At 39.0% G+C, this 45,442-nt stretch carries 31 protein-coding genes and 4 pseudogenes; 3 read left to right on the top strand and 32 right to left on the bottom strand.

The annotated features are described in order from the left end of the window. Window positions 1–146: 146 nt before the first annotated feature. From SB775_RS22235 to SB775_RS22210, 6 genes and pseudogenes are all read right to left on the bottom strand, one after another. The gene (locus tag SB775_RS22235) at window positions 147–929 is read right to left on the bottom strand and encodes a DeoR/GlpR family DNA-binding transcription regulator (protein ID WP_410863362.1); all 783 of its coding nucleotides are present in this window, start codon (window positions 927–929) and stop codon (window positions 147–149) included. Window positions 930–956: 27 nt separating this feature from the next. Further along, the gene (locus SB775_RS22230; protein ID WP_061462924.1) at window positions 957–1,970 is read right to left on the bottom strand and encodes an ABC transporter ATP-binding protein; all 1,014 of its coding nucleotides are present in this window, start codon (window positions 1,968–1,970) and stop codon (window positions 957–959) included. Next, window positions 1,970–2,842, bottom strand: coding sequence for an ABC transporter permease (locus SB775_RS22225; protein ID WP_061462923.1), 873 nt, complete (start codon window positions 2,840–2,842; stop codon window positions 1,970–1,972). Before SB775_RS22225 ends, SB775_RS22230 begins: the two co-directional genes overlap by 1 nt. Continuing rightward, window positions 2,839–3,693 carry an ABC transporter permease gene (locus tag SB775_RS22220; RefSeq protein WP_377387034.1) on the bottom strand — a complete coding sequence of 285 codons (855 nt, stop codon included), beginning with the start codon at window positions 3,691–3,693 and terminating at the stop codon, window positions 2,839–2,841. Before SB775_RS22220 ends, SB775_RS22225 begins: the two co-directional genes overlap by 4 nt. A 126-nt stretch (window positions 3,694–3,819) precedes the next feature. Then, a pseudogene (locus SB775_RS22215) lies at window positions 3,820–4,640 on the bottom strand (alkaline phosphatase family protein). Further along, complete coding sequence (locus tag SB775_RS22210) at window positions 4,630–5,742, bottom strand: ABC transporter substrate-binding protein (RefSeq protein WP_410863360.1); 1,113 nt, start codon at window positions 5,740–5,742, stop codon at window positions 4,630–4,632. Before SB775_RS22210 ends, SB775_RS22215 begins: the two are co-directional and overlap by 11 nt. Before the next feature lie 683 nt (window positions 5,743–6,425). Here SB775_RS22210 and SB775_RS22205 point away from each other — a divergent pair. Further along, window positions 6,426–6,731 carry a hypothetical protein gene (locus tag SB775_RS22205; RefSeq protein ID WP_410863359.1) on the top strand — a complete coding sequence of 102 codons (306 nt, stop codon included), beginning with the start codon at window positions 6,426–6,428 and terminating at the stop codon, window positions 6,729–6,731. 1,064 nt (window positions 6,732–7,795) lie between these two features. Here the strand turns inward: SB775_RS22205 and SB775_RS22200 are convergent. From SB775_RS22200 to SB775_RS22115, 18 genes and pseudogenes are all read right to left on the bottom strand, one after another. After that, entirely contained in the window at window positions 7,796–8,905 is a 1,110-nt protein-coding gene (locus SB775_RS22200; RefSeq protein WP_410863358.1) for a Ger(x)C family spore germination protein, read from the bottom strand. After that, window positions 8,902–10,002, bottom strand: coding sequence for a GerAB/ArcD/ProY family transporter (locus tag SB775_RS22195; protein WP_410863356.1), 1,101 nt, complete (start codon window positions 10,000–10,002; stop codon window positions 8,902–8,904). Before SB775_RS22195 ends, SB775_RS22200 begins: the two co-directional genes overlap by 4 nt. 10 nt (window positions 10,003–10,012) lie before the next feature. After that, the gene (locus SB775_RS22190) at window positions 10,013–11,587 is read right to left on the bottom strand and encodes a spore germination protein (RefSeq protein ID WP_410863355.1); all 1,575 of its coding nucleotides are present in this window, start codon (window positions 11,585–11,587) and stop codon (window positions 10,013–10,015) included. Between the two features lie 354 nt (window positions 11,588–11,941). After that, window positions 11,942–12,169 (bottom strand): hypothetical protein, encoded by a 228-nt coding sequence (locus tag SB775_RS22185; RefSeq protein ID WP_410863353.1) that lies wholly within the window; start codon window positions 12,167–12,169, stop codon window positions 11,942–11,944. 201 nt (window positions 12,170–12,370) lie between these two features. Further along, window positions 12,371–12,607, bottom strand: a pseudogene (locus SB775_RS22180) (hypothetical protein); the annotation flags it as partial. A gap of 280 nt (window positions 12,608–12,887) precedes the next feature. After that, a complete protein-coding gene (locus tag SB775_RS22175) occupies window positions 12,888–17,033 on the bottom strand; it encodes a S8 family serine peptidase (protein WP_410863352.1) in 4,146 nt (1,381 codons plus the stop codon). Window positions 17,034–17,297: 264 nt separating this feature from the next. Further along, a pseudogene (locus SB775_RS22170) lies at window positions 17,298–17,588 on the bottom strand (response regulator transcription factor); the annotation flags it as partial. Window positions 17,589–17,663: 75 nt separating this feature from the next. Beyond that, window positions 17,664–18,848 (bottom strand): acetyl-CoA C-acetyltransferase, encoded by a 1,185-nt coding sequence (locus SB775_RS22165; protein WP_410863350.1) that lies wholly within the window; start codon window positions 18,846–18,848, stop codon window positions 17,664–17,666. Between the two features lie 194 nt (window positions 18,849–19,042). After that, window positions 19,043–20,053, bottom strand: a complete 1,011-nt coding sequence (gene meaB, locus SB775_RS22160; RefSeq protein ID WP_410863348.1) for a methylmalonyl Co-A mutase-associated GTPase MeaB — start codon at window positions 20,051–20,053, stop codon at window positions 19,043–19,045. Next, the gene (scpA, locus tag SB775_RS22155) at window positions 20,054–22,234 is read right to left on the bottom strand and encodes a methylmalonyl-CoA mutase (RefSeq protein ID WP_410863346.1); all 2,181 of its coding nucleotides are present in this window, start codon (window positions 22,232–22,234) and stop codon (window positions 20,054–20,056) included. It lies immediately after the preceding gene. Then, complete coding sequence (locus tag SB775_RS22150; protein WP_410863344.1) at window positions 22,231–24,327, bottom strand: methylmalonyl-CoA mutase family protein; 2,097 nt, start codon at window positions 24,325–24,327, stop codon at window positions 22,231–22,233. The genes scpA and SB775_RS22150 overlap by 4 nt, the downstream gene beginning before the upstream one ends. A 147-nt stretch (window positions 24,328–24,474) precedes the next feature. Beyond that, complete coding sequence (locus tag SB775_RS22145; RefSeq protein WP_410863342.1) at window positions 24,475–26,025, bottom strand: acyl-CoA carboxylase subunit beta; 1,551 nt, start codon at window positions 26,023–26,025, stop codon at window positions 24,475–24,477. A gap of 39 nt (window positions 26,026–26,064) precedes the next feature. Continuing rightward, window positions 26,065–26,559, bottom strand: coding sequence for an acetyl-CoA carboxylase biotin carboxyl carrier protein (gene accB / locus SB775_RS22140; protein WP_410863340.1), 495 nt, complete (start codon window positions 26,557–26,559; stop codon window positions 26,065–26,067). A 209-nt stretch (window positions 26,560–26,768) separates the two neighbouring features. Beyond that, window positions 26,769–28,124, bottom strand: coding sequence for an acetyl-CoA carboxylase biotin carboxylase subunit (gene accC, locus SB775_RS22135; RefSeq protein ID WP_410863339.1), 1,356 nt, complete (start codon window positions 28,122–28,124; stop codon window positions 26,769–26,771). A 580-nt stretch (window positions 28,125–28,704) separates the two neighbouring features. After that, on the bottom strand, window positions 28,705–29,847 hold the full coding sequence (locus SB775_RS22130; protein ID WP_410863337.1) for an acyl-CoA dehydrogenase: 1,143 nt from the start codon (window positions 29,845–29,847) through the stop codon (window positions 28,705–28,707). A gap of 139 nt (window positions 29,848–29,986) precedes the next feature. After that, window positions 29,987–30,769 carry an SDR family NAD(P)-dependent oxidoreductase gene (locus tag SB775_RS22125; protein ID WP_410863335.1) on the bottom strand — a complete coding sequence of 261 codons (783 nt, stop codon included), beginning with the start codon at window positions 30,767–30,769 and terminating at the stop codon, window positions 29,987–29,989. Window positions 30,770–30,993: 224 nt separating this feature from the next. Beyond that, entirely contained in the window at window positions 30,994–31,470 is a 477-nt protein-coding gene (locus SB775_RS22120) for a 2,4'-dihydroxyacetophenone dioxygenase family protein (RefSeq protein ID WP_061462907.1), read from the bottom strand. Between the two features lie 187 nt (window positions 31,471–31,657). Next, window positions 31,658–32,446, bottom strand: coding sequence for an SDR family NAD(P)-dependent oxidoreductase (locus SB775_RS22115; RefSeq protein ID WP_410863332.1), 789 nt, complete (start codon window positions 32,444–32,446; stop codon window positions 31,658–31,660). A gap of 372 nt (window positions 32,447–32,818) precedes the next feature. On the opposite strand from SB775_RS22115, the gene SB775_RS22110 reads away from it, so the two are divergent. Further along, on the top strand, window positions 32,819–33,724 hold the full coding sequence (locus SB775_RS22110) for a LysR family transcriptional regulator (protein WP_410863331.1): 906 nt from the start codon (window positions 32,819–32,821) through the stop codon (window positions 33,722–33,724). 101 nt (window positions 33,725–33,825) lie between these two features. Here the strand turns inward: SB775_RS22110 and SB775_RS22105 are convergent. The 3 genes and pseudogenes from SB775_RS22105 to SB775_RS22095 all read right to left on the bottom strand — a co-directional run bounded on the left by SB775_RS22105 (window position 33,826) and on the right by SB775_RS22095 (window position 37,456). After that, window positions 33,826–34,453, bottom strand: a pseudogene (locus SB775_RS22105) (3-oxoacid CoA-transferase subunit B). A 544-nt stretch (window positions 34,454–34,997) separates the two neighbouring features. Then, window positions 34,998–36,233, bottom strand: coding sequence for an MFS transporter (locus tag SB775_RS22100; RefSeq protein ID WP_410863363.1), 1,236 nt, complete (start codon window positions 36,231–36,233; stop codon window positions 34,998–35,000). Window positions 36,234–36,400: 167 nt separating this feature from the next. Then, window positions 36,401–37,456 carry a TauD/TfdA family dioxygenase gene (locus tag SB775_RS22095; RefSeq protein ID WP_061462903.1) on the bottom strand — a complete coding sequence of 352 codons (1,056 nt, stop codon included), beginning with the start codon at window positions 37,454–37,456 and terminating at the stop codon, window positions 36,401–36,403. A gap of 471 nt (window positions 37,457–37,927) precedes the next feature. Here SB775_RS22095 and SB775_RS22090 point away from each other — a divergent pair, with 471 nt between their 5' ends. Beyond that, window positions 37,928–38,701 (top strand): SDR family NAD(P)-dependent oxidoreductase, encoded by a 774-nt coding sequence (locus SB775_RS22090; protein WP_061462902.1) that lies wholly within the window; start codon window positions 37,928–37,930, stop codon window positions 38,699–38,701. 128 nt (window positions 38,702–38,829) lie between these two features. Here the strand turns inward: SB775_RS22090 and SB775_RS22085 are convergent, their stop codons facing one another. The 5 genes from SB775_RS22085 to SB775_RS22065 all read right to left on the bottom strand — a co-directional run bounded on the left by SB775_RS22085 (window position 38,830) and on the right by SB775_RS22065 (window position 45,135). After that, entirely contained in the window at window positions 38,830–39,777 is a 948-nt protein-coding gene (locus tag SB775_RS22085; protein WP_410863329.1) for an alpha/beta hydrolase, read from the bottom strand. A 178-nt stretch (window positions 39,778–39,955) separates the two neighbouring features. Beyond that, on the bottom strand, window positions 39,956–40,954 hold the full coding sequence (locus SB775_RS22080) for a TauD/TfdA family dioxygenase (protein WP_410863328.1): 999 nt from the start codon (window positions 40,952–40,954) through the stop codon (window positions 39,956–39,958). Between the two features lie 198 nt (window positions 40,955–41,152). Then, complete coding sequence (locus SB775_RS22075) at window positions 41,153–42,445, bottom strand: MFS transporter (RefSeq protein WP_410863327.1); 1,293 nt, start codon at window positions 42,443–42,445, stop codon at window positions 41,153–41,155. Window positions 42,446–42,539: 94 nt separating this feature from the next. Beyond that, window positions 42,540–43,595: a TauD/TfdA family dioxygenase gene (locus tag SB775_RS22070; protein ID WP_410863325.1), complete on the bottom strand. Its 1,056-nt coding sequence runs from the start codon at window positions 43,593–43,595 to the stop codon at window positions 42,540–42,542. A gap of 13 nt (window positions 43,596–43,608) precedes the next feature. Next, on the bottom strand, window positions 43,609–45,135 hold the full coding sequence (locus tag SB775_RS22065; protein ID WP_410863324.1) for a long-chain-fatty-acid--CoA ligase: 1,527 nt from the start codon (window positions 45,133–45,135) through the stop codon (window positions 43,609–43,611). Window positions 45,136–45,442 lie beyond the last annotated feature (307 nt).

Here is a 45,442-nt window from a genome sequence, read left to right as displayed (position 1 = left end):
GCAATGAAACTCATGCTATATAGCTCCTTTTCTCATTCAATCTATTAAATTCTCTTTCTAGCTTTTATATCTGCTCTCATTAAAAAGCCAATTAAAAAAGAGAGAGAACTCCCTCATCCATCTCGATATGTCCTTTTATGGATTGACTATGCTTGAATCCAATTGATCTCCTCTAATTTTGAATGATTTCTCCATTCCTCTGGAAATGGTTGCTCACAGACAATCACATCGACTTTTTCTAGAGGACAAACTTTACTAAATGTGTCGACACCAATTTTAGAGTAATCCGTTAGCAATATAACTTGCTTTGATACCTCGACCATCTTGCGTGAAACTAATGTTTCATGTAAATGATAATTACTAACCCCATTTTGGATGGAAACACCACCAGCTGAAATGAACGCTTTATCAATATTAAATTGATTTAACATTTGTTCAGTGAGACCGCCGCTTATAGATTGATGCTTTGGATCAATTTGTCCGCCTAGTAATAGAATTTGTCCTGTAAACTTATTTTCATTGAGCAATTCGGTTAACATAGACGACACAGGAAGAGAATTGGTTAAAATCGTAATGTCTATTTTATTTTCGATACACTGAGCAAATTCAAGCATGGTTGTCCCTACATCAATGGCAATCACATCACCGTTAGAAATGAGTTCTACTGCTTTTTTCCCAACCTTAATTTTCGCTTCTTGATTCACCGTTGTACGCTGTTTAAATGGAGGCTCCTCAAATTCAAAGACTGTTTTAATCGCTCCACCGTAAACCCTCTTTAAAAGCCCTTTTTCCTCTAATATCATCAAATCGCGTCGAATCGTTTCCTCTGAAACATTAAATTGATCAACTAATTCCATTACTTTAACTTTTCCCATTTTGTTAAGTTCTTTTAAAATTTCATTCTTTCTTTCTTCTGGCAAAACAGACATATTCCTTCCCCCGCAATCATTAATAATTTATAAAATAATGCATTCTTTCTTCGGTACAACAATATTAACGCGTGCTCCTTGTTCAAACATTTTTCCTCGGTGGTGAAGATAGTCTACAAGGAAAGCGGACTCATCTGTTTCTACTTCATATCTTAAAACATTCCCTGTCATGGAAACATCTTTAATAAACCCTTTAATTCCCCAGTTCTCTTGTAAATCCAAGCTATCCTCACCAGCAGAAACTAATTGTAAAACTTCAGGACGAATCGCGACTTCATTCCCTTTTAATTCTGTGCTGCGAACAAGTTTATGGAAAACTTCCATATTACAAACATTATAATTTCCGATGAATTTTGCAACAAATGTATTGGCTGGAGAAGTATAAATTTCTGATGGAGAACCGGATTGTACAACTTTTCCTTTATTCATGACAAAAATTCGGTCAGACATCGTCATTGCTTCTTCCTGATCATGCGTAACAAAAATAGTTGTAATATCTAATTCTTTCTGTATTCTCTTTAATTCTTTTTGCAAACTTTTTCTAATTTTAGCATCCAATGCGCTTAACGGCTCATCCAAAAGCAGTACTTTCGGCTCCATGACAAGCGCACGGGCAAGAGCAACCCTCTGCTGTTGTCCACCAGATAATTGATGAGGATACGACTCTTCTTTTCCTATTAAATCAACCATATCAATCATATTTTTCACTTTTGTTTTAATATTTTTTACCTTCTTCATTTTAAGGCCGTACGCGATATTGTCAAAAACGCTCATATTTGGGAAAAGCGCATAAGACTGAAATACCATACCGACTTCACGCTGACGCGGTGATAAATTAGTAATATCTTTTCCATCAATTAAGATTCTTCCTACATCAACACCTTCAAGCCCCGCAATGGAACGTAATAATGTACTTTTCCCGCATCCGCTTTGCCCAAGAAGTGTAGCAAATTCTCCTTTTTTTAATGTTAAAGAAATGTCATTTAGAACGACTTGATTTTCATACCCCTTAGTCACTTGATCGATGGTTACATAGCTCATTACTTTTCACCTTCTATAGCAGTATTTTTATTACAGTGTTGTTTTTTTAAAAATGAAGGAATTCGCTTCTTATTTGACACGACAGGATTTTTTTCGTTTCTAAACGTAAGTTTTAATACAATCCCCGTTAAAAGTAAAATCATTGAATAATAAGTAATAACAATTGCACTTGTTAAGTGACCACTGCTGTTTAGTTTATCGGCAAGATAAATTTGAATGGTTTCAAATCGGCCCCCCACAAGCAAATTGGCAAAAGCAAACTCACTAAATAAAAGAGCGACTGATAATAAGGTAGACACTAAAATACCAGATACAATATTTGGAAACACCACTGTGCGAAACGACTGGAATTTGGTAGCACCCAGTAATTCAGCTGCATCAACAAGCTGCACAGCATTAATCGTACGAAGGCTGCTACGAATACCTTGATACATAAATGGCAGAATCGTTATGAAATAGGCACCGATTAAAATCCAAGGTGTTCCGGCAATTTGAATCGGTCCATCTGAATATACCTTGATTAATCCGACAGCTCCAACAATGGGAGGAATTCCATAAGGAAGCATAGCTGCTGCTTGAAGTAACCCTTCCCATTTACTGAAATATACCGTGATGATAAAGATAGTCGGAAGCATAATAACAACACTAAGACCTACAGACATGACAATTAAAAACAGCGTTCGTCGAAAAGCATCATAAAACCGTTCATCTTGAAATAATTCAATATACCAATCCATTGTATAACTCTCAGGTAAAATGGTATGATCCCATTTACCGGCAACCGAGAATAAAAAGGTTCCTACAAGCGGAATTAATAAATATATAACTAGTAACCCAACAATCACTTTATGAAAAGTCAATGAAGATTTCATCGTAAATCCCTCCTAATGCGGCGCATCATTCGTTCATTGAACCACATCGCCCCTATCATTGTCGCTGCTAGAAGAACTCCCATCGCACTGCCTAGCTGCGGCTTTAATGCAACGTCACTAGCAACTAGAGAGGCAATTTGCAATGACAATAAGTTATAGTTGCTGCCTACTAATGCATAGGCAGTAGCGTAAGCTCCCATCGAATTAGCAAACAAAATGCTGAATGTACCTACAATACTAGGTAAAAGAACTGGAATCCCAATGTGAAGCCAAAATGATAATGTTGATCCTCCTAATAATGAAGAAGCTTCTTTCCATTGTTTCTTAATTCCTTGATAAGACGGGTAGATGAGCATAATGGCAAGCGGAATTTGAAAATATATATAAACAAGAATGAGGCCTGTCCATGAATATAAATTAAAATCCGCAAACACATCCCCACCAATCTTTGAAAAAAGCAACGTAAACAACCCATTGTTTCCAAGTAAAATAATAAATGAAAATGAAAGGGGAATACCCTCAAAGTTCGACGTCATATTGGCAATCATCAGCAGGCGATTTTGTATTTTTTGTGAGAACTTTGTAAACGAATAGGCTGCAATGACTGCTATAAACACAGAAGTTACGGCAGAAAACAAGGAAATGACAATGCTATTTTGAATACCTTGTAAGTAAAACTTACTTTTAAATATGGTGATATATTGATCAATCGTAACTTGAATTCCATCGTCTGCATAAAAACTGTCTTTTATCATTGCCACTAATGGTCCTATTTCAAATCCAATCACAAACATAATAAAGGGCAATAAAAGAGCTAATAAGTAAATTTTTTGTTTTTTTATTTTTCGCAAGACTTCTCGCTCCTCTTTGTTCTCTAACAATTTAGGAAAATTCGGGAATTGATTTAACAGTACGTTCGTTAAACCAATTCCCGTCAACCTTCATTCTTCATTTTAATGTTGAATAGTGTATCTTTTTTAAAGGGTATTTTTTCCTTTCAGACCTGGAAATTGATATGAAATCATTTTATTGGACGGCTCAATATTTAAAAGTTCACAAACGAGCGGTGCAAAAGCTAATTGCGGAACTACTTCACTGTAAACACCAGATTCAACTTTTGGACTCATGATAAAGAGTGGTACATCACGCTCACCATCAGTTATGCCGCCATGGTTGCCATATTCACTCATGCCATGATCAGATGTAATTAAAATGTGGTAACCTTCTTTGATCCAAATTGGCAAAAGTTGTGCCAACAAGCTTCCCATTTTTAAGATTTGTTCACGATATTCTTTCGATTCCGAACCGAAAATTTCTCCTTTTACATCTACACCGAGCGGATGAATATATAAAAAGTGTGGGTCATACTTTCTGCGCAAAGCTTCTGCATCCATTAACACATGGCTGTCTGGATAGTCATCATCCCAATAAAATTTTCCATATTGAATTGGCTTAGACTCATCCTCTTGCTCACGATCTTCAATAAAATGGAATGGCGCACGATTATAAAGTTCGCTTACCCAGTAATAAGATACCGTTCCGTTTCTTAAGCCGTTTTCTTTCGTAAGATGAAAGATACTTTTCTCAGTAGATAAGCGAACGTAATTCCGTTCACTGATGCCGGTGTACCCGTTAGTAACACTTCATATAATGGACGGGAAAGACTTGGGAGCTCCGACTTTACTTTGTAAAGTGCTGCCTGATTTGTTTCAACTAGATGTTGAATAAATCCAAGAGCCTCACATGCTTTATCATATCTCATACCATCAACAATAATTGCTATTACTTTATTTGACATGGACTAACACCTCTTCTTGCCAAAGCTGTGGTAATTTCTTTGCTGTTTCTTCCCAAGCTTTGTAATCTTCAATAGGTTTTGCATTTTTGTACTGTTCTTCTGGAACCATTTTTTCAGCTACTTCTTTCGGTAGTTCTACATCGCGAATTGGCCGGGCAAATCCTTTAGCTAAGTTTATTTGTCCTTCATCGCTTAAGATATATTCTCTAGTTGCCATCGCCGCATGCGGATGCTTTGCATTTTTGTTAATAATAGTTGCGTAGCCGCTTACGACTGAACCTTCACTTGGAATGGCTACATCAAATTGATCGCGGTTAATTTGGTCAGCGTAACCTAGAGCATTGAAATCCCAAACAAGGGCAACTTCCACTTCCCCTTTTTCGATGTTAGCCGGCTTGGCATCAGTTAAGCTAAGGCGGCCTTGCTTGGCAAGCTTAGCAAAATAGTCAATTCCTGGTTGGATATTTGTTTCATCACCACCGTAAGCCTTAGCGGCAGCAAGAACGGCCATTTGGTTCTGTGTACCACGCTGAACATCTCCAACTGTTACTTTATAATCTCCTTTTAATATGTCATCCCATGATTTTGGCGGGTTATCTACTAATTCTTTATTAGTAAGGAATGCAATCGTTCCTTGGTAGCCAACAACCCAATCTCCATTGTCATCTTTTGCCCAGTCAGGTACCTCGTCCCAATAGGAAGTTTTATATGGCATCGTTAATTCTTTTTTTTCCGCGATTGGCCCAAAGGAAATCCCTACATCGCCGATATCAGCTGTTGCATTCTCCCCTTCAGATTCCATTTTGGCAATCTCTTCGGCACTGGATAAATCTGTATCGCTGTGTTCCAACGTATATTTTTTCATCACATCATTCCACGTTTCTCCCCAGTTAGCCCATGAATCAGGCATACCGACACTATTAATTGTCCCCTCTTCTTTTGCCTTTGTTTCAATATCTTTCAGGGTTAGTGAGTTTGGATCTTTAACAACTGGAGCGGCCTGCTCTTCAGGAGCTCCACAAGCAGATAATCCTAGTACACTCACTCCTAACATCACAGCTTGAATAGACTTATAACAGTTCTTCTTGAATGTGTAATTCATAAAAAGGGCCTCCATTTAGTGTGGAATTTTTAATGTTTATTACTTTTTATTACGGTTTCATCATAGTTCGACAATATTAATCCCACATTATTCAAATATTAAGGTTTTGTAAAACCACTTTTTATTCGTCAAATTCATCAGCTTTTATTTTCATAATCATCCAGAAAAAATCCTCAACAACAGTACGAAAATAGGGTAAAGTAAAAGCAAATCTAGGGTCCTACCACATTCCCATCAAACTAAGCGTGCCAAGAGTTAATTTAAAGTGTGTTCTCTTTATTTTGCTACAGTAATATTAAAATTGTGCATTAATAAGGATAAAACTCCTCCAACAAGTGACAATGTGCCTAAACTTCATCCCCATGACCCAAAGTTTAAATCTCTTTATTTGACGGAGGATTCTTTTAGATGCAATATCAAAGTATTTTCCCAGATTTTACAACGTCTTATAAAAACAAAAACTAAAATTATCTTTAACCGAGTTGCGATGGTATCAGGTTTATTTTAGGCGTTTCTCTATACCAATCTAGAAATACGAAACCGAATTGAAGGAAATGAATATCACTTTTGAAAATTTTGCGTTGAAATGGATTGAATATTATGATATTTAAGTAAAAGTAAGCAGTGTAAGAGCTCTTAGCATTGCTATAAAGCACCTTATATCTAAATGGGGTCATCTCCCTTTGCGAAAGATAACAAGGCATATGTATCAGTCCCATTTAAATGAATTGTCCAAGAAGTTTAGCAATAACTACCTTGACAGCATTCATACTACTGTAAATATGATTTTTAAACACGCTATCCGCCAAGTTTTTCTACTTGCAAACCCAATAGAAGGTTTTGTTATGCCTAAAAAACAAATAACTATAAAATACATTGAAGAAGAAGAACTCAACGATCAATTTTTGAAAGTAAGTGAATTGAAGGCATTCTTATGTATTGCTAAAGAACATGGACTTTCTTTTGACTATCTTACCTTTGCAAGTTAGCGTATACGGGAGTTCGTTTGGAAGAAATTCTTGCTCTAAAGTGGTCAACCCTTAACTTCATAAAAAACTAAGAATCACAAAAACTTATTACAATCGAACAAGTGAAGCATATGAAGATTGAAAAAGCACATCACTCCACACAGTTTTAGACTCTCATTGAAGCTGGTGCAGGTATAAAATTAGATATAAGGGAGATTAGGACATTCAGACGTAAATACAACAATGAACATCTACGCATATATGACAAAAAATATTGACGAAAAGACCTTTCATAAGTTCAGTGAACTTATGAAAGGTCTTTTCTAAATAGTGAAAGTAAGTTTTCAGAAACTGAAAGTTAGCAAAATGTTAGCATTCCACTCTCATCTTAATCCAAAATCCAGTCATACCAAAGGTTCTAGGCGATGTTTACATCATAATCGAAGAAAACAGGGCTAAAAAATCTTATCATATAAACACTTTCTAAAAATTCATCACCAATAATCTTTAATAACTTTGAAATTACACGAGGACAAAGCCGAGGACAAATTAAAGGGTCTGGTATTACGATGAAGTATTTAAACATGGCTGTTTTCACATACTTTGTTGCTATTTACCAGGTAGTGAGTTGTGGTTGATTTCCCCTCCAGATGCTCGCTTTCCTTGGTGCGGGCGGTGAGCCTCCTCGGCGTAAACGCGTGGGGTCTCAACTGTCCCGCTGCTCCCGCAGGAGTCTCGCACTTCCGCTCCAATCAATCTTAAATAGTTTCGTTTTAAAAACAAAAATCTTTACGAAAAGAGCCTTAAACATTAATAAAAATCAAAGAGCCTAAGCTTCTTTGATCTTTATATATATAAATAATCTTCTTCATTAAGCAAGTTTTTGTAGCCTCCGAAACAAGAAATCGTTTGTAAGCCTCTTCACCCTTTCGCCCTTTAGGTGCAATCAATAATGCTTATTACAGTCTTATGCTACCTCATTCTAAATCAAGCATGGCCTTTGTCAAAAAAAGCTTGCAAATTTAATCCCTAAAAGGGAGAAACCGGTATCGGTTCTCAGCATCCCCATTATGAAAGCTTTTGTCCTATTGATGATTCGTTGATCCTATGCCCTTAATTTTTGTTTTTACATGTATGTTTATTTTTGATTTTGCCAGAGTGTTCCCCCAGTCTTCTTGTACTTTTTTCCACTCTTGATAAGTGTAAGCTCTTGCATACAGACCAAGCCCTAAAGGGTCAATTTGAGCCTTTTGTATTTTTTGAATTAATTGATTTGTTTCATTCTCAAGCTCATTTGTAATGATTTTTTCAAGCTTTGCATAATCTTTTTGGACATCGAATGGAAAGAGTTGTTCGGATATCGAGATTTGTAAATCTACATTTATATCAAATACAAAGCGTCCATTGAACTTTACTTTCTTCTTTACTTTCAAATCTGAAATGGAGAAGCTGATGTATGGTTTGCCTTTATTGGCGGATTCCATAGAAACAGGAATAGTTATGGAATAATCACCTTTTTGATTACCTTCTAAAATATTTAATAATTGATTTTCTTCAGGTGTTATTGTTATTTTATATTGGCCGGACTGAGCTAGCAATGCGGAGCCTGTTAGCTCGATTCTTTTTTTCTTTTTGATTTGGGTGATCCACGCCGTTCTCCCTTTGTCCTTCATTTGTCTGTGGAAATCCTGGAGGGTCGTGTTTTTCACAATATTTCTCTTGGAGGCAGCATCAATTAAACTTGTTAAATATAGAGATAGTCGCGGTTTATCTGTTGGTTTATTGAAAATAATATCTGCAACAGATCCATCTACAGCGACAACACCTGCGGTTACTGTATTTTTAGGATCTCTGAAGAAAGGATCGAGATAGTCAAACCAATCCTTCTTTTTAAGCAGTCGTTTTCCCACCAAAAACAATTGCGTTTTACTTCCTGATGTTAATCCTATTACCCTCGCATCAAATTTTTCTCTTGAATGTCGGAGGGTATATGATTTAACTTCATACACTTCTTCCTTATCTTTTGCCTCTTTACTAAATATCGGGCTTGACATATACACTAATAAATTATCCTCTTCATCTAAATCGAGGCCTAAAATAAGTGAGACGCTAACTTCCTCTATTGGTGTAGCATCCATACATCCAGAGAGTATCATTACAAGGATTAAAAGACACAATCCTATTTTTCGGCTCATGAAAATCTCCTCCGTGAAAATTTCTCATATCCCCAACTGTAAATCCATAAAAAAACGGGAAACACATATGCTACCGCAATCCCGGCATTCGAAGCCCATTTTTGCCAGGTTGTTACTTGTATCCATGTTGGTTGAACAAAAAATGTGGCCACGACGAGTAAACCTAACAAAACGAGTACATATAAACTATGATCCTGCTTATTCATTAATTGACTGAAACTAAAGACTGTACAGTACATGTACAAGATCCAGGCTCTTGAGGAAAAAAGGATCAAAATATTCAATATAACCACGTCAAGACGCTCAATAAACGGGAATTTAATCACTTTGAGCATACTTAGGACAGGCTGATTAAAATCGGTAATGCTATCCGGACTAAAGAACACAAAACAGGTAATGGTTACAAAGAGATAAAAGAACATCGATAAGGTGTTGGCAATAATAATTCCACGAATGGCATATTGCTTTTTCTTTAAGAAAGGATAAAAGAAAAAGACAAGCTCAAACCCTAGGAACGAATAAATGATCGGCGGCAGGGTAGCTGAAATTGACTTCCAACCAACTTTAAACAATGGAAGTAAATTCAAGAGACTTCCATCTTTTAATGGAAGCAAAAGAACTACCGGGAGCCACATCGTCATATAGAAAATCAATTCATTATATCTTCCAATAACACGGAGACCATTCCTGACTATAAAGAATACCGGGATTGAAAATAACAACACAATTAAGTAATCAGGTGTATTGGGAAGAAACCATGCTTTTATATAAAGAAAAGTGTTAATAAATATGATCAAAGAAAAGCTTAAAGTGTATCCAAGAATAATGAAAATAGCCACTTTACCTAGTATTTTTCCAAAAAATCGGATAAGAAGATCGTAAAACGTGTCATTTGGGTACTTCGCAGCCGTTTTCACTATAATAATACTGGCAGCAACACTTAATATCCAACCAATGATGAGGCCCATCCAGCCGTCTGTTCCACCCTTTTCGGCAACAACTCTAGGAAGCGACAAAAAACCGACCCCCATTTGGGTCCCAACAATTAAAAAAATATATTGCAGGATGGTGATTTCATTATGAGTGTATTTTTTCATTTTCCTCACCTTATCTTTTAGGCTTTCCCTGACGATTGGATTGAATGTTCCTTACACTTTTTGGTCTTGTAATCATTTTCCATAAAGGGAAACGAATAAATGAGTCCTTCATATCAGCAAACCGGAAAGGAGCTAATGGGCTTGCATACGGAGTTCCCAGCGATTCAAGACTAATTAAATGGGCTATCAACGTCATGCCACCAATCATGATTCCGACACTTCCAAACATGACTGCTAATAACATCATTGGAAATCGCAGCATTCGGATAGCCGTCCCCATGTCATAATTTGGAATGATAAATGAGCCGATTGCCGTTGCAGAAACGATAATCACCATAATATTGCTTACTATACCTGCCTGAACAGCTGCCTGTCCGATCACAATTCCTCCCACAATTCCGACCGTTTGGCCTATTGGAGCCGGAAGACGAACGCCTGCTTCTCTCATCATTTCAATGGTAACCTCCATCAAGAGTGCTTCTATGATTGGCGGAAAGGGAACAACCACCCGTGATTCGGCTATGGATAAAAAAAGCTTTAAAGGAATGACTTCGTAATTATAGGATATAACGGCTACATATGTTGAAGGTAGAAACAATGTGATCATAAAAGCGAAAAAGCGCAACAACCGTATCAATGATGCAGCTAACCAGCGTGTGCTGTAATCATCAATACTCTGAAGAAAAGACATTAATGTTACCGGAGCAATTAAAACAGATGGCGAACGATCGACGATAACGGCAAATCGACCTTGAAGAATTTGTGAAGCTGTTGCGTCCGGCCTCTCGGTTAATATAAACTGAGGAAACGGGGAATATGGGTTATCTTCAATGAGTTCAGATAGTTCACCAGTATTAATTATCACGTCCATTTGAATTTGTTTGATTCTGTCTTCAAGTTCCTGCAGTACTTCTTTACTAGCAACATCTCCCAAATAAACGATAAAGACCTTTGACTTTCCGCGAACACCCACTGTAAGTTCCTTTATGATCAATTCTCGGTTAGGAATATACCTTCGCAACATTGCTACATTCTGACTTCCGGTCTCTACAAATCCCTGGTGGGCACCTTTCAGTGATGTTTCTAACTTCGGATCTTCAATCGCTCTTTGAGGCCATCCTTTTGTATCCAAAAGAAACGCTTTAGTTTCCCCTTGGATGAATAAGGCGCTGTCACCTGCAAAAAGTGCATTTTCAACGGATTTCCATGAATGGACTTCTTCAACATCCCCTATAGTTGTAGGCAATCCCTTCTTTGGGTCGAAAGAGGATTGCATCATGGCACTTAGAACATTTCTGCTTATTGAATTTTTATCTGTTAAACCATCTACGTATACTAAAGCTGCCTTTGTTCCCTTTCCGGCGAATTCGAAGTGGCGAATCACCAGATCCGGAGCATGGTGAAACATCTGCTGAAGTACTTGTATATTCATCGATAAATCAGGATACAGCGGATAATGTTCTATCGAACTAAGTTTTTCTGAATAAACATTTTGGTTTGTTTGCTGGTATTTAGAATAACGTTTCCTTTTAAATAAACCGGAGAAAAAAATATGAAACGCCCCCCTTTCTCTCGGATTTATCATTTCTCGCATAAGAAGAAATATACTCTATGCTGTAAAAAAATTAGACTATGACGGAAGCAAGTAAAACGTACACCAGTTTGGAAAAAAAATTGAGTTTAACTTCAAAATTGTAAATTAAACACCTATAATAATAAAGAAAGCCTAGGATCCTTGTTATGTAAGGAAATAGGCTTTCTTTTATTTCAGTTATTTTTTGGCATTTCTCTATTTTTTAAATGGAATTCGGGGTTCTACTTGATATATGGAATAAGTCGTTACTGCGCTTTCCAATTCTGAGTATTGTTCATTACTGCAAGCAAACAGATAGGTTTGTATATCAGTACGGACACATACTCCAAAATAGTAGTGGAACATTCAACCTTTATTTTTATCCATGTTTGCATCAATAGCAATAATATTCTCTTTTTCTGCTAACTTTTTAAACTCTTTACTCTCAACTGTTTTCTGCACCATTTTTCTTAAAATAGCCTGTTCACTTTCGGACGGTTCATACGCTTTTTCAAAAATTAACCATCTTCCAAATAAAAACAAATTAATCCCTATACTGATTATCAATACTGTAAATAAAATCTTAATCTTCATATATCCCCATCCCTATACCTTTGTCTATCTCGATGTCCCCACCTACTGTAATTCATTTAAACGACTTAAACTCTCTTCTTTATTAAAAGCTGTTTTCACATACTTTGTACCAGGGAGTGAGTTGTGGTTGATTTCCCCTCCAGATGCTCGCTTTCCTTGGTGCGGGCGGTGAGCCTCCTCGGCGTAAACGCCTGTGGGGTCTCACCTGTCCCGCTGCTCCCGCAGGAGTCTCGCACTTTCGCTCCAATCAACCTTAAATAGTTTCGTTTTAATAACAACAATCTTTACGAAAAGAGCCTTATTAAAAGAACTATGCCAACGATAATCATATTGATCCAATATACGGTAATGGTTAATACTCAAATTTTGTTGCAAACGAAAATCCCCTCTATACTCGATTTCTTTCCACCATATCTTACCATCCATTGTTTTTTCTTTAGGCGTACCACCATTTTTACAAACAATTAACTGAACAAAATCATGTTCGGACAAGTTTCATTTTTTCTGATATTAAATTAATGAACTTCTTCTTTTTCCATATATGCTAAATACTCCTTTTTGAATAAAAAGCAAGGGTCAGTGCCCTTTTGTTCAAGAAATCTGGTACTCCGTACATATCTTCTAAAAAGAGGACTTATCAACTTTTCTTAACTCTGCTCTTCTTATTTTATAAAAAAGAAGGTGAGGAATGCTCTGCATTCCTCACCTTCTTTTCTTGCTATTGCTTTGGCTCCAGTCCGATCAGGCGCAGGAAGTATTCCAGACCTTTTTTGCCAATTTTTTCTTTTGGCTGTTTATCGGCAGGTGCATCCGGTCCTTTCGTTAAGAAGTTTTTCTCAACTAAGCGAATGTCCGTTTCGTCTACCACACCGTCTTGATTGATATCTTGCGGCACGATGGATGCATCCTTCATACCATATGCATCCACAACACTCTGGATATCGAGGATATCAACCATTTTGTCGCCATTCACATCGCCTGCAAGACTTCTCTGACCAATTCTTAAAAATTGCCCTCGTAGCTCTCCATTTGCATCATATCCAGGAATGAATTTCTTCATCACTTTAAGATGCCCAGGAACATCGAAAACAGCTGTATATACTTGATCGGAAGCAGGAATATCATTGACTGTGAATTTTCCACTCTTATCAATTGTTCCTGGATATTTTTTACCACTTCTAGAGAGAGCGTATACTTGTGCTCCTATTTTTGAGTAATCCGCTTTTTTCAAAAATACTGCTCCTGATTCATATATCAAAAATGCTTCCGGCAAGATGGATCCCAGCAACTGTGTATGTGTAGGAATTAATTTAAGATCTTCAGTGCCGTAAAAAGGAATAGCAGTGTCTGCTGTTTGTCCGGATTTCTTATAAGACCCCTTCTTTACCTCAAATCCAGGAATTTCATCGTAAACTTCATCATTCGATACTTTAAACGTTACATCGAGGAACGGCATGTCTCCATCCAGTCCTCTGAATGCATTTCCAGTAATGGAAGCACCGATTTTCAAACTATTATTGAATGTACCTTCCGTCACAACAGGTTTATCTAGTGATACCTGTAAGCCTTTTTCCTTTGCATATTGTTTGACTGCATTGTTCAGCTTCACATTCGAAAACTTGAAGAAGTCTTTGTAGTACTCTACATTAAATTCTCCCGAGACAAGCTGCTTCACATTATTAAGGCTTAGTGTCATCGTAAAGCTATCGTCGACTTTTAACTCTTTCTTGTTATAACTGGAAGTCGTATATTCCGTTCCTTCTTTCATGAAGTAATACTTTTGGTAACCAACTGCCGTTGCAGTATCCCACGTTCTCAACCACAATCTCATAGGTTGTTTTGCAATATCACTTTCCTCAATACCTAACTTCACATCTCCATTCGCTTGAATCGGGAAGAACCCAGCCATATATCCAGAGGCACCTGTATAGTAAGCCATAGTGTTGGACGATTGATCGATGTCCAACCCTTTAGATTGTAATAGATCCACTGTCTCATCCTTAGCTGTTCCATGCAGCCACACCGCTTTTTGGCCATCTTCTACTGTAAACAAAGAATCATTGATTTCGATTACACCCGATTTTATATCCATGTTGACTTCTGGTGCTGTATTGTCCACGATAAGTGGATTGTCTACCACATATGTTTTCCCTTCCTCATCGTGTGCAATCAGTTCCAGTATATAGTCGCCTGCTGGAAGCTTTATAGGAATATCACTGATTGGCTGGGACGGATCATTTGTAAATGGTAAGACCGTACCGCTGAACGCACCTGTAAGATACACTTCTCTATCTATTGGAAAGTTAGTGTTCGCTGTCCCTATGAACCCTACAGATTTTCCTGTTTTACTGTCTTTTACAAGCACATCCATGGTTGTCATTGGACTGTTCAACTTCATGATGAAATGGATCCTTGTGTCATTAAGTTCCCAGAAAGGTGTTGTATTTGTCACGGATGGTCTAGTCGCTTTGACATAATCAAATCCTTTTTCCGTCGCCATGACAGCAAATGGAATTTGATAGGTTTCGTCTGGATTGTTGGTATTGGTCACATGAATGTACCCTTCATATCTTCCTGCCGAAGCGCTGGTTGGAATCGTTATTTTTGGCTGGAGCTCCTCTATTTGGCCGCCTCCCACTGTAATCGATGAAGGCACCGCCACTTTTACACCGTTCTTCACTGCATCTTGAATGCCTTTTCGCTCACCGTGATACTCCACTTCTAGTTTAAAAGATTTCTCTTCCTGGCTGTTGTTTTGAACCGTCACCTTTTTGCTTGCATCAATTGGTCCATTACCTTTTTTATAATATCTGCCGAATACGATAGAACCTGTTTGTTCGTCAATTTCTACGACGTTTCCATTTTCGATATTTTTTGTCTTATCCCATACTTTGATGGATGTATCTGTATGAACCGCTTGATAGGCATCGATTCGTCCTGCACCCACTTCGTATACAGAATTATTCCCTTTTAAATCATTCGATGTATTCATGAGTGCCGCTTTTACATCGAAAGGAGTGTATTCCGGATTCTCCTGCAAAATCAATGCTGCTGCTCCTGCCACGTGTGGCGTAGCCATCGATGTACCCGACATGCGTACATAGGCATTCCCGTAATTAATGCCGTCCTGCGGATCGTTGATGAATTCCGGTGTCGTAGAGAATATCGACACACCTGGAGCGACTACATCCGGCTTAATATCATAATTTCCATTTACCGGTCCACGAGAACTGAAATCTGCTAAATGATCGCCTTCCGTTTTTGTGTTATTTAACGTTTCAAATGTGAAAGAACCTTCGCCCATCCCCTTTAAACGCTCACCATCCGCTTTTGACAGGCGGAATGAAGGGATTAACCCGACGGCCTCACCCAAGTAGGCAGGTATTTGCCCGTCAACATTGTTATACACAATCACTGATTTAGCCCCAGCTTTTTTGGCGTTTTTGATTTTTTCATCAAACGCAATTTCTCCGCGCTGAATCAACGCAATTTTCCCGCTGACATCTTTCCCAGCAAAATCAGATGCTTTACCAAGTCCCGCAAATACAATTGGTAAGGATTTTCCTTGCAATTCTTCTAATCTATCAGAAAAATCTTTGCCTAGCAGCTGCATATTTTCAAATTTCTCGTCGGAAGCGCTTCCATTAAAGGCAGGAATGGACATGGAAGCATCGCTTGCACCTACTGATATGCCAAGAGCCGCTGTTCCCGGAGAACCAAGAGTTTTTTCGTTAGGTCCGGCGTTACCTGCAGCAACGACGGTCACCAAGCCTGTAAGCATGGCGTTATTTACTGCGACAGAAGTGGCGTATAAAGGATCGTTAGTCTGCGCGCCAAGCGACATATTGATGACGTCCATGCCATCTTCAATCGCTTTATCGATTCCAGCGAGAATTCCTTCAGTATATCCCCCTCCCCAAGGCCCCAATACTCTATACGCATATAAATCTACTTCAGGTGCTACCCCTTTCACAGCATAATCCACATTGTTTTTCTTTTGGGCTGCAATCGTCCCTGCGACATGTGACCCATGGTTTGTGTAATACACATAGCCTGGGTCTTCCGGCTTGCCAGCATTTATCCAATCCTCGTAGGTCGTTTCCATTGGATCGACATCATTATCTACAAAATCATATCCGCCTTTATAAGCTTCTTTTAAGTCAGGATGATTGTAGTCAATACCTGTATCAAGAACACCGACTTTAATTCCCTTGCCGGTAATGTTCTCGGCATGAAGTTTGTCCACGCCAATTTGCGGAATACTGTCTGCCATTTTCGGCTCGATGGCTTCTTTCGATTTTACAGGTGGTTCCACTTTCACTTCGTAATCTTTAAAAATACGTTTAACTACTCCAGATTGCAGCAAATCCTTAACTGCCACACCAGGCAGTGTCATCGCTACACCGTTGATGGCGTTTTTATACTCTCTTGTGATCTTTACATCTTCCACTTTGTAATTAGTCACGTTTTTCTGTGATTTCAATGATTGCACATGCTGTTTAAAATCTTTATGAGCTTTTTCCACTTTCTCATTCGCATCTGCAGAAGATAGTTTCTTTCCTTTCGCCGCTTTTTTCATCACTTCTATTTTGGCTGGCGCCTGCTCAAATTCGACAATGACTTTGACTAATTCCGGACTATTTGCATTAATATCCGGAGAAATCGTAAAGTTTGGAGTGGCATCCAATTGCTCTAATGCCTTTCTTTGTTCCGCAGACAGGCTCTTTAGAATTTCTTCCGCATGATCAACTGGATTCAACTCAAACGGGCTTTTCGCCATTACATTATACGGGGCGCCTTGAGATAATAACATGCCAACAACTAAGGTCCCTGTAAGAATCTTACTGATTTTTTTCCTCTTCATACCGCATCCCCTTATCCTATATAACTATTTTCTCACTAAACATTTGTTCTTCATAAACAATTCATTTAAAGATGATGAATCTAGTAAACTAAGATTTAATATACCGTTTAACATTTCTACTTTTCTGAAAATTAATCATAAGATGTAATTTTTCATCTATTGGTTCTAGATCCATATATAACTTAAGATTTATTCCAGATCTGTTATTAAAGAAGAATAATCAAGGTACTGAACAGTTCTTTTAACTTTTTAAGTGATTACGATTTATGAAAATGGAACAAGTTGATTCAACGGCATAACTGACTGCCTGTGAACGGCTTTTCACATTCAGCTTTTTGAAAATCTTATTGATGTGAATTTTGACGTCTTATCACTGATAAATAAGGCTTCAGCGATTTCTTGGTTACTAAGACCTTTGGTCAACTCAAGCAACATTTCTTTTTCTCGCTTAGTCAGAATATTTTCGTTCGGCTCTGATTTCGTTTGCTGGTGATGATACGTTATCAGCTTTTTGGTCATGCGAGGATGAATAACCGAATCCCCTTTTGACGTCATTGTGGAATTAGGTCCTCAACATTAGAAGTGCGGACCATGTCAGGTGTCTTACAGAAATTCATTTTGTAATATCATTCATAGAGCCTCAATGATTACTGAGATTCCTTGTCCTCCTCCAATACAGAGGGAGGCTAGTCCATACTTCTTTCCACGATTCCTTAACTCCAGGGCCAATGAATATATAATTCTAGCTCCACTAGCCCCAACTGGATGACCTAATGCGATTGCTCCACCATTGACGTTAACTTTTTCCCGTTTCAATCCAAGCTCTCTCTCTACTGCAAGATACTGGGCAGAGAATGCTTCATTGATTTCGAACAAATCGATATCTTCAATATTGAGTCCGACTTTCCGTAAGGCTAATTGACTAGCAGGAACTGGTCCAATGCCCATAATATTTGGGTCTACCCCCGCAATCCCCCAGGATATGATTCTTGCCAATGGCTTCACATTGTGATTGGTTTGAAGGAAGGATTCACTTCCAAGTATTAAGGCAGCTGCCCCATCATTAATACCACTGGCATTACCTGCCGTTACGGTCCCATCCTTTTTAAAGGTTGGTTTCAGTTTCGCTAATCCTTCAATTGAAGTATTATGGCGAATATGTTCGTCTTCTAAAATGGTTATTTCCTTTCCTTTTTTTGTGAATATCGTGACCGGGGAAATCTCTTGTTGAAATCGTCCCGTCAGTTGGGCTTTTGCTGACTTTTGGTGTGATTGGACAGCTAAACTATCTTGATCGTCTCGGGTTAGTTCATATTTTTCAGCAAGAGTTTCCGCTGTTAATCCCATCCCACACCCTATATACTCATCGCTCAAAGTCGCCCAAAGCATGTCGTCCATTTGTGGAGACTGTAAACCCCTACCAAAGCGGACATCTCGTAATACGTGAGGAGATTGGCTCATATTTTCGGTTCCCAAGGCTAGGGCAACTTCAGCATCCTTTAAAATAATCGACTGAGCTGCCGATACAACCGCTTGCAATCCAGAACCGCATAAACGATTGAGAGTTAAAGCGGGGCTCTCGATTGGAATCCCAGCTTTCAAAGCAATATGCCTGGAAAGGTAGGAGGCATTTTTCGAAGTATGTATCACATTCCCAGCAAAAACATGCTCAACCTCTTCAACTGAAATATTACTTTTTTCAATGGCTCCTTTACTTGCTATCACTCCAAGATCGATGGCAGAAACATCCTTTAATACCCCACCAAAACTCCCGAATGGCGTCCTAGCCCCACCTAAAATATAAACATGACTCATAATTCATTCTCCTTTATTGAAGATTGTTTGATTCGATTTGATGGATGGAAAACATCTTTTCCATTTCTTTATTTTACCTTCTAATTTTATACCGTTATTGGTACATGATATTAATTAACGGTATATTGTTAAGGTAATATATTAGGCTATACCCGGTATCCCTTTTCTCTTCTTAATGAAAAGCCTTCCTTTTCCTATCTATTTTCATCATAAATGTTGAATAATTGTTGGACTGCGAGTGTGGGAGAAGTATGGCCGTTAAGAAGTAACCCTTCCATTTTAGAAATGTTCTTTTTCATCGATGGATTACCATAAAATCTCGCCTTTAATTGGGCCTCTATCATAGAATGAAACCAGTCAATCATTTGTTCTTTTCTTCTTTTTCCAAAAAAACCAGTCCTACTGGTAACTTGTTTATATTCCTGAATAACCTTCCAAATGTGAGATACTCCTTCATCCGTTAAGGCAGACACAGTAAATGCTTTTGTTTCCCAACCCTCGGTGATTGGCTGTAAGAAATGCAGGAGTCGATTGTATTCCATCTTTGCATTCAGGGCAGCTTGTTTGTTTTCGCCATCCGCTTTATTAATGAAAATAGCATCAGCTAATTCCATCACCCCTTTTTTCATTCCTTGTAGCACATCCCCTGCACCAGTCAGCATAATAACTAGGAAAAAATCCACCATGGACCGGACGGTTATTTCACTTTGGCCGACTCCCACGGTTTCCACGATTATTACGTCATACCCTGCTGCCTCACAAATAAGAAGGGTTTCACGGCTTTTTCTAGTGACCCCTCCTAACGTGCCACTTGATGGTGACGGTCGAACATATGCATGTGGGTGGCGAGAAAGATGTTCCATTCGTGTTTTGTCACCTAGAATACTTCCTCTAGATACACTGCTAGTTGGGTCAACGGCTAATACCGCTACACGGTGATTTTGCTCACAGAGAATCATACCAAAGGATTCGATTAACGTGCTCTTACCAGCTCCAGGAACCCCTGTAATGCCGATCCGAATTGATTTTCCTGTATATGGAATCAGTTCTTTCAGCACCTTTTGTGCCATTTCCATGTGTTTGGGTAAATTGCTTTCAACTAAGGTGATCGCTTGAGCAATAATTGCACGATTTCCATTCATCACACCCTGCACATATTCATCAACCGTAAGGTGTCTTCGTCTTGGCGATATTTTTTCTGTCATTTAAGTAACCAATCCGAGACGACGATTTAATTCTTCTATCACCTGTTGTGCGGCAATCGGGATAACCGTTCCTGGTCCAAATATGGCAGCTGCTCCTTTTTCTATTAAGTAACTGTAATCTTGAGCAGGAATAACACCGCCAATCACGACGGCAATATCTTCACGGCCTAAACGCTTCAGCTCTTCCACGACTTGAGGAAGTAATGTTTTATGACCAGCAGCAAGAGAGCTCATCCCTAGAACATGTACATCATTTTCCACGGCCTGTAGGGCTGCTTCCTCTGGGGTTTGGAATAAGGGACCAATATCAACATCAAAACCAAGGTCTGCAAATGCAGTAGAAATCACTTTAGCTCCGCGGTCATGTCCGTCCTGTCCCATCTTTGCAATCATAATTCGAGGGCGTCGGCCTTCATTCTCTTCAAAATGATCGGACATTTCACGGACAATTTTCACTTGTTCCTTTTCCCCAAACTCTGTACTGTACACTCCGCTAATCGAACGAATTACTGCTTTATGTCTCCCTACTACTTGTTCGTATGCATTCGAAATTTCTCCTAGGCTCGCTCTAGCGCGAGCTGCATTTACCGCTAGCTCTAAGAGGTTTCCTTCTCCAGTTTCAGCCGCTTTTGTAATCGCTTGAAGTGCTGCTTCTACCTTTGCTTTATCCCTTTCTGCCCGGAGTTGCTCTAAGCGGCGAATTTGCGCTTCACGGACAGCAGTATTATCAATATCTAATATCTCAAGAGGGTCCTCTTTTTCTAAACGGTATTTATTCACTCCAATGATCGATTCTTTACCAGAATCAATATGCGCTTGTCTTCTAGCAGCGGCTTCTTCAATTCTCATCTTTGGCAGTCCTGTTTCAATGGCTTTTGCCATTCCACCAAGTGCTTCGATTTCTTCAATATGTTCCCAGGCTTTTTCAAGTAATTCAGCCGTAAGTGACTCCACGTAATAGGAGCCGCCCCATGGATCTAATACGTTGGTTATCCCCGTTTCATCCTGTAGGTATAGTTGGGTATTTCGAGCTATTCGGGCAGAAAAATCGGTCGGTAACGCAATCGCCTCATCCAGTGCGTTTGTATGTAGGGATTGTGTATGACCAAGAGCAGCAGCCATCGCTTCAATACAGGTACGTGAAACATTATTGAATGGGTCTTGCTCTGTTAAGCTCCATCCAGATGTTTGCGAATGGGTTCGAAGTGCTAACGACTTTTCATTTTTCGGGTAAAACCTTTTCATTAGCTTCGCCCAAATTAAACGAGCTGCGCGCATTTTAGCCACTTCCATATAGTAATTCATTCCGATTGCCCAGAAGAAGGAAAGTCGTGGAGCAAATCGATCAATATCAATCCCTGCTTTTAAACCCGTTTTGACATATTCTAATCCATCTGCAAGGGTATAGCCCAACTCTATATCGGCCGTAGCCCCCGCTTCTTGCATATGATAACCGGAGATGCTAATGGAATTAAATTTCGGCATATGCTGGGACGTGTATTCAAAGATATCTGCTATAATTTTCATTGACGGTTCTGGAGGAAAGATGTACGTATTACGAACCATATATTCTTTTAAAATATCATTTTGTATTGTTCCAGAAAGCTTCTCTTGGGGAACTCCTTGTTCTTCAGCTGCCACGATGTAAAAAGCCATAATTGGCAGGACAGCTCCGTTCATCGTCATCGAAACAGACATCTGGTCTAATGGGATTCCATCAAATAAAATCTTCATGTCTAGAATGGAATCAACGGCAACGCCGGCTTTTCCCACATCGCCTACGACTCTAGGATGATCCGAATCATACCCACGATGTGTGGCTAAATCAAATGCGATCGAAAGCCCTTTTTGTCCTGCAGCTAAGTTTCTGCGGTAAAACGCATTACTTTCTTCCGCTGTAGAAAAGCCAGCATATTGACGAACCGTCCAAGGTTGTGATTTATACATAGCTGGGTAGGGACCTCGAAAGAATGGTGCGATTCCCGCCACATAATCTAAATGATTCATTCCTTGTGTGTCCATATTTGTGTAAAGAGGCTTTACATCAATTTTTTCATAAGTCGGAACTGTTAATTCTTCAAAAGACTTTCCAGAAAGTTTTTCTGCTTGTTTACGCCACTCGCTATATTCTGCTATTCTTTCATCCTTATATTTTACTTGGCTGAAATCTGGTTTTGTCATAATGCAGCAACTCCTTTCTTATCTAGAAGTTGACTTAGCACGTCATAGCAATTTGAGCCAGCGTGAATATACTCAGATATTCCAGCCTCTTTAAAGCTGACTTCGTACTCTTCGCTAGGCTTTCCTACTAATAAAACAATTGCTTGTTCTGCTGCATTTTTAATCGTCTTTGCAAGAGGAACCGCTGTTTGTTGGTAGTCTTCATCTTTTCCACAAATGATGACAATACCGGCGTTTGAAGCAATAGCTGCATCTGCTGCTTCTTTTGCAGAAGTAAATCCATTGTTTTGAATAACATCGAAGCCACCAACTCCAAAAAATCCTGATGCAAATTCAGCCCGCGCTTTATAAGCTGATATAGGTCCTAAGTTCGCTAGAAAAACTTTTGGACGATTACCTGCCTTTTCTGCATTTTCATTGATGGTTTGACGGAGTTGTTCAAACTGAATGGCACCTCTCGTAGGACGGATTGCTTTAACGCTGACAACAGATTCAGACCTTCTACCTGTTGCTTCTGCAATTTCACCTAACGATGCACCTTGTTTCGCTACCTGAATCGACGCTTCTGTTTTATTGGGAATTGCAGCTAAGCTTTCAACCGGTCTATGTGCTCGACCTTTAACCTTATTGATATGATCATCAATTTGAGACGCCTCATCAATAGCTAACCAATCTATTCCTTTTTCTTCAATATTCACATACATATTTGTCCCAACAAATATATCCTTTCGACTAGCAATGTTCCCTACCCGTTTTGAAGCTGTTTGTTGAACCAAATTTTGTGGGAATTCTTTTATTAACGACTGGAAAATCCCACCTTTTCGCTCTGTTTCCTGGAAGAGTCCCCATGCCTTTTTGGCAACCTCATTTGTCAGTACTTCTACGTACCATGAGCCACCGGCTGGATCGATTGTCCTCGCAATATGAGCTTCTTCTTTTAAAATAATGGAGGCATTCCGTGCAATTCGTCGTGAAAAAGCGGTAGACTTTTGAATCGCTTCATCAAAGCAACTAACATGAATACTGTCAGCTCCACCGACTGCTGCAGAAAATGCTTCTGTTGTAGCACGCAGCATATTCACATAGGGATCAAAAACAGTTTTTGTCCATGCAGATGTTCGTGCATGCATCGTCATCTTCTGGGCGTCTTCATTCCCACCAAAGGCTTCTACAATTCTGGACCAAAGAGTTCTTGCGGCACGAAGTTTGGCAATTTCCATAAAATAACCGGAACCGATTGAGAACGAAAAACGGATACTGCTGGCGGCTTTATTTATATCAATTCCTTGGGAAGTTAGTGCCTGTAGATATTCGACACCTGTTGATAAGGAAAAAGCTAATTCTTCAACCGTACTACTTCCACCGTCATGATAGACATTTCCATGGATTAGAACCGTTTGTAAATGGGGGGTATTCTCATTTGCCCATTTTGTTATGTCGGCCATCAATGTATAACAATCTTCCAACTCGTAAGCCAATGTTCCATTTGCTACCAGTTCTGCGAGTGGATCCATTCCAATACACCCATGTAATTCCTCCACTTGTCGTCCGGACTGTTCTAGATGAGCGATAATCAGAGCTAGGATTGGCAATGAATTTGCCCCAGCACTAACGTGAAAAGGAACATTACCAAAGTCAATATCTTTTAGTGCACCGGCTACATCGGTTACCCCTGAAATCGATAGTCCCGCTTTCCCTACTTCTGAGGTAGCTTCATTCGCATTTATTCCACGTTTCGTTGGTGTATCAAGGACGATATTTAATGAGGTTTGCCCCTTGCTAAGGTCATGCCGTGCTACTTTATTAAAAGAAGTGGGTATTCCAACATTGATTTCCTGATTGATTTCCCATCCATTTATAAGCGTTTTAGTGCCGCGAGTAAAAGGGGCCATACCTGGCAAAGACTGCAGAAAAGGAAGAGTGGCGGCATCCTCCTTTCGATACATCGGCTGAAGTAAAATTCCTTCATAAGTTTCTGTAATAAGTCTTTTTTCAAAAGAAGCTCCTTTTAAAGATTGTTCTGTTAGATCACGCCACTGTTCATAACTTGGGATCTCAAATTCTGAAAATTGGTCCACTATTTTTTTATCCATTTTAAGTTGCGCTAAGCATCAATCCCTATGCTATCGCTCTCTCCCTTCTATACCATCTCAATTTACGCTAGGTTTTTTTCATTTGTCGTCTTTAGATGTTTTTCTTCCTATTAATATAGGTAGTTCATAATCTATTAAAGAAAAGGTTTATAAAGGGATATTTCCATGCCTTTTCTTAGGTAATGCTTTCTTCTTGTTTTTTAGCATTTCCAATGCACTAGCGATACTTTTTCTTGTATCCCTCGGGTCAATTACATCATCAACAATGCCATTAGCTGATGCGACGTAAGGATTGGCAAACCGTTCGCGGTATTCGTTGATTTTTTCTTGCCTAAAGGCCTCCGGATCTGTACTTTCATTAATCTCTTTTGCAAAAATGATATTGGCAGCCCCGGATGGTCCCATAACCGCAATTTCCGCATTAGGCCAAGCAAATACTAAGTCTGCCCCGGTTGCTTTACTGTTTAGGGCAACGTAAGCCCCACCATATGCTTTTCGAAGAATCACTGTAATTTTGGGAACCAAAGCTTCCGAATAGGCATATAAAATTTTCGCCCCATGCCGGATAATCCCGCCATGCTCTTGTTGAATTCCTGGGATAAAGCCACTCACGTCTTCAAATGTAATTAATGGAATCTTAAAGCAATCACAGAATCGGATGAAGCGAGCACATTTGTCAGATGAATCAATATCAAGACCACCAGCCATCATCTTCGGATTATTTGCGATTATACCGACTGTATCGCCGTTTATACGGCCAAAGCCAACGACAATGTTTTTAGCGAATTTAGGCTGGACTTCCATGAAATCTTGATCATCAACAATTAAATGAATCACCTTACGCACATCATAAACCTTCGTTCCATCAATCGGGACAACATCAAGAAGTTCATCGATTCTTTCATCTAAAGGAACTTTATTTACTGGCTCTTTGTAAGGTGGATTTTCTTCATAGTTTGATGGCAAGTAGCCAATTAATCTCCTGACTTCGTTTAATACGTCTTCTTCCGTTGGTCCAGTAAAATGGGCATTTCCACTTATTGTGGAATGAACGGACGCACCACCTAAATCCTCACTATTAATCTTTGCTCCCGTTACCGACTCAATTACCTTTGGACCTGTAATAAACATTTGACTAGTTTTTTCTACCATGAAAACGAAATCTGTAATCGCAGGAGAATAAACAGCCCCCCCGGCACAAGGTCCCATAATCACGGAAATTTGTGGAATTACTCCTGAATAAATGGAGTTTCGATAGAAAATGTGTCCATATCCATCTAGTGATAAAACACCTTCTTGAATTCTTGCTCCACCTGAGTCATTTAACCCGATTATAGGTGCTCCATTTTCTGCAGCTAAATCCATGATTTTGGTAATCTTTGTCGCATGCATTTCGCCAAGGGCTCCGCCGAAAACAGTAAAATCTTGAGCAAAAAGGAAAATAAGGCACCCATCGACCTTACCGTAACCTGTAACAACCCCTTCTCCTGGAGCCTCCCCAGATCCATATTCAAGGCCGCGATTTTCTATAAATGGGTTTATTTCAACGAATGTCCCTTCATCCACTAATAGTTCGATTCGCTCTCTAGCAGTAAGCTTCCCGCGGTCATGCTGGGCATCTATCCGTGCATAACCGCCCCCCAGCTTCACTTTTTCCCGTCGTTCTTCCATGATCTCGATTTTATCGAACATATCCATGCTGTGGTTCCTCTCCTATCAGTGTTTAAATTTTATTGTTTATGCTGTTTTTACGAGGAACAAGGGCTGGCCATATTCAACAACCTGACCATTTTCCACAAAGATTTCAACAATTTCACCACTAACTTCCGCTTCAAGCTCATTCATAAGCTTCATGGCTTCCACAATACATAACACTGTGTCTTCTTTTATTTGATCTCCCACTCTTACATAGGCATCAGAATCAGGTGATGGAGCCGTATAAAACGTTCCCACCATTGGGGAAGTAATTTTATGAATCGATGTGTCATCAGCAATTGTCGCCGCTGGTGCTTGTATTTCTTCCTGCTTTTGAACGGGTGCCGCTTCCACTTTCACAGGTGAGAAAGCAATATTTGCTGGGACTTGCGTTTCTTCGATAAGCGCTGATTGTCCGACATTCATTTGTTTACTAATCGTTATTTGGTGATCATTTTCACCTTTAATCGTTAATTCTCCAATTGAAGAACGGTCCACCGCTCGAATTAATTCTTTAATGTCATTCATTTTAAACATGAGGAAACACTCCTTCTACAATTTAATTTCTATCATTTTTTCTTTACTCATTTCCGATTTTTTAGGATCTATGAAATCTCCACACATAGGTTCAGTCCCGATTATCTGGCCATTCTAATCAATAATTTGAAAAATTGTTTTTCCAAATCCATTACCTCTTCTCTTCACTAAATGAACTAGTGCCACTGAATACTTCAAATCACCACTAGTTACTTAGTGGAAACCGTTAGATCATTCATCTCTAAAAATTTCGTGTTGAAATTACCAGCTATAAAATCCGGATGTTCTAATAAGCGAAGGTGGAAAGCGATTGTTGTATCAATTCCTTCAATGACGAACTCGCTTAAGGCTCGCTTCATCCTTGCAATTGCTTCTTCACGAGTTTTTCCATGTACGATTAATTTGGCAATCATCGAATCATAAAATGGTGAGATCGTATATTCTGGATAAACTGCGCTATCGACTCGGATTCCAAATCCACCCGGAGGTAGGTATAATCCAATTTTCCCAGGGGATGGCATAAATTTTTTATCAGGATTTTCTGCATTAATCCGGCATTCGATCGACCAACCATTGATATGAATATCTTCTTGTTTGACAGATAGCCTATGACCTGAGGCAACAAGTAATTGTTCTTTGATTAAGTCTACTCCTGTTATAAGTTCTGTAACTGGGTGTTCAACTTGAATACGAGTATTCATTTCCATAAAGTAAAAATTTTTATGTTTATCTAGTAAAAATTCAATGGTACCTGCCCCTGAATATTGTACTGCCTTCGCGGCTTTTAATGCCGCCTCTCCCATTTTCATTCTTAGTTCTTCATCAAGTGCAGGGGATGGCGCTTCTTCAATTAGCTTTTGATGGCGTCTCTGGATTGAGCAATCACGTTCCCCTAAGTGCACGACATTGCCAAAGGAATCACCCATAATTTGGATTTCAATGTGTCGAGGCTCTTCAATGTACTTTTCTAAATAAACACCTGCATTACCAAAAGCTGTAGCTGCTTCTTGCTGCGCCATTGAAATCGCATTTTTTAACTCTTCCTCGCATTTAGCAACCCGCATTCCTTTTCCACCACCACCCGCAGTGGCTTTAACAATAACTGGATACCCGATACGTCTTGCTGTAAAAACAGCTTCATCAATATCTTCAATAATCCCATCCGTACCTGGGACAATTGGTACGCCAGCGTATTCCATCGTTTCTCTCGCTACCGCTTTCGCCCCCATCTTACTGATGGCCTCAGGTGATGGCCCAATAAAAATGATATCGTTTTCAATACATAAATTAGCAAATTCTGCACTTTCCGCTAAAAATCCATAGCCGGGATGGATAGCATCTGCATGTGAAATTTGAGCAACAATTAATAAATTGGTCATATTCAAGTAGCTCTTAGATGATAGGTGTGGTCCAATGCAATAGGCTTCATCTGCTAGACGTACATGCAAAGCTTCACGGTCTGCTTCAGAATATACAGCGACCGTAGATATCCCCATTTCCTTACACGCCCTAATCACACGGACAGCAATTTCTCCTCGATTAGCAATAAGAACCTTTTTAAACATATACGAATTCCTTTCCAAAAGCTTATTATTGTCTATCAATCACTCTATTGATAGCAGATCTTTATTGAGAAGAGATGCACTTATTAATCAGGAGTAATAACATGTTCTTATTTAAGAATTTACCAGTTTTTTTTTAATTTCTTTCGCTAGAAGCGGAATCAACTCAAACAAATCCCCTCAATACCGTAGTCCGCTACTTGAAAGATAGGTGTTTCGGAATCTTGTTAATCGCAACGACAACTTTAGAGTTAGACACCCCGACTTCGCCTGTATTTCACCCACAACAACGTTGTCAGCTTTTTTCTCTACCACTTTGCCAACAAACCTCCTTTTCTCTTGAAAGCCATAACTGCCAATGATTTGCAAAAAAGCGAGCGGAACAGGAATACCAGCATCCTTAGCTGACTCCAAGCTGTAGAAAATCATCCCCTATTGCAATCGCCAATTCTTTTATTTTTCCTTTTTCCACTGCCATGCGGTAAGGCTCTAACTATGCCCAAGCAAATCTTTCACGTTTGACAAGCCCATTTGCTTCTTTTTAATAGATTACATTCCTGTTTTCGTTAATATTGAGTTTTTTTTATGCTTTAAGCAGATTTCCGGCAATAACAAGACGCTGAATCTCTTGCGTCCCTTCATAGATTTGGGTGATTTTAGCATCTCTCATATATCGTTCTACCGGGTATTCCCTTGTGTAGCCATATCCGCCAAATACTTGAACAGCCTCCACCGCTACTTCCATGGCGGTGTCTCCAGCAAATAGTTTGGACATTGCAGATTGAAGTCCGTAAGGAATTCCTTGATCCTCACACCATGCTGCCTGATACGTCAATAAACGGGCAGCTTGAATTTTTGTGGCCATATCGGCTAATTTGAATTGAATAGCTTGCAGTGAGCTAATCGGTTTGCCAAATTGGACGCGATCCTTTGCAAATGTTACGGCATTATCAAATGCTCCTTGAGCGATTCCAACAGCTTGAGAAGCGATTCCGTTCCGACCGCCGTCGAGAGTCTTCATGGCAATCTGGAACCCTTCACCCACTTGGCCCAAAAGATTGTCCTTTGGAACCCGGCAATCCTCAAAAATGATCTCTGTCGTGGAGGAAGAGCGAATTCCCATCTTTTTTTCCTTCTTTCCTACAGAGAAGCCTGGGAAGCCCTTTTCCACAATAAACGCAGAAATGCCTTTATGCTTTAGTGCAGAGTTGGTCTGTGCGAAAACGATATAAGTGTCGGCATAGCCTCCGTTGGTGATAAAAATCTTCGATCCGTTCAAAACCCATTCATCTCCGTCAAAAACGGCTGTTGTTCTCATTCCACTGGCATCAGATCCGGATCCAGATTCCGTCAAGCAATACGCACCCATGTTTTTTCCTTCCGCCATGGCCCGCAAATATTTTTGCTTTTGATGTTCCGTTCCAAACTTGTAAATCGGCCATCCGGCTAACGATGTATGTGCGGAAAGTGTGGTCCCAATTGAAGCGTCCACCCGAGACAATTCCTCCACCACGATCACATAACTCAAATAATCGGCACCTGCACCTCCGTACTCTACCGGCCAAGGAATGCCACATAAACCAAGTTCCGCCATCTTTTGCCAAATATTGATATCAAAGTATTCCTCTTCATCACGTTGGGCTGCAGTAGGTTCACATTCGTTTAGAGCAAACTCACGTACCATTTTTTGCATCATTTGATGTTCCTTAGATAATAAAAAATTCATCATTAGTCCCCTTTTTTGATTTTGTTATTCCAAACAAGATATCTTCTGAAAAACTATGTAAGCTATTTGCCATTGTAAATCTATCAAGGTAATACTTTTAAATACTCCAACTCTTCCAAGGATAGGACCTTAATGGTATTTACACTTTTTGTTCGATAAGCTTTCGGGTATAGATAGTTACCCATTTCCTTGGCAACAATCCCACAGATTTAGCCATGAGTTTATTTTTAAAGCCTGGAATGATTACAGTTTTATTCTTCATTAACCCTTCAAATCCGCACTTGGCAACAGCTTGCGGCTCTATTAAGTTCTTAATGAAAATTTTTGTTCTTGTTGAAGCCAACCCTTGCATGAGCGGCGTTTTGGTAGAAGGGGGACATAATACAGAAGCTTGAACTCCGGTTCCTTTAAGTTCTTCAGCAATTGCTTCCGTAAAGAATAAGACGTAAGATTTGCTGGCACCATACATCGACATCCGTGGAGTTGGCTGAAAGGCTGCTGTTGAAGCCACGTTTAAAATTTTACCTTGCTTTCGTTTCACCATGTCATCCGCAATCAGTTTAGTTAAATACGTGAGAGAGATCATGTTGAGCTGCAGGTATTCCATTTCTTTTTGAATATCCAATTCCGTCATCAACCCTAATCCGCCAGCTCCAGCATTATTAATCAAAATATCGATGTCGATTCCTTCGCTTTTCAAGTATCGATGTAAGCTCTCTACCGTTGTATGGCTGCTCAAATCGCCGGCAAAAGTATTCACTTGCACGCCATATTCCTTTTTTAAACTCTCGGCTTGTTGTTCCAACAACGCCGAATCTCTTGCAACTAATACCAAGTTATAATAATGCTCTGCAAAAACTTTTGTGAATTCATATCCGATCCCTTTTGTAGCACCAGTAATCAAAACCGTCTCTGCTGTCATTTATCATTATTCCTCCTAGCATTATTATCTATTAAGTTAGAATATTAAAAATTATGAAAATATTATTACATTTATGATTATACTTATAAGTTTTAATTAAATAAAATTAAAAATATTAATATATAAATTATTATTACTAATATTAAAATGAAAAATCCCAGAAAAAAGAGAAGCCTCTTCGTCATGTGGACACCGGGCTTCTCCTTTTTTTATGAATCTAACTATCAAAATTTAGTCACATCAATAGGCTCAATTCCTTCAGCCGCACAATATTCATAGTATCTTTTCAGGAATGATTCCCAATTGTCTCTGGCAAGAATTTCTCCTTCTTCACCCAAATAGTCTAATGTTCCTTCTACAATATTGAAGGTGATAACATCTTCATCCCCTACAGCTGTCGGCGTATGTTTGGAGCCTGCAGGCTCATAAACCATGTCACCAGGTTTGGAGATCCAAGGCTCCTCGAGATATCTCCAAGTCCCTTGGACGGTATATACAATGACTGTTCCAGAATGGAAATGGGCAGGAAGCTGCATTTTCGCAGGAACACATAATAACGTAACCGTCTGTCCGGTCACAGGGTTGGCTTTAAGCAACTTAAACTTCGCATCTCCAAAATATGGAATCCAAGGCAATTCATCTACACTAACATTACCTGCATGAAATACTTCTACTTCTTTTACATCTTTTAAATCACTCACTTAAAATCCCCTCTTCCAATAAATATTTATTTAAATCGCATATTGTTATCGCTTTCATCAGCAAGCAAATTAACTAGTTCGAATTTATTAATTCAGTGTATTCGTAATTTTTGGTTAAGTAAAATTGGTATTTTTTAATTGTAATTAAGTATGATTAATTTACGCAACCACGTTATTTGGTTGAAATTTACTTAGCCCCAAGTCCACCATCAAGAGTCAAAATTTGTCCAGTACAATAATCAGATGCTGCTGAAGCAAAGTATAGGAGTGCACCTACCAAATCATTGTCACTGCCTAATCTTCTAACTGGAACTTGTGACGCAATGAAAGGGCCTGCTTTGTGTACAAGTGTTCCCGGTATTTCGGGGTTGTTCATACCTGTAGTGAAAACTCCAGGAGCAATTGAATTTACATACACTCCATGTCGTCCCCACTTAACTGCCAGATCCTTCGTTAAAGTCATGACTGCACCCTTACTAGTTGTATATCCGACAGAATCTACAGCTTCTGGGTCAACTCCTTTAAAGCCGATACTAGAAGAAATGTTAATGATTTTACCGTATTCGTTATTAATCATATGTTTACCAACTGCCTGACACATCAAGAATGTTCCAGTCACATTTGTATCCATCATAGATTGCCATTGTTCTAAAGGCATATCCGTAGCAGGAGACTCAAAAACTGTTCCGCTGCCGTTGACTAAAATTCTGATTTCCCCAAAATGAGAAAGTGCTTTCTCAACACCTTGAACGACAGATTCCCGATCTGTGACATCCAATGACAGAGCAAGTGCCTGTCTTCCTAACGCCTCGATTTCTTTTACAACTGCTTCGCAAACCTCTAAACGCCGTGAACATACAACAACGTTTGCTCCAGCTTCTGCCAATGCCAGTGCCATTACACGCCCTAACCCGCTGCCGCCTCCAGTAACGATTGCTGTCTTACCATTTAAATCAAACAATTGGTTCAATGACATTCTTGTTCTCCTCCTATTTTTTTAGAATATTCAAAGTTTTTAAAATACTATTGATATTGATTATACTAATAAATTATAATTAAATAAAATTAAAAATTTTAATCTGTAAGTAAGTATTACTTATATTTAAAGGCTCTTTTCGTAAAGATTTTTGTTTTTAACACGAAACTATTTAAGGTTGATTGGAGCGGAAGTGCGAGACTCCTGCGGGAGCAGCGGGACAGGTGAGACCCCACAGGCGTTTACGCCGAGGAGGCTCACCGCCCGCACCAAGGAAAGCGAGCATCTGGAGGGGAAATTAACCACAACTCACTACCTGGTAAATAGCAACAAAGTATGTGAAAACAGCCTATTTAAAAAAGGAGAATAGTCATGAATATTGAACAATTACTATATATCGTAGAAGTCGCAAAATACAGTTCTCTGTCTGTCGCAGCACAGAATCTACATGTGACTCAATCCAACATCAGCCAGTCCATAACCAACTTGGAAAAGGAGCTGGGGATTAAAGTTCTTAAACGGTCACGGGGACAAGGCGCTGTTCCAACCGATGAAGGAAGAATCATTCTGAAACTCGCCTATGAAGTGCAAAAAAAGCTTGAGGAAATAAAAGTGACTGCTAACTTATTGAATTCCACGGAAGTGGGGGAACTAAAAATATCGTCATTACCCGGATTGATGACGTTCCTGGTAAAAGCGATAGCATCGTTTAGACATGATTATCCGTACGTAAATTTGGAGATTGCCGATAAAAGTGGATCTGCTGTAATTGGAGATGTTCGACAGCATAAGACTGACATTGGACTTATTACGTATTCAAGTGATTTGAACATAAACATGGAAGGAATAGCTTTTGAAGCATTAATCGAAGGAAAGCAGAAAGTATATGTTTCTAGGCATTCTCCCTTAGCCATTCTTGGTACTATAACTCCGCAAGATATACTTGATCAAACTCTCGTTACATATAAGGGTGAATTTATGGAGTATTTCGTACAAGATTTCTTTCACAAATATAAGCCCTTGAAAATCTTGTTTACTTCAAATAATATGGATGGAGTTCTCCAAGCCATAAATGAAAATTTGGCAATTACATTCGCTCCTGATTTCGTAATGAAAAACTACCCCCTTATCATTAATGGCGATATCGTTCCAATTGATTTGGTGTATCATCCAACTGTAAATATTTCTTTAGGATTAGTTCGATCAGAGAATAAACATTTGTCTACTTTTGCCAACAAATATATTCATTATTTAAAATCAGAAATTATTAAGAATTAAAAAAGAAAAAAAGAGAAGGTTCTTCGTCCCAAGGTGGACGAAAAGGCTTCTCTTATTACAAATTTATCTCTACCCTAACAGGAATTAGCAGTGTTATCTCTTTACCTTGTAATAGAAGCCTTTTGGCGATCCCCTTTTCCACATGTCAAATTGGCGCTGATCGTAACGGAAGCCTCCGTCTTTTCTATCACTTCATCTAGTGAAACACCTTCTTGCGTTTCCACAAGAATCATTCCCTCGGGAGTAAAGTCAAATACAGCCAAATCCGTAATCAGTCGATTTACAACCTTTTGACCTGTCAATGGAAGGGAACAGCTTTTTTTTGATCTTGGATTCATTGTACTTATTGGTGTGCTCCATTATGACCACAATTCTTTTGGCACCATGGACAAGATCCATCGCACCTCCCATCCCTTTGACCAATTTCCCCGGGATCATCCAATTTGCCAAATCACCTTGTTCGGAAACCTCCATGCCTCCCAAGATAGCCAGATCAATGTGTCCCCCACGAATCATAGCAAAGGACTCAGCACTGTCAAAGAAAGATCCACCGATTACCGCTGTAACCGTTTCTTTCCCTGCGTTAATAAGATCAGGATCTTCCATCCCTTCAACTGGATAAGGTCCGATGCCAAGCAACCCATTTTCGGATTACAATAATACATGTACTTCTTTCGGTATTTCGTTCGCAAGTAAAGAAGGCATTCCAATTCCTAGATTCACGTTCATCCCATTTTGAATCTCTTGAACCGCACGCTTAATGATTTTTGTCCTGGTACCTGTAAGTAATATTTATATAACACAAAATATAATCTTAAATATTGGCTGTGTTAAACTTGCCTGTTGATTTCCGCTTAAGGCACTTCGCTTTCCGCGTGCAGTCGTGTAGCCTCCTCGGTGCAGAGCGCCTGTGGGGTCTCACCTGACCTGCTACTTCCACATGAGCCTCGTGCCTTCCGCTTCAATCAACTTAGTTTGAAAATCAACAATTATGTTTAAACATCACCGAAAAAATAATAAGGACCTTCATAAAGAAGGCCCTTTTACAGTTCTAATCATTACGAAACTAATTAACTTACTTAATCCTCCACTTCAATATGATTATCAGCGTAGGTCTCGGATATCTTATCCTGACAACTCCAGCACTTACTGCGATTTCGCTCCATAATAGCTAATTCTTCATGACACAATACACAACAGTCCTTCTCAGAAACGGACTTTTCATTTTTACACATCGTTTATTTCCCTCCTTGATTCACCTATTAAATGATTTTTATACAATAACTTGTTCCTCAGGTTTTATCGTTGTTTGACTTTGGTTCGCGGGACGGACAATGGTCAAAAACAATAATCCGATTACGAACATAACCAAAGAAGTTACTTGGAAGCCATAACCATATCCAATTGCCTCAGTTCCTGCATACTGGATAAAATACCCGAATATGAGTGGAGCAATAATGCTTGTTGTACTTGATAGAGCAACATAGGCCCCTTGAGCCTTTCCAATGTTTTTGGGAGAAAAGAATTCCATTAATATGGCGGGTGCGAGTGAGAGAATAACAATCGCAAAACCCGGAGCAAGGATGAAGAATAGAATGGAGATTGCACTAGAATTAAAGGCATTTGCAAGAAATAAACAAATAGCGGATAGCACCATCGTAATCCCTGCAACATTTATTCGTGCTTTACGAATATCTCCTGTTTTGCGATAAAGCCGATCCGAAAACAGGGCAAATACAATTTGGCAAATGGCAGCAAAAAGAAAAGGTAAAGACACTGCAAGTTTCAACATTTTTCCATCAAAATGTTGAATTTCGGAAAAATATGCAGGAAACCATACCGCTTGAACGGACAATAACCAATAGGCACAACCTGCACACAAAACGATAAAAATAAAATTTTTAGATAAAAGATACGGAAGAAACTGACGCCAAGAAACATTAGAAGAAATTATTGAGTGCTTATCTTCTTGATCAAAAGCATACGAACCGATTTCTTTTGGGTTTTCTTTTCCAAGAATCATCCATAAAACTAGCACCATTAGTCCAACAATCCCCATTGCTATAAAAGCAGATCTCCATCCATATCCGTTGATCAAGGAGATTAATAATGGCGAAGCAATCGCAGGCCCGATTGTTGCTCCAAAGAGAACAGCGCCAAAGCCTATACCATGTCTATGTTTAGGGAACCATTTTCCAATTATTGAAGTTGATATAGCAACGGCAGGACCTTCTCCTGCTCCCAAGACCATTCTTGTTATTACTAGTAGAGATAGACTTGAAACAAAAGGTGTGGTAAATTGAACAATCAACCATACAAACGAGATCCAAGTAAACATTTTTTTCGTATTTCTTGAATCGGCCATTCCCCCTAGAATGAAAGAGGAAAAGGTAAAGAACCAAAAGAACGAACTGCCAACAATTCCCCATTGTGAAGGACTTAAATGTAACTCTTTCATTAGAGGAACAGAAACTAAACCAATGATAACTTTATCAACCTGGTTGATCATCCCTGAGGCTACAAGAATTAATAATATGATCCAAGAATATTTAGGTGTTTTCAAATTAATAATCTCCCCTTCTATTCCGTTAACATGAATCAATTGGTGTTTTAAAAGTCTTTAAAGGTAAATCTTCCGTGTTTAAACTCGTCTAAACTCTTTATTTATTAAACCCCTTACCTCATTTTTTCTGCAATACCTCCAGCTGTATTTTCACGTACAGGAATACCACCGCGACCAGCTTTACCTGTTTTCTCATCAATGAACATCGCGAAGTCTGGCGCAATTTCCCGCCCATTTGGCATCGTGAGCCACAATCTTAATAAATGACGTTTGCGTTCGGGTTCTTCATAGTCTTCGTATACAGTACGGGAATGAAGAACAGTATAATTATTAACAAATTGCATATCACCCGGTTCCATCATCATATCAATATGCATGTTTTCATCATATAAGAGGGAATCTATTAAGTCATATGCTTCAGTTTCAACTTTTGACAAATATCTACCTGTTTTCGCTTGTGCTGATTCTACATATCCGCGGTTATATCTGCAGCTTAATTTATCTTCGTAATAACTAAAGACTGGTGATGAATAAACAGGAGATTCACCTGGTGTTTCCTCACCACGACGATCCAAGAAATATGGAAGATAGAGAATTCCAAGATACTCAGGGTATCTATCCAGAATTTCATTGTAAACTGCGATGGAACTTACGATACTACTGTAACCGCCAGATTTAGCTTTTCGAAGACTTAATAATCCGACTACGTCAGATCCATCTGGGTGAAAGGGCAGATGAGCATTCGTTTGGTAACCACGTACATTTGAATCATTAATGTCGAGACCTTGATCAACAACATGTCCTAATAGATCACCTTTTGCGTTTTGCGTGACCGGGATGCCCAGGTGGACTCCGAGACCCCAGTAAATAATGCTTGCTTCTTCATCTGTATACTTTTCAATTGGTAAGCCACGAATTAATAGAAAACCTCTCCCATTCTCCAGCTCGTCTATAAAGTAAGCTATTTCGTCAGAAAGATACGGAATTGGAAAGTCCTCCTTATTAAAATCAGGTGCCCTTAATCCTTTTTGTTTCACATAGAATAAAGCGCTTTCAAGATCTGCGATCGTTTTCTCTGACAAATAATAAATCCATGATTCATCTTTAGCTAAATCAATACCTTTCCAAGCTACTGGTCCTTGAATTTTTTCCTTTAAAATAGACGGCACTGAGAATCCTCCTTCGTTTTCTATTGCAATTTTAACTATAGTACCTAATGAAAAAGTTTGGGCTGTTTTCCTACTTTAAAAGCGACTGCCACTATCTTTCAAACCCTTATACAAACAATTATTGCTTAATAAATGATGTCCCTTGTCCCCCCTCCATGAAAGCGCTTTAAATAACTTCTGACTGTTATAATAGTTATCCAGTTCATTATATTCATAATTTTCAGTTAAATAAAATTAAAATTTTTAATTTACAAATAAACCTTACTAATAAACGGAAATAGAACACACTTGTACATGGCAATTTACAACACATATCATTATATTAATAAAACTTAAGTGCAATTTAAAATCTTTAATTTTATATAATTATTATTTATAGGTATAATCAAAGATAGAAATGATTGAATTTTCTAATAAACCGCTTTCAAGAGCAGAGTCTAATACAAGTTAATTGAAGCAGGAGGTTGAACTATGGACTTAAAATTATCTGGAAAAAAGGCACTTATCGTTGGGGGAAGCAGGGGGATTGGCAAAGCTATTGCCCGTCAGTTGGCTTTGGAAGGTGTGGATTGTACGATTTGTTCAAGAAACGAATCTTCATTAAAGAATGCAGCAGACGAATTGGCCAAAGAGACTAAGAGGAATATTTATCCAATAACGGCAGATACTAATGATCCGGACTCTATCCTAAATTTAGTTGAAAAATCAGCAGCAGAAATGGGAAGCATTGATATTTTAATCAACAGTGGGGCCCGAGTAGGAGGCCATGAACCAGAGGATTTTAACAGCATTAAAGATGAACTTATCTTGAAAGATTTCGAAGAAAAGTATATGGGCTATTTTCGTAGTGTCCGGGCTGTTGCTCCTTATATGATCCAAAATAATTGGGGACGTATTATCAATATAAGTGGTCTGGCAGCTAGAATTGGCGGCAATTATTTTAGTTCCGGTCCTCGTAATGCATCTGTTGTCCATATGACAAAATCCGCATCATTAGAATTAGGAAAGCACGGAATTACTGTCAATGCTGTTTATCCAGGGATTGTCGATACGGAAACGTTTAGAGGCCGTGTCACTAATGAGGAAGCTATACGCCAGGCAGCATCAATGAATGCCCTCGGCCGCTTGATTACATCAGAGGAAATTGCTTATGTCGTTACCTTCCTAGCCTCACCTTTGGCGGCATCGATAACTGGCGATGTCATTTCGGTAACCGGTGGAATTGGAAATACCGTTTATTACTAAATGCCTAGGGTTGCTATTGTTACTGTTTCGTTGATTATCAATAATTTCTATTTAAAAAATTAAATAGGTTATTTTAAAAAGCGAGCCTCACTACATTCTGAGGCTCGCTTCATTTAGAACATTTTCTTTCAATCTATCCCTATTGTATATTTTAAGGAGCTCAAGAACTTCTCGATCCGAGAAACAGTCAATTCTATGTTCTTTGAGAAAATGGCCATTTGTACAAAAAATCCGTGGACCATCCCCGGTTCACATTCATATTCAACTTGAACACCAAAATCTTTTAGACGTTCAGCATAGGCCATTCCTTCATCCCGAAGTACATCATTTTCCGCTGTAATAACAATTGCTGGAGGGAGACCACTTAAATCTTGAGCCACTAAGGGGGAAGCATACTCATTACATCTGTCCTCATTATTCCTTAAATAATGATTACGGAACCAAATCAACTGCTCGCGGTCAAGTCCAAATCCTTTTGCAAAGGTTCGATGGGATTCCGTATTGAACTCAAGATTTGTCGCAGGATAGATTAAAACCTGTGCAGTGATGTTTGGACCTTTTTTGTTTCTCGCCATCATCGTAACTACAGTTGCTAGATTTCCACCTACGCTATCCCCACCAACTACCAATCGTGAAACCTCTCCGTTAAATCCAGTCCCTTTTTCAAAAACCCATTGCAATGCGGAATAGGCGTCTTCTACTGGAGTCGGAAACTTATACTCTGGAGAAAGACGATAGTTTACGGATACAACAATACTTTTCGTTCGATTCGCTATCATTCGGCAGCTTGCATCCGTTGATTCAATGTCTCCTAGAACCCATCCTCCACCATGGTAGTAAATAAATAGTGGGAAAGGACCTTTTCCTTCCGGTATATATACCCTGCATTTGATTGTTTCATCCTGGCTTACCGGAATCATGTAATCCTCAACTTTTGAAAGCGGTTCTAATTTTACAACAGGACGCGGTGCTTTAGAAAGCATCTCTCTTACTGACTTATGATTCATCGTATGAATAGGTGGCAGCTGATTAAATGCTTGTAAATATTTTTCTGCTTGCGGATCTAAATTTGCCAAAAAACATCCTCCTCACTTTTGGTTATTTTTAAATTACCCAGTCTATATGCGACGCCATTATTCCTGTCACGAAACTCTCACTTCAAAATAAAAATATAAAATGGTGATTTTATTCATCATTTTCGTTGAATAAAATCACCATTCAAGAATTATTAGTGATTATTATTACCACGGGTTTTTATCTAATTACAGGTGCTCCTCCTATATAAAACTCGAAATCTGGAGCAATTTTCCGGCCACTTGGCATCATGAGCCACAATCTTAATAAATGACGTTTGCGGTCATCTTCTTCATAATCTTCAAATAGTGTACGTGAATGAAAAACGGTATAATTATTAACGAATTGCATATCACCCGGTTCCATCATCATATCAATATGAAAGTTTTTATCAGCAGTAAGGGAATCTACAAAATTAAACGCTTCGATTTCCTCTTTTGACAAAGAGATACCTGTCTTTGTTTGTGCTGATTCGACATATTGCCGCATATATCTGCAGCTTAATTTACCATCGTAATAGCTAAAGATCGGTGATGGAACTACTGGAGATTGACCAGGTGCTTCTTCCCCACGAAGATCATGGGCGAATGGACGGTAGAGAATTTCAAGGTACTCAGGGTGATTATCCAGAATTTCATTATAGATAGACATCGCACTAGCGATACTGCTTAAACCGCCAGATTTCGCTTTACGAAGACATAGTAATCCGACAACATCAGCAAGATCTGTGTGATAGTCAAGACGTACATTCGTTTGGTAACCTCTTACTGCTGTATTATCATTAAAGTCTTTACCCATGTTTTTGATATGCCCTAAGAGGTCGCCCTTTTTTCCTTGGATGATCGGCAGGCCCAAGTGAAGTCCAAGACCCCAGTAAATGATACTAGCTTCATCGTCAGTATATTGATCCATTGGTAACCCACGAATCAATAGAAATCCTCTCCCATTCTCCAGCTCTTCAACAAAATAAGCAATTTCATCAGCGAGATCAGGAATCGGGAAATCCTCCTTGTTAAAATTGGGTGCCTTTACCCCTTTTTGTTGAACATGTAATACAGCCTTGTCAAGAGCTGCAAGGGTTGTCTCAGACAAATAATAAATCCATGAATCATCTTTTTCCAGTTCGATACCTTTCCACGCTGAACGCCCCTGAATTTTTTCCTTTAAAATAACAGACATACATATTCCTCCTTTATATTTGTTGTATCATCTCAATTGATTGAATATTCGGAAGTTACTATATATGGTATCCTTATAATTAAAAATGAAATTATTATTTTTAACTTATAATTAAAAATGAAATTATTATTTTTAACTTATAATTAAGTTAGATCAATATAATCTTACTAAGAATCTTTCAATCTACGTTTATATCTCTTAAATTCTCAATTTCTCATCTGTTTCAATTATTGTGTGGCTTTCCTTTGCGGGACGTACACCGATCCAAAACAATAATCCAATAATGAGCATCCCTAAAGAAGAGGCTTGAAATGCGTATCCGTATCCGATAGCTTCATTCTCAGAATTTTGAATAAGATAGCCAAATACGAGTGGAGCAATAACGCTTGTAATACTCGCAAGTGCAATGAACGTCCCTTGTGCCTTTCCAATATTTTGGGGAGAAAAAAACTCCATCAAGATTGCGGGTGCGAGTGAAAGAATGACATACGCAAAACCCGGAGCAAGGGTGAAGAACAATATGGACATCACCGTGGAATTCGCGGCATTTGCTAGGTATAAGCATAGAGCGGATAACATCATCGTTATACCGGCAAGATTTATTCGTGCTTTACGAATATCTCTGGTTTTACGATAGAGCCGATCTGATAGAATGGCAAATCCTAATTGGAAAAACGCTGCAAAAAGAAAAGGTAAAGACACGGCTAATTTTAATGTTTGACCATTAAAATGTTGAATTTTGGTAAAATAGGCTGGAAGCCATACCGCTTGTACGGACAATAACCAATAGGCACCCCCCCCGCACAAAACGATCAGAATAAAGTTTTTAGATAATAGATGCGGAAAAAACTGACTCCAAGAAACTTTAGAGAGGTTGGATAATTGCTGCTCCTTTTGCTGTATCGACGGCCAGCCGATTTCTTGAGGACTTTCTTTACCGAAAATCATCCATAAAACCAGCACAATCAGTCCCAGAATGCCCATCGCTATAAATGCAGATCTCCATCCATAATGATCAATCAAGGAGATTAATAATGGCGAAGCGATTGCAGATCCCCCTGTCGTTCCTAATAGAACCGCACCAAAACCGATGCCATGCCTATGTTTCGGGAACCATTTCCCCATGATTGCCGTGGATAGAGCGGGGGCAGGACCTTCACCAGCTCCCAAAATCATTCTGGTTAACAAAAGCATAGACAAACTGCTAACGAAAGGGGTGAAAAATTGAACTATCAACCAAACCAACGACATCCAAGTTAACATTTTTTTCGTGTTTTTTGAATCGGCCATGCCGCCAAAAATAATGGAGGAGAAGGTAAAGAACCAAAAGAAAGAACTTCCTACAACTCCCCATTGCGATGGACTTAAATGTAACTCTTTCATTAAAGGAACGGAAACCAACCCAATAATTATTTTATCCACTTGGTTGATCATCCCGCTAAGAACTAGAAATAATAAGATAACCCAAGAATATTTTGGAGTGCTTGTCATGAAAATCTCCCCACGTTTTCCTATATAAGGAACACCTTTTTCTGAATTCCGAAAAGGTGTTCCCACTCGTTCTTACTAAACGTTTTATAAAAAATCACTTCAGGGTTTCTATAATACCGCCAGATGTTGTTTTACGTTGGGGTACGCCGCCGCGACCTGGTTTACCTGTATTCTCATCAATAAACATCGCGAATTCCGGGGAAATTTCCCGACCATTTGGCATCGTGAGCCACAATCTTAAAAGATGACGTTTGCGTTCCGGCTCTTCATAGTCTTCGTATTGAGTACGTGAGTGAAGAATCGTATAATTATTGACGAACTGCATATCACCTTCTTCCAACATCATGTTATAATGTAAATTCTCATCATGAAGTAGGGAGTCCAATAAGTCTAATGCTTCAATTTCCACTTTTGACAATTGTATGCCTGTTTTTGCTTGTGCTGATTCGATAAATAAACGGACATATCTACAGCTCAATTTACCATCATAATAATTAAAGATTGATGATGTAAATACTGGAGGTTCTCCCGGCGCTTCCTCTCCACGACGATCAAAGTAAAATGGACGACAGAGAACTCCTAGATATTCCGGATTCTTCTCCAGAATTTCATTGTAAACAGTCATCGAACTGATGATACTGCTGTAACCTCCAGATTTCCCTTTTCTTAGGCTTAATAAGCCAACAACATCAGATCCATCAGCATGAAATGGAAGATGCAGTTTCGTTTGGTAACCACGTACATTAGAATTTTCTAAGCTAAGACCTTGATCTTTGACGTGCCCTAAGAGTTCACCATTTGCGTTTTGCGATACCGGAATGCCCATGTGAAGTCCGAGACCCCAGTAAATGATGCTTGCTTCTTCATCAGTATATCTTTCAATAGGTAATCCACGAATTAATAGGAACCCTCTCCCATTCTCCAGCTCTTCAACAAAATAAACGATTTCTTCATATATATCAGGAATCGGAAAATCCTCTTTGTTAAAATCAGGTGCTTTTAAACCCTTTTGTTTAACATGAACTAAAGCATCCTCAAGCGAGGCAATCGTTTTTTCAGACAAATAATAAACCCATGAATCATCTTTAGCCAGGTCAGTGCCTTTCCACGCTACTTGCCCTTTAACTTTTTCTTTTAAAATGGTTGACATAATTAATCCCCCTTTAATAAGTGTTCATTTCAGTCAATTCTCTTAACTCTCTTCGTAAAATCTTCCCTGTTGAGTTCTTAGGCAACTCTTTAAAAAATTCTACTCGTTTAGGAAGCTTGTACTTCACCAGCTTATCGTGACAGAATTGAATAATGTCATTCATGGTGATCTGCTCATCCTTAACTACGACAAAAGCTTTAACACTTTCTCCGTATTCCCCATCTGGAACTCCGATTACGGCCGCCTCTATTACAGCAGGATGTTGATACAGGACTTCCTCCACTTCACGAGGATATACATTGTAGCCTCCAACAATAATAATGTCCTTCTTGCGGTCAACAATGTAGATGTATCCTTCTTCGTCCATTGTTGCGAAATCACCAGTGTAAAACCACCCGTCATTAAAAGCAGTTGAAGTAGCTTTCGGCATCCCAAAATATCCCTTCATTACATTTGGCCCTTTAACAACTAATTCTCCTACTTCTCTTCTTGGCAATTCTTTTCCAAACTCATCTACAACTTTGCTTTGGACAGCTGGAATATTCAAACCGATAGAACCTGGCTTGCGAGTCCCTTTTAATGGATTAATCGCGACGAGAGGAGCAGTTTCTGAAAGCCCATATCCTTCCAATAAAGGAACACTAAACTTGTTCTCAAAATTATGCAGCAGCTCTGCCGGAATCGAGGCACCTCCAGAGATACACAGGCGAATAGATTGGCAATCCTTTGCACTCGCTTCAGGCAATTGATAGATAAAACTGTACATCGTAGGTACTCCAGCAAACACGGTTGCCTTTTTTTCTCGAATGGTGGTGACCACGTCATGAGGGCTGAATTTAGGCTGGATCAGGACTGTTGCCCCACAAGCAATTGGCGCATTCAGACAAACTGTCATACAGAATACGTGGAACATTGGCAGAACAGCTACGACACGATCTTTATCATCGAGTTCTAGTAATTTTGAAATGGAGTCCGCATTTGAAACCAAGTTCCGATGCGTTAACATTGCACCCTTTGGTTTCCCGGTTGTTCCTGATGTGTATAGAATGACTGCAAGGTCTTCTTCATCAATGTAAGGGCTTCCATCTGCATTGAAGCTTGTGCCTGTTTCCATGAGATGCTCCCATGTCGATTCCTGATCCTCGGCTTCGGTATAAATCACAATCTTCAGATTTTCCAACTGCTTTTTTACTTCTGATAACTTCGGTTCTACAGAAACATGAGTAATGACCGCTTTGACTTGACTATTGTCTAATAAGTAGTTGATTTCCCCTTGGGTATACAAAGGATTGATAGGAACAACAAATGCACCTAGCCGTAAAATGCCGTAGTACGCAATGAGAAATTCAGGGCTATTTCCTAAAATTAGAGCCACTCCATCTCCCTTCCTGATTCCTTGTACATACAGACCGGCAGCCAATCGATCCACCTTCTGATTTAGTTCTTGATAAGTAACACTTTTATCTCTAAAGATATAAGCGATACTTTCCGGGAAGTTGCTTGCACTTCTTTTTAGATTTTCGTTTAAGTTATAACTCATTAAATGAATTCCACCCCTTTTCTCACATAGGAGGCTTTGAACGCCCACTATTTTGAATATTTAAAATATTGTTACACTAAGTATACTTATAAATTATAATTAAATAAAATTAAATATTTTAATTTATATATAAGTATTAATAATATTAAAAAGGAACTTCAGGATAAAAGGAGTGCTAATTCGATGAACTCTACAACTACTTCTAAATAAAAAGACAAAGCCCCAGTAAAGTGAACTATACCCCGGATAACGGACACACATAAAAAAGTGTCCCTTATCCGGGTTTTTTTATGTTTCAATAGATGTA

Source organism: Peribacillus sp. SIMBA_075, from assembly GCF_046534585.1.
The sequence above is the reverse complement of the archived record's forward strand: the minus strand, read 5'-3'. Positions and strand labels throughout refer to the sequence as shown.

Excerpts from the sequence above, each read along its gene's own strand:
- SB775_RS22190 (WP_410863355.1), bottom strand. The coding sequence starts at position 11,587 with ATGATAAATCCGAGAGAAAGGGGGGCGTTTCATATTTTTTTCTCCGGT.
- SB775_RS22090 (WP_061462902.1), top strand. The coding sequence starts at position 37,928 with ATGGACTTAAAATTATCTGGAAAAAAGGCACTTATCGTTGGGGGAAGC.
- SB775_RS22125 (WP_410863335.1), bottom strand. The coding sequence starts at position 30,769 with ATGACAGCAGAGACGGTTTTGATTACTGGTGCTACAAAAGGGATCGGA.
- SB775_RS22165 (WP_410863350.1), bottom strand. The coding sequence starts at position 18,848 with ATGAGTCATGTTTATATTTTAGGTGGGGCTAGGACGCCATTCGGGAGT.
- SB775_RS22110 (WP_410863331.1), top strand. The coding sequence starts at position 32,819 with ATGAATATTGAACAATTACTATATATCGTAGAAGTCGCAAAATACAGT.
- SB775_RS22100 (WP_410863363.1), bottom strand. The coding sequence starts at position 36,233 with ATGATCAACCAGGTTGATAAAGTTATCATTGGTTTAGTTTCTGTTCCT.
- SB775_RS22150 (WP_410863344.1), bottom strand. The coding sequence starts at position 24,327 with ATGGATAAAAAAATAGTGGACCAATTTTCAGAATTTGAGATCCCAAGT.
- SB775_RS22070 (WP_410863325.1), bottom strand. The coding sequence starts at position 43,595 with ATGTCAACCATTTTAAAAGAAAAAGTTAAAGGGCAAGTAGCGTGGAAA.
- SB775_RS22185 (WP_410863353.1), bottom strand. The coding sequence starts at position 12,169 with ATGAAGATTAAGATTTTATTTACAGTATTGATAATCAGTATAGGGATT.
- SB775_RS22065 (WP_410863324.1), bottom strand. The coding sequence starts at position 45,135 with ATGAGTTATAACTTAAACGAAAATCTAAAAAGAAGTGCAAGCAACTTC.
- accC (WP_410863339.1), bottom strand. The coding sequence starts at position 28,124 with ATGTTTAAAAAGGTTCTTATTGCTAATCGAGGAGAAATTGCTGTCCGT.
- SB775_RS22075 (WP_410863327.1), bottom strand. The coding sequence starts at position 42,445 with ATGACAAGCACTCCAAAATATTCTTGGGTTATCTTATTATTTCTAGTT.
- SB775_RS22080 (WP_410863328.1), bottom strand. The coding sequence starts at position 40,954 with ATGTCTGTTATTTTAAAGGAAAAAATTCAGGGGCGTTCAGCGTGGAAA.
- SB775_RS22210 (WP_410863360.1), bottom strand. The coding sequence starts at position 5,742 with ATGAATTACACATTCAAGAAGAACTGTTATAAGTCTATTCAAGCTGTG.
- SB775_RS22175 (WP_410863352.1), bottom strand. The coding sequence starts at position 17,033 with ATGAAGAGGAAAAAAATCAGTAAGATTCTTACAGGGACCTTAGTTGTT.
- SB775_RS22225 (WP_061462923.1), bottom strand. The coding sequence starts at position 2,842 with ATGAAATCTTCATTGACTTTTCATAAAGTGATTGTTGGGTTACTAGTT.
- SB775_RS22130 (WP_410863337.1), bottom strand. The coding sequence starts at position 29,847 with ATGAATTTTTTATTATCTAAGGAACATCAAATGATGCAAAAAATGGTA.
- SB775_RS22235 (WP_410863362.1), bottom strand. The coding sequence starts at position 929 with ATGTCTGTTTTGCCAGAAGAAAGAAAGAATGAAATTTTAAAAGAACTT.
- SB775_RS22230 (WP_061462924.1), bottom strand. The coding sequence starts at position 1,970 with ATGAGCTATGTAACCATCGATCAAGTGACTAAGGGGTATGAAAATCAA.
- SB775_RS22145 (WP_410863342.1), bottom strand. The coding sequence starts at position 26,025 with ATGGATATGTTCGATAAAATCGAGATCATGGAAGAACGACGGGAAAAA.
- scpA (WP_410863346.1), bottom strand. The coding sequence starts at position 22,234 with ATGACAAAACCAGATTTCAGCCAAGTAAAATATAAGGATGAAAGAATA.
- SB775_RS22115 (WP_410863332.1), bottom strand. The coding sequence starts at position 32,446 with ATGTCATTGAACCAATTGTTTGATTTAAATGGTAAGACAGCAATCGTT.
- SB775_RS22200 (WP_410863358.1), bottom strand. The coding sequence starts at position 8,905 with ATGAGCCGAAAAATAGGATTGTGTCTTTTAATCCTTGTAATGATACTC.
- SB775_RS22195 (WP_410863356.1), bottom strand. The coding sequence starts at position 10,002 with ATGAAAAAATACACTCATAATGAAATCACCATCCTGCAATATATTTTT.
- meaB (WP_410863348.1), bottom strand. The coding sequence starts at position 20,053 with ATGACAGAAAAAATATCGCCAAGACGAAGACACCTTACGGTTGATGAA.
- accB (WP_410863340.1), bottom strand. The coding sequence starts at position 26,559 with ATGTTTAAAATGAATGACATTAAAGAATTAATTCGAGCGGTGGACCGT.